Annotated in this window: 55 protein-coding genes and 1 tRNA gene (1 of these 56 cut by a window edge); 30 read left to right on the top strand and 26 right to left on the bottom strand. The window is 67.8% G+C overall.

Translation table 11 applies throughout. From position 1 onward, the window contains the following. Nucleotides 1-2,287 carry the 5' portion of a proline dehydrogenase family protein gene (locus tag ASF54_RS15960; RefSeq protein ID WP_442855791.1) on the bottom strand. Its footprint begins 1,202 nt before the window's first position, so 2,287 of the gene's 3,489 nt are visible here — the first part of the coding sequence; its start codon is at nt 2,285-2,287; its stop codon lies off the left edge, out of view. Nucleotides 2,288-2,480: 193 nt separating this feature from the next. Beyond that, nucleotides 2,481-3,110: a TetR/AcrR family transcriptional regulator gene (locus ASF54_RS15955; protein ID WP_055965344.1), complete on the bottom strand. Its 630-nt coding sequence runs from the start codon at nt 3,108-3,110 to the stop codon at nt 2,481-2,483. 106 nt (nt 3,111-3,216) lie between these two features. On the opposite strand from ASF54_RS15955, the gene ASF54_RS15950 reads away from it, so the two are divergent. Next, complete coding sequence (locus ASF54_RS15950; protein WP_055965338.1) at nt 3,217-4,455, top strand: MFS transporter; 1,239 nt, start codon at nt 3,217-3,219, stop codon at nt 4,453-4,455. Here the strand turns inward: ASF54_RS15950 and ASF54_RS15945 are convergent. The 3 genes from ASF54_RS15945 to ASF54_RS15935 form a co-directional block, all read right to left on the bottom strand. Further along, nucleotides 4,442-4,645 carry a DUF2945 domain-containing protein gene (locus ASF54_RS15945; protein WP_055965335.1) on the bottom strand — a complete coding sequence of 68 codons (204 nt, stop codon included), beginning with the start codon at nt 4,643-4,645 and terminating at the stop codon, nt 4,442-4,444. The genes ASF54_RS15950 and ASF54_RS15945 overlap by 14 nt on opposite strands. A gap of 34 nt (nt 4,646-4,679) precedes the next feature. Further along, the gene (locus ASF54_RS15940) at nt 4,680-5,459 is read right to left on the bottom strand and encodes an SDR family oxidoreductase (protein WP_055965333.1); all 780 of its coding nucleotides are present in this window, start codon (nt 5,457-5,459) and stop codon (nt 4,680-4,682) included. Nucleotides 5,460-5,572: 113 nt separating this feature from the next. Then, nucleotides 5,573-6,280, bottom strand: coding sequence for a LysR family substrate-binding domain-containing protein (locus ASF54_RS15935; protein ID WP_055965331.1), 708 nt, complete (start codon nt 6,278-6,280; stop codon nt 5,573-5,575). 131 nt (nt 6,281-6,411) lie between these two features. Between ASF54_RS15935 and ASF54_RS15930 the strand changes: the two genes are divergently transcribed. From ASF54_RS15930 to ASF54_RS15920, 3 genes are all read left to right on the top strand, one after another. Then, entirely contained in the window at nt 6,412-6,792 is a 381-nt protein-coding gene (locus tag ASF54_RS15930) for a DUF5997 family protein (protein WP_055965508.1), read from the top strand. A gap of 20 nt (nt 6,793-6,812) precedes the next feature. Next, nucleotides 6,813-7,754 carry an ROK family protein gene (locus tag ASF54_RS15925; protein ID WP_055965330.1) on the top strand — a complete coding sequence of 314 codons (942 nt, stop codon included), beginning with the start codon at nt 6,813-6,815 and terminating at the stop codon, nt 7,752-7,754. Between the two features lie 107 nt (nt 7,755-7,861). Further along, nucleotides 7,862-8,914, top strand: coding sequence for an NAD(P)-dependent alcohol dehydrogenase (locus tag ASF54_RS15920; RefSeq protein WP_055965327.1), 1,053 nt, complete (start codon nt 7,862-7,864; stop codon nt 8,912-8,914). Nucleotides 8,915-8,980: 66 nt separating this feature from the next. Here ASF54_RS15920 and ASF54_RS15915 read toward each other — a convergent pair whose 3' ends face one another. Continuing rightward, entirely contained in the window at nt 8,981-10,141 is a 1,161-nt protein-coding gene (locus ASF54_RS15915) for an AI-2E family transporter (protein WP_055965325.1), read from the bottom strand. A gap of 59 nt (nt 10,142-10,200) precedes the next feature. Here ASF54_RS15915 and ASF54_RS15910 point away from each other — a divergent pair, with 59 nt between their 5' ends. Then, nucleotides 10,201-10,707: a metallophosphoesterase family protein gene (locus tag ASF54_RS15910; RefSeq protein ID WP_055965322.1), complete on the top strand. Its 507-nt coding sequence runs from the start codon at nt 10,201-10,203 to the stop codon at nt 10,705-10,707. Nucleotides 10,708-10,710: 3 nt separating this feature from the next. Here ASF54_RS15910 and ASF54_RS15905 read toward each other — a convergent pair whose 3' ends face one another. Beyond that, nucleotides 10,711-11,736: a DsbA family protein gene (locus ASF54_RS15905; protein ID WP_157510231.1), complete on the bottom strand. Its 1,026-nt coding sequence runs from the start codon at nt 11,734-11,736 to the stop codon at nt 10,711-10,713. A 204-nt stretch (nt 11,737-11,940) separates the two neighbouring features. Here ASF54_RS15905 and ASF54_RS15900 point away from each other — a divergent pair, with 204 nt between their 5' ends. Further along, nucleotides 11,941-13,041, top strand: coding sequence for an ABC transporter ATP-binding protein (locus tag ASF54_RS15900; RefSeq protein WP_055965316.1), 1,101 nt, complete (start codon nt 11,941-11,943; stop codon nt 13,039-13,041). Between the two features lie 113 nt (nt 13,042-13,154). Next, a complete protein-coding gene (locus ASF54_RS15895) occupies nt 13,155-14,444 on the top strand; it encodes a DUF4032 domain-containing protein (RefSeq protein WP_055965313.1) in 1,290 nt (429 codons plus the stop codon). 138 nt (nt 14,445-14,582) lie between these two features. On the opposite strand, the gene rlmB is transcribed toward ASF54_RS15895, so the two are convergent. From rlmB to ASF54_RS15875, 4 genes are read right to left on the bottom strand one after another with little or no spacing between them, the layout of a single operon-like run. After that, entirely contained in the window at nt 14,583-15,629 is a 1,047-nt protein-coding gene (gene rlmB / locus ASF54_RS15890) for a 23S rRNA (guanosine(2251)-2'-O)-methyltransferase RlmB (RefSeq protein WP_055965310.1), read from the bottom strand. Then, nucleotides 15,626-17,044 carry a cysteine--tRNA ligase gene (gene cysS, locus ASF54_RS15885; RefSeq protein ID WP_055965306.1) on the bottom strand — a complete coding sequence of 473 codons (1,419 nt, stop codon included), beginning with the start codon at nt 17,042-17,044 and terminating at the stop codon, nt 15,626-15,628. The genes rlmB and cysS overlap by 4 nt, the downstream gene beginning before the upstream one ends. A gap of 9 nt (nt 17,045-17,053) precedes the next feature. Beyond that, on the bottom strand, nt 17,054-18,361 hold the full coding sequence (ispD, locus tag ASF54_RS15880) for a 2-C-methyl-D-erythritol 4-phosphate cytidylyltransferase (protein ID WP_055965303.1): 1,308 nt from the start codon (nt 18,359-18,361) through the stop codon (nt 17,054-17,056). Further along, on the bottom strand, nt 18,355-18,837 hold the full coding sequence (locus tag ASF54_RS15875) for a CarD family transcriptional regulator (protein ID WP_055965300.1): 483 nt from the start codon (nt 18,835-18,837) through the stop codon (nt 18,355-18,357). The genes ispD and ASF54_RS15875 overlap by 7 nt, the downstream gene beginning before the upstream one ends. A 125-nt stretch (nt 18,838-18,962) precedes the next feature. Here ASF54_RS15875 and ASF54_RS15870 point away from each other — a divergent pair, with 125 nt between their 5' ends. After that, complete coding sequence (locus tag ASF54_RS15870) at nt 18,963-19,517, top strand: hypothetical protein (RefSeq protein WP_055965298.1); 555 nt, start codon at nt 18,963-18,965, stop codon at nt 19,515-19,517. A 128-nt stretch (nt 19,518-19,645) separates the two neighbouring features. Here the strand turns inward: ASF54_RS15870 and ASF54_RS15865 are convergent, their stop codons facing one another. Both ASF54_RS15865 and ASF54_RS15860 read right to left on the bottom strand, forming a co-directional pair. After that, a complete protein-coding gene (locus ASF54_RS15865) occupies nt 19,646-20,326 on the bottom strand; it encodes a response regulator transcription factor (protein WP_055965295.1) in 681 nt (226 codons plus the stop codon). Beyond that, nucleotides 20,326-21,483 (bottom strand): sensor histidine kinase, encoded by a 1,158-nt coding sequence (locus ASF54_RS15860; protein WP_055965293.1) that lies wholly within the window; start codon nt 21,481-21,483, stop codon nt 20,326-20,328. The genes ASF54_RS15865 and ASF54_RS15860 overlap by 1 nt, the downstream gene beginning before the upstream one ends. A 202-nt stretch (nt 21,484-21,685) precedes the next feature. Here ASF54_RS15860 and phoU point away from each other — a divergent pair, with 202 nt between their 5' ends. The 7 genes from phoU to ASF54_RS15825 all read left to right on the top strand — a co-directional run bounded on the left by phoU (nt 21,686) and on the right by ASF54_RS15825 (nt 28,813). Further along, the gene (gene phoU / locus ASF54_RS15855; RefSeq protein ID WP_055965290.1) at nt 21,686-22,339 is read left to right on the top strand and encodes a phosphate signaling complex protein PhoU; all 654 of its coding nucleotides are present in this window, start codon (nt 21,686-21,688) and stop codon (nt 22,337-22,339) included. 119 nt (nt 22,340-22,458) lie between these two features. After that, the gene (locus tag ASF54_RS15850) at nt 22,459-23,724 is read left to right on the top strand and encodes an ROK family transcriptional regulator (protein ID WP_084816353.1); all 1,266 of its coding nucleotides are present in this window, start codon (nt 22,459-22,461) and stop codon (nt 23,722-23,724) included. A gap of 233 nt (nt 23,725-23,957) precedes the next feature. Next, nucleotides 23,958-25,502 (top strand): multiple monosaccharide ABC transporter ATP-binding protein, encoded by a 1,545-nt coding sequence (gene mmsA, locus ASF54_RS15845; RefSeq protein ID WP_228514182.1) that lies wholly within the window; start codon nt 23,958-23,960, stop codon nt 25,500-25,502. Continuing rightward, the gene (mmsB, locus tag ASF54_RS15840) at nt 25,499-26,815 is read left to right on the top strand and encodes a multiple monosaccharide ABC transporter permease (RefSeq protein ID WP_084816352.1); all 1,317 of its coding nucleotides are present in this window, start codon (nt 25,499-25,501) and stop codon (nt 26,813-26,815) included. The genes mmsA and mmsB overlap by 4 nt, the downstream gene beginning before the upstream one ends. A 108-nt stretch (nt 26,816-26,923) precedes the next feature. Next, nucleotides 26,924-28,024 (top strand): substrate-binding domain-containing protein, encoded by a 1,101-nt coding sequence (locus tag ASF54_RS15835; RefSeq protein WP_055965284.1) that lies wholly within the window; start codon nt 26,924-26,926, stop codon nt 28,022-28,024. Between the two features lie 85 nt (nt 28,025-28,109). After that, nucleotides 28,110-28,499: a DMT family transporter gene (locus tag ASF54_RS15830; protein ID WP_055965281.1), complete on the top strand. Its 390-nt coding sequence runs from the start codon at nt 28,110-28,112 to the stop codon at nt 28,497-28,499. After that, complete coding sequence (locus ASF54_RS15825; protein ID WP_055965278.1) at nt 28,496-28,813, top strand: DMT family transporter; 318 nt, start codon at nt 28,496-28,498, stop codon at nt 28,811-28,813. Before ASF54_RS15830 ends, ASF54_RS15825 begins: the two co-directional genes overlap by 4 nt. A 69-nt stretch (nt 28,814-28,882) precedes the next feature. On the opposite strand, the gene ASF54_RS15820 is transcribed toward ASF54_RS15825, so the two are convergent. After that, a complete protein-coding gene (locus tag ASF54_RS15820; protein ID WP_055965276.1) occupies nt 28,883-30,313 on the bottom strand; it encodes an MATE family efflux transporter in 1,431 nt (476 codons plus the stop codon). Nucleotides 30,314-30,440: 127 nt separating this feature from the next. Beyond that, nucleotides 30,441-30,887, bottom strand: a complete 447-nt coding sequence (locus ASF54_RS15815; protein WP_055965273.1) for a MarR family winged helix-turn-helix transcriptional regulator — start codon at nt 30,885-30,887, stop codon at nt 30,441-30,443. 201 nt (nt 30,888-31,088) lie between these two features. Here ASF54_RS15815 and ASF54_RS15810 point away from each other — a divergent pair, with 201 nt between their 5' ends. Continuing rightward, entirely contained in the window at nt 31,089-32,783 is a 1,695-nt protein-coding gene (locus ASF54_RS15810; protein WP_157510230.1) for a hypothetical protein, read from the top strand. Nucleotides 32,784-32,919: 136 nt separating this feature from the next. After that, nucleotides 32,920-33,339, top strand: coding sequence for a hypothetical protein (locus ASF54_RS15805; protein ID WP_055965268.1), 420 nt, complete (start codon nt 32,920-32,922; stop codon nt 33,337-33,339). A 91-nt stretch (nt 33,340-33,430) separates the two neighbouring features. On the opposite strand, the gene ASF54_RS15800 is transcribed toward ASF54_RS15805, so the two are convergent. The 3 genes from ASF54_RS15800 to ASF54_RS15790 all read right to left on the bottom strand — a co-directional run bounded on the left by ASF54_RS15800 (nt 33,431) and on the right by ASF54_RS15790 (nt 35,612). Then, nucleotides 33,431-33,784, bottom strand: a complete 354-nt coding sequence (locus ASF54_RS15800) for a GntR family transcriptional regulator (protein WP_055965265.1) — start codon at nt 33,782-33,784, stop codon at nt 33,431-33,433. Then, nucleotides 33,781-34,665, bottom strand: coding sequence for a hypothetical protein (locus tag ASF54_RS15795; protein ID WP_055965262.1), 885 nt, complete (start codon nt 34,663-34,665; stop codon nt 33,781-33,783). The genes ASF54_RS15800 and ASF54_RS15795 overlap by 4 nt, the downstream gene beginning before the upstream one ends. Nucleotides 34,666-34,844: 179 nt before the next feature. Further along, nucleotides 34,845-35,612 carry a phosphoglyceromutase gene (locus ASF54_RS15790; protein WP_055965259.1) on the bottom strand — a complete coding sequence of 256 codons (768 nt, stop codon included), beginning with the start codon at nt 35,610-35,612 and terminating at the stop codon, nt 34,845-34,847. A gap of 40 nt (nt 35,613-35,652) precedes the next feature. On the opposite strand from ASF54_RS15790, the gene ASF54_RS15785 reads away from it, so the two are divergent. Continuing rightward, nucleotides 35,653-36,441: a class I SAM-dependent methyltransferase gene (locus ASF54_RS15785; protein WP_055965256.1), complete on the top strand. Its 789-nt coding sequence runs from the start codon at nt 35,653-35,655 to the stop codon at nt 36,439-36,441. Between the two features lie 75 nt (nt 36,442-36,516). Here the strand turns inward: ASF54_RS15785 and ASF54_RS15780 are convergent, their stop codons facing one another. The 4 genes from ASF54_RS15780 to ASF54_RS15765 form a co-directional block, all read right to left on the bottom strand. Then, nucleotides 36,517-37,602 carry an FUSC family protein gene (locus ASF54_RS15780; RefSeq protein ID WP_157510229.1) on the bottom strand — a complete coding sequence of 362 codons (1,086 nt, stop codon included), beginning with the start codon at nt 37,600-37,602 and terminating at the stop codon, nt 36,517-36,519. Between the two features lie 2 nt (nt 37,603-37,604). After that, nucleotides 37,605-38,714: a CAF17-like 4Fe-4S cluster assembly/insertion protein YgfZ gene (ygfZ, locus tag ASF54_RS15775; protein WP_055965254.1), complete on the bottom strand. Its 1,110-nt coding sequence runs from the start codon at nt 38,712-38,714 to the stop codon at nt 37,605-37,607. Beyond that, nucleotides 38,704-39,309, bottom strand: a complete 606-nt coding sequence (locus ASF54_RS15770) for an FABP family protein (RefSeq protein ID WP_055965250.1) — start codon at nt 39,307-39,309, stop codon at nt 38,704-38,706. The genes ygfZ and ASF54_RS15770 overlap by 11 nt, the downstream gene beginning before the upstream one ends. 146 nt (nt 39,310-39,455) lie before the next feature. Continuing rightward, a complete protein-coding gene (locus tag ASF54_RS15765; protein WP_055965247.1) occupies nt 39,456-39,737 on the bottom strand; it encodes a hypothetical protein in 282 nt (93 codons plus the stop codon). Between the two features lie 105 nt (nt 39,738-39,842). On the opposite strand from ASF54_RS15765, the gene ASF54_RS15760 reads away from it, so the two are divergent. From ASF54_RS15760 to pstB, 8 genes are all read left to right on the top strand, one after another. Further along, a complete protein-coding gene (locus ASF54_RS15760; RefSeq protein ID WP_055965244.1) occupies nt 39,843-40,526 on the top strand; it encodes a winged helix-turn-helix domain-containing protein in 684 nt (227 codons plus the stop codon). Next, a complete protein-coding gene (gene mshD / locus ASF54_RS15755; protein WP_055965241.1) occupies nt 40,510-41,445 on the top strand; it encodes a mycothiol synthase in 936 nt (311 codons plus the stop codon). Before ASF54_RS15760 ends, mshD begins: the two co-directional genes overlap by 17 nt. A gap of 222 nt (nt 41,446-41,667) precedes the next feature. Beyond that, a complete protein-coding gene (locus ASF54_RS15750) occupies nt 41,668-43,842 on the top strand; it encodes an RNA degradosome polyphosphate kinase (protein ID WP_055965238.1) in 2,175 nt (724 codons plus the stop codon). Next, a complete protein-coding gene (locus ASF54_RS15745; RefSeq protein ID WP_235481108.1) occupies nt 43,839-44,816 on the top strand; it encodes an NUDIX hydrolase in 978 nt (325 codons plus the stop codon). The genes ASF54_RS15750 and ASF54_RS15745 overlap by 4 nt, the downstream gene beginning before the upstream one ends. A 414-nt stretch (nt 44,817-45,230) precedes the next feature. Then, complete coding sequence (pstS, locus tag ASF54_RS15740; RefSeq protein WP_055965235.1) at nt 45,231-46,325, top strand: phosphate ABC transporter substrate-binding protein PstS; 1,095 nt, start codon at nt 45,231-45,233, stop codon at nt 46,323-46,325. Nucleotides 46,326-46,462: 137 nt separating this feature from the next. Continuing rightward, on the top strand, nt 46,463-47,422 hold the full coding sequence (gene pstC, locus ASF54_RS15735; RefSeq protein WP_055965496.1) for a phosphate ABC transporter permease subunit PstC: 960 nt from the start codon (nt 46,463-46,465) through the stop codon (nt 47,420-47,422). Then, nucleotides 47,422-48,507, top strand: coding sequence for a phosphate ABC transporter permease PstA (gene pstA / locus ASF54_RS15730; RefSeq protein ID WP_055965232.1), 1,086 nt, complete (start codon nt 47,422-47,424; stop codon nt 48,505-48,507). The genes pstC and pstA overlap by 1 nt, the downstream gene beginning before the upstream one ends. A gap of 55 nt (nt 48,508-48,562) precedes the next feature. After that, a complete protein-coding gene (pstB, locus tag ASF54_RS15725; RefSeq protein WP_055965229.1) occupies nt 48,563-49,342 on the top strand; it encodes a phosphate ABC transporter ATP-binding protein PstB in 780 nt (259 codons plus the stop codon). An 80-nt stretch (nt 49,343-49,422) separates the two neighbouring features. On the opposite strand, the gene ASF54_RS15720 is transcribed toward pstB, so the two are convergent. Further along, nucleotides 49,423-50,256: an anti-sigma factor gene (locus ASF54_RS15720; protein ID WP_055965226.1), complete on the bottom strand. Its 834-nt coding sequence runs from the start codon at nt 50,254-50,256 to the stop codon at nt 49,423-49,425. Next, a complete protein-coding gene (locus tag ASF54_RS15715; protein WP_055965223.1) occupies nt 50,253-50,828 on the bottom strand; it encodes a sigma-70 family RNA polymerase sigma factor in 576 nt (191 codons plus the stop codon). The genes ASF54_RS15720 and ASF54_RS15715 overlap by 4 nt, the downstream gene beginning before the upstream one ends. Nucleotides 50,829-51,466: 638 nt before the next feature. On the opposite strand from ASF54_RS15715, the gene ASF54_RS15710 reads away from it, so the two are divergent. Both ASF54_RS15710 and ASF54_RS15705 read left to right on the top strand, forming a co-directional pair. Next, the gene (locus ASF54_RS15710; protein WP_055965220.1) at nt 51,467-52,099 is read left to right on the top strand and encodes a hypothetical protein; all 633 of its coding nucleotides are present in this window, start codon (nt 51,467-51,469) and stop codon (nt 52,097-52,099) included. 88 nt (nt 52,100-52,187) lie between these two features. After that, nucleotides 52,188-52,260: transfer RNA gene (locus ASF54_RS15705), tRNA-Lys, on the top strand. A 196-nt stretch (nt 52,261-52,456) separates the two neighbouring features. Here the strand turns inward: ASF54_RS15705 and ASF54_RS15700 are convergent. Both ASF54_RS15700 and ASF54_RS15695 read right to left on the bottom strand, forming a co-directional pair. Beyond that, entirely contained in the window at nt 52,457-53,404 is a 948-nt protein-coding gene (locus ASF54_RS15700) for an aldose 1-epimerase family protein (protein WP_055965217.1), read from the bottom strand. Then, entirely contained in the window at nt 53,401-54,246 is an 846-nt protein-coding gene (locus tag ASF54_RS15695) for a DeoR/GlpR family DNA-binding transcription regulator (protein WP_055965214.1), read from the bottom strand. Before ASF54_RS15695 ends, ASF54_RS15700 begins: the two co-directional genes overlap by 4 nt. 86 nt (nt 54,247-54,332) lie before the next feature. On the opposite strand from ASF54_RS15695, the gene galT reads away from it, so the two are divergent. Together galT and galK are read left to right on the top strand one after the other, a co-directional pair. Continuing rightward, nucleotides 54,333-55,439 (top strand): galactose-1-phosphate uridylyltransferase, encoded by a 1,107-nt coding sequence (gene galT / locus ASF54_RS15690; RefSeq protein ID WP_055965211.1) that lies wholly within the window; start codon nt 54,333-54,335, stop codon nt 55,437-55,439. Next, nucleotides 55,436-56,623: a galactokinase gene (galK, locus tag ASF54_RS15685; RefSeq protein WP_055965208.1), complete on the top strand. Its 1,188-nt coding sequence runs from the start codon at nt 55,436-55,438 to the stop codon at nt 56,621-56,623. Before galT ends, galK begins: the two co-directional genes overlap by 4 nt. Nucleotides 56,624-56,670: the final 47 nt, after the last annotated feature.

Below are 56,670 nucleotides of genomic sequence, written 5' to 3'. Positions count from 1 at the left end.
GCCCGGCGTGACCGAAGGCCGACTTGATGACGTCAGAGGCGGCGAGATCGAGGTCGGCACTCGGCGTGACGATGATCGCGTTCTTGCCGCTGGTCTCGGCGAGAAGGGGCAGGTCTTCGCGCCACGAGCGGAAGAGCTCGGCGGTCTCGAAGGCGCCGGTGAGGATCACGCGGTCGACGGCAGGGTGCGAGACGAGCTGGCGACCCAGCTCGCCCTCCTCGACGTCGACGAGTCGGAGCACCTCGCTCGGCACACCCGCCGCCCAGAGGGCTTCGGCGAGCACGGCGCCGCACCGCTTTGCCTGCCCGGCCGGCTTGAGGATCACGGAGGCTCCGGCGGCGAGGCCCGCGACGGTCGAACCGGTCGGGATCGCAACCGGGAAGTTCCACGGCGGAGTGACGACGACGAGGGTGGGCGCCGTGTAGACCGCGCCGTCGACGGCGTCGAGCTCCTCGGCGAGCGAGGCGTAGTAGTTCGCGAAGTCGATGGCCTCGGAGACCTCGACGTCGCCCTCGGCTATGGTCTTGCCGGTCTCGGAGGCAGCCACCTCGATGAACTGCGCCCGGCGTCGGCCCAACTCGACGGCGGCACTGCGGAGCACGGCCGCGCGCCCGGCTCCGCCGAGTGCTGCCCACGAGGGGGCGGCGGCGACCGCGGACTGCACGATGCCCTCGAGCACGGCGGAGTCGGTGACCCCGGCAGCGGTGATGGTTGCCACTCCGAGGGTGGAGTCGGGGACGGACTGCAGGATCCTGCGCCCCCAGTCTCGGTTGTCAGCCAGCGCCGGGTCGGTATCGGGTTCGTTCTCGAATCCGTCGGTGCGGGGTGCCAGCACGTCGGTCGGCCTGGACTGCACACGATGCGCCGCGGGAGTCTCGGGCGTCACCTCGGCCAGCGACGACAGGAAGCGCTGCTTCTCGCGGTCGAAAAGGACGTCGCTGGTCGCGAGCTCGAAGACGGCCGACATGAAGTTGTCGTGCGACGCGTTCTCTTCGAGACGGCGGATCAGGTAGCTGATCGCGACATCGAACTCGCGCGGGTGGACGACGGGTGTGTAGAGCAGAAGCCCGCCGACATCCTGCTTGATGAGCTCCGCCTGCCCCTCGGCCATTCCGAGCAGCATCTCGAACTCGACGCGGCCCTCGACCCCGCGCTGCTTCGACAGGAGGTGGGCGAAGGCGATGTCGAAGAGGTTGTGGCCGGCGACTCCGAGTCGGATGGCGCGAGTGCGCTCGGGCGTCATCGCCCAGGAGAGAACTCGCTTGTAGTTGGTGTCGCTGTCTTGCTTGGTGTCGTAGGTCGCGAGGGGCCAGTCGTGGACGGCCGAGTCGACGTGCTCCATCGCGAGGTTCGCACCCTTGACCACGCGGACCTTGACCGCGGCGCCACCGGCGTCAACACGACGGGTGGCCCACTCGCTCAGGCGCTGCATCGCCCCGAGCGCATCGGGCAGGTAGGTCTGCAGCACGATTCCGGCCTCGAGCCCAGTCAACTGCGGTTGATCGAGCACGCGCATGAAGACGGCGAGGGTGAGGTCGAGGTCGCGGTACTCCTCCATGTCGAGGTTGATGAATTTGGGTGTCGGTGACGTCGCCGCGATCTCGTACAGCGGAGTGAGCTTGGTGACGACGCGCTCGACGGTCTCGTCGAAGGCCCACATCGAGAGCTGACTGACGATCGAGGAGACCTTGATCGACACGTAGTCGACGTCGGGCCGCTCGAGCAGGGCGCGCGTGCCGGCCAGGCGGTGGTCCGCCTCGCCGTCGCCGAGGACGGCCTCGCCGAGGAGGTTGAGGTTGAGGCGGGTGCCGTCTTTCTTGAGAGCGGCGATCGCTCGTCCGAGCTGGACGGGCCGCGAGTCGGCGATGAGGTGGCCGACCATCGAGCGGAGGACGCGACGGGCGACCGGAACGACGATCTTCGGAAAGGTCGGAGCGAGGGCGCCGCCGACGCGCACGGCCGCACGCATGTACCAGGGCAGGAACGCCGGGACGCCCGCGGCGAGCGCCTTGAGGTTTCGCGCGGCCACCGAGAGGTCTTCGGGGCGGACGACCCGGTCGACGAAGCCGATCGTGAAGGCCAGGCCGGACTCGTCTTTGAGGACCTCGGCGAGAAGCTCGGCCGATTTGGTGCCGGGTGCGCTGCTCGACTCGTGAACCCAGCGGTGGGCGAGAGCGACGGCTTCGGCGCCGAGCTCGGGCGGGATAGCTGCGCTGACGGTGGAGGTGGGTGCGTTTGCCGGTGCGTTTGCAGGTGCAGGGCGCTCGGCCGAGTCAATGTTTGCCACGCGGCAAGAATAGGTCGCGCGATCGGGGCGTCGCAAGGGTCGAAACGTGCTGTTTACAAAGTCGCTGCTGGCGTGCTCACGGGCGGGCACGTGCAGACCGTCGGGCCGAGTCGGCGGGTGTCGTTAGGGGTGGGCGGGTGCTGCAGCACCCGCCCACTCTCAAGAACACCCGCCGACTTCTGCCGGGCGCGATCTAGCTCTCGCTGAGCTCGTCCAGTTCTGCGAGCGGCACCGTCACGATCGTGGCGATCACGAGCCGCATCGCCTCGGCCACCCGGACGGCATCGCGGTCGTAGAGCCACTGCAACTGCAGGCCGTCCTGCACGGCGAGAACCACCCGGGCGGCCGTCTCGGCGGTGAATCCGGGTGCCAGGAGACCACGGCGCTCGGCGACCGCGAGATACCGGCTCGTCGACTCGACGATCTGCTCGTAGAAGTCGGCGTAGTAGTCGTGCGCCGGATGCTCGGGGCTGGTCGACTCGGCGGAGGCCGTGTTGAAGAGCTGGATCACGCCGGGAACCTCGACGTTGTACTCCGCGAGATCGAGGAGTTCGCCGAGCCTCATACCGGACGCATCGTCGAAGTGTCTCCGCAGCCGTTCGTCGCGGCGTCGGAGCACGGCGAGGAGCAGGTCTTCCTTGGTCGCGAAATAATGCTGGAGCGACTGATGGGAGACGCCGCACTGGCGCGCGATCTCTCGAAGGGAGGCCCCGTGGAAACCGCTCTGGCCGAACACGGGAAGAGCTGCGTCGAGAATAGCCTCGCGCTTGGCGACCCCCTTGGCGTAGCTGCCACGCCGGCCGGTCGTCGTCTCGGAGGTCACGACCCCGACGATACGGGACAGCGGCGCGCCTCGGGGGCTTGCGTGAGTAGGCTCGGCCCGTGAGCCTCGGGACCGACCCGGCGAGGTGCTTCCGGCCTCTCCGACCATGAACTGGTCGTTGCTCCGCGTCCCGGCGTTCCGGGCACTCTGGCTCGGTCGGCTGCTCTCGTGGGTGGGAGCCGGGCTCGGACCGGTCGCGCTCGTCTTCGCTGCCATCGACCTCGGTGCCGGCCCCACCGGGCTCGGGCTCGTCATCGCCAGCAGATCCGTGCCGAACGTCGCCCTGGTGCTCTTCGGCGGCTCCCTCGCCGACCGCCTTCCGAAATGGTCGGTCGCGGTGGCGGCGTCGGTTCTCTCGGCGGCGTCGCTCGCCACCGTGGCCCTCCTCCTCGCCACCGGGACGGCGACGCTTCCTCTCGTCGCGGCGGCCGCGGCACTCGGCGGCGCCGGATCGGCGTTCTTCGCCCCGGCGACGAACGCGGTGCTGAGAGACACGGTGCCCGAAGACGACGTCAGGGACGCGACCGTGCTGAACCGGGTGGGCATGAACCTCGGGCTCGTCGGAGGCACCGCACTCGGAGGGGGTGTGGTCGGAGCGTTCTCTCCGGAGATCGCGCTCGCCGTCGGATCCTTGGTGTTCACCGCCGCGATAGCGGCTTTCGCGGGCCTGCCCCGCGACACGATCGGCTCGGTGCGCGGTGGCTCGTTCGCCGCCGACCTCGGAGCGGGAATCCGGTTCGTCGCCAGGTCGCCGTGGCTCCGCGCCACTCTCGCGCTGTCGTTCGTCGCCCAGTTCGCCTTCGCCGGCGGCGTGCAGGTGATCGGTCCGTTCGCGGCCGACGACTCGTTCGGCCGGACGCTGTGGGGCTTCGCCGGGGCCGTGCAGACACTGGGGCTGATCGTCGGGGCGATTGTGGCGGGGCGCCTCCGTGGGCGGCTCCGACTGGCCACGGCGACGGTCGGGATCGCCGCGATGGCGCTGCCGCTCGGGGTGCTCGCGCTGATCCTGAGCGTGCGACCGATGGTGATCGACCCGTTGCACTGGTTCTTCTGGCTGAGCGTGGCGCTCTTCGCCGCGAGTGTCGGCCTCGAGATCTTCACGATCCCGCTCGACGTAACGATTCAGCTGCAGGTGCCGCGGAGCTACCTGGCCCGGGTCTACGCCGGCCTGACCCTTGCCTCACTCGCCGGCATGCCGCTCGGCGAACTGGCGGTGGGGCCGGCCGTCGACCGGTTCGGCGCTCCCCTGACGCTGAGCGCTCTCGGTGCGCTTGTGCTGGTCGCCGCCGGACTGGTCGCCGCGAGCCGGAGGGTCCGCGACCTCGACCGACCTACTTCTTCGTGAGCGCCGATTCTTTGTGGGCGGCCTCGGAGCCCGACTTCTCGGACTTCACGATGTAGTACGGCTCGTCGGAGGAGGCCTTGAACTTCTGGCCGTCGAACTCGAACTCTTTAACGCGCTTGTCGACCACCTCGCCGTGGGTCTCGCCCTGCGGGGTGTTCCAGGTGATCTTGTCGCCCTTGCTAAATGCCATGACTGCTCCTTCGTCGGGGCTTCGACGGTACCCCTCAGACGTTGAAACCGCCGTTGCTCACGATCAGCTGGCCAGACACCCAGCCGCCCTCCGGACCCAGCAGAAATCGCACGATGTTGGCGACATCACCGGGGAGGCCGAGCCGCCCCGTCGGCTGCATGGCCGTCAGGGTCTCGCGGACCTCGTCGCTCATCCAGCCGGTGTCGACCGGGCCCGGGTTAAGGGCGTTCGACGAGATGCCGAGGTGGCCGAGCTCTCGGGCGGCCGCTATCACAATCCGGTCGAGGGCACCCTTGCTCGAGCCGTACGGCATGTTGTCGACGACGTGGTCGCTCGTCAGCGCGACGATGCGGCCACCACTCTCGGGAATCTGCTCGGCGAGACCCTTGATCAGCAACCAGGCGGCGCGGACGTTGACGTCGTAGTGCCGGTCGAACGCCTCGACCGTCGTGTCGAGAATGCCGGAGTCGACGCTTTCGGAGTGCGAGAGCACGAGGCCCGACACCGGGCCGAGTGCGTCGGCTGCCCTGGTGACGAGCTGGAGGGCGACGTCAGGATCCGACAGATCGGCTTCCAGTACGACCACGCGCCGGCCGAGGGCTTCGACGTCATCGACCAGACGCGCGAGGTCGTCCGGCCGCTCCCCCCACGTCATGCGCCGGTCGTACGGCGTCCAGGTCACGAGCGCGAGATCCCAGCCGTCCGCGGCGAGCGCCAGCGCGATGGCGGCGGCGATCCCCTCGCGACGGCCGACACCCGTGAGGAGGGCGGCCTTGGGCTGCGACGACTGGACTTGCTGCGACGACGGTGTCATGCCGTCATCTTCCCACTGGCGATCAGGTGAGGTGATCGTCCACGATCGGCTAGTCCGACGGCCTCGACATCAGCAGATGCTGGACACTCACCGCCCGGGAGTAGAGGGGAGACCTAGTTGCGCTTGCCGCGGGTGCGGCCGGGAGCGGCACGGCGGGGCTGCCGGACGATGCCTTTGGCGCCCTTGGTCCTCGCGGCCTTCGCATCTCGCGCGGCCTTCGCGGCCTCCGCCGCTTTCGCCTTCGCCTTGGCGGTCGGGCGCTGGGCCGGCGCCTGCTCCTGGTCGCGCGAACTGTTGGCCGTGCGGCCCCGGACGATGCCGATGAACGCCTCGACCTCGTCGGTCTGATCGCCGACCGGCCAGAGGAGAGCGATGGTGGTCTCGGGGAGGCCGACGACTCGACGGCCGACCACGCCCTTCCGGGAGTGGAGACGCGCGAGCGACTGGGGCATCACGGCGACACCGGCGCCCGTCGCCACGACCTCGACCGCACCGGCGAGATCGAGGGCCGGATCGAGGTCGAAGCGCGTTTGGCCCTCAAGCTCGTCGAGCGAGACGCTCGCGCCATCGGCGAGCGCGTGCTCTTTCGGAAGTACGACGTAGGGGGTCTCGTCGTAGAGCGGAATCGTATGCAGGCCGTCAGCCTCGACCGGAAGGCGAGCGAAGACCATGTCGGCGGTGTCGTCGCGAAGGTGAGCAGTCGGATCCTCGGTTTCTGACGGGATCAACGTCAGCGGATCGTCGGGAAAGCGCTCCTCCCAGATGCGGGTCCACTTGCCCAGGGTGACGCCGGGCACGAACGCGATACGGAGGGAGGTCACAGGCCCGAGAGTAGCCGACACCCGGGGATCGATGCCGGACGGCTAGCCTTACGCACATGAGCAACGAGATCAGCGATCAGCCGGACGCCCCCGACACGCGTCAGACCAAGAAGTCGCGCCCCGACCAGAACATGAAGGCCTTCACGGCCGCGAAGAAGCTCGGCATCTACCTGCCGGCGACCCCCCAGGAGTTCCAAGACAACCCGGTGACCCGGGAGCAGCTGGTCGAGCTGCAGTCGAACCCGCCCGAGTGGCTGGTCGACCTCCGGCAGAACGGCCCGCACCCCCGCCCCGAGGTGGCGCGCAAGCTCGGCATCACGATCTCGGGCCTCGCCCGTGCGGGCATCGACGACGCCCTGACCTCCGACGAGATCCAGGCCCTGCTCGTCGAGATGCCGCCGTGGCTCTCCTCCGAGCGCTACAACCTGGCCCTCGTGCGTGACGAAGAGATCCGTGTGAAACAGCAGAACGCCGACAAGGCTGCGAAGCGGGCGGCTGCCGAGGAGGCCTGACCCGCCGCTAGCATGACGCCGTGAGTGAATTTGCGCTGGCCGTCGACATCGGCGGCACCAAGGTCGAGTCCGCGCTGGTCGATTCCGAGGGCGTCCTGCTGCCCGGAAGTCGCGACAGGCGACCGACCGGCCACGGGTCGACCTCGGAAGATCTCGCGACCGCCGTCTCCGAGGTCGTCGCGCACGCCCTCGCCGAACTCCCGGCAGACGCGAAAGTGCTCGGCATCGGGATCGGCAGCGCCGGCCCGGTCGACCTGCCCCACGGCACCGTCTCGCCCATCAACCTGCCCGCCTGGCGCGAGTTTCCGATTCGCGAGCTCGTCGCGGGCCTCGTCGCCTCGTCGCTCGGCGATGACGTGCCGATCACGCTGCGGCTCGATGGCGTGAGCCTCGCCCTTGCGGAGCACTGGGTCGGCGCGACCCAGGGCGTCGACAACGCTCTCGCCATCACCGTCTCGACCGGGGTCGGCGGCGGCCTGATCGTGAACGGCCGTCTGCTGTCGGGCGGCACGGGCAACGCCGGCCACATCGGCCAGGTGCAGATCGCCACCCGGACGCCCGGCGAGACCAGCGAGTCGGTGACGCTCGAGGTGCTCGCCTCCGGGCCTCACACCGTCCGCTGGGCGCAGGAGCAGGGCTTCACCGGCGAGCGCGGCGAAGATCTCGCGGTCGGCTATGCCGCGGGCGATGCGATCGCGGTGTCGGCGGTGCGCCGATCGGCGACAGCCCTCGGTGAGGCGATCACGGCGGTCACGACCCTGCTCGACCTCGACGTCGTCGCCATCGGCGGCGGATTCTCGCGGGTCAGCCCGGACTACCTCGACCTGGTGCGCGCGGTGATCGACGAGGCGGCGTACAACTCGTACGCGACGAGGATCCGGGTGGTCAAGTCGGGCCTCTCCGACGAAAGCCCGCTCATCGGTGCGGCGGCGCTCGTGCACCAGGTGCATCTGCTCGGCTGATTCCGCTCACTGAGAACAGACGACGGGCGCGGGTCTAGGCTTAAGCAACACCAATGACGGCCGGCGGTTCTTCGTCCGGCCGTTTCGTCTGCCCGGAGGTACTTTCTTTGTCCACCACCGTTTCCGCTCTCGTCACGCCCACTGCGGGCGCCCCGTTCGAGCGTTCCACCATCCAGCTTCGCGACGTCGGCCCGAACGACGTCCAGATCGACATCGCCTTCGCCGGCATCTGCCACTCCGACATCCACCAGGCGCGCGAGGAATGGGGCAAGGCCATCTTCCCCATGGTTCCCGGCCACGAGATCGCCGGAATCGTCACCTCCGTCGGCGACGCCGTCACCAAGCACAAGGTCGGCGACCGCGTCGGCATCGGCTGCTTCGTGGACTCCTGCCGCGAGTGCGAGAACTGCCTCGCCGGTGAAGAGCAGTTCTGCGTCAAGGGCAACGTGCCCACCTACAACGGCCGCCAGTACTCGGGTGAAGACACCTACGGCGGATACAGCAAGCAGATCGTCGCCGACGAGAACTACGTTCTCTCCATTCCCGAGGGCATCTCGCTCGACGAGGCCGCTCCCCTGCTCTGCGCCGGCATCACCACCTACTCGCCGCTGAAGCACTGGGGCGCCGGCCCCGGCAAGAAGGTCGCCGTCGTCGGAATGGGCGGGCTCGGCCACATGGCCGTCAAGATCGCTCACGCCCTGGGCGCCGAGGTCACCGTCATCAGCCAGACGCTCTCGAAGCAGGAAGACGGCCTCAAGCTCGGCGCAGACCACTACTACGCCTCGAGCGACCCGTCGACCTTCACCGACCTGCGCTCGTCGTTCGACCTGATCATCAACACGATCTCGGCCGACATGGACATCGACGCCTACGCTCGCACCCTCCGCCTCAACGGCACCATGGTGTTCGTCGGCCTGCCCGAGAACCCGCAGTCGTTCGGCGCCGGATCGCTGATCATGGGCCGTCGCAGCCTCGCCGGGTCGAACATCGGCGGCATCCGCGAGACCCAGGAGATGCTCGACTTCTGCGCCGAGCACCACATCGGCGCCGAGATCGAGGTGCTCGACGCCTCCGACACGACCACGATCGACGAGGCCTACGAGCGCGTCGTCGCCTCAAAGGTGCGCTACCGCTTCGTGATCGACACCGCCACGATCTAGTTCGCAGAACCCCAACGAAAGAACCCCCGGCCGATCGGCCGGGGGTTCTTTCGTGCTCGGTGCGAGCTACATCTTCGGCTCAAGCCGCTTCTGCCGGGCGAACTCGGCGGGCCGGTCGGGGCCGTTCCAGATCGTGACGATGCCCCAGGCGACCGCAGCGATAGGCACGGCGAGGACGGCGCCGATGATGCCGCCGACGATGGTGCCGGCGGTCAGCGCGATGAGCACGACCAGCGGGTGCAGTGACAGGGAGCGCGCCATGACGACCGGCTGCAAGAAGTTCCCCTCGAGCTGGTTGACCACGATCACGATGATGACAACGCCAATGGCGGGCCCCAACCCACTCGCCACGAGAGCGACCAGGGCGGCAAGGATCCCGGCGACCGTCGCTCCGACCAGAGGCACGAAGGCCGAGAGAAACACGATCACCGAGAGCGGAAGCGCGAGAGGCACCCCGAGGGCGAAGAGCCCGATGCCGATGCCGACGGAGTCGACGAGGGCCACGGTCGCCGTGCCGCGGATGTACCCGCCGAACGTCGACACCGTCTTCTCGCCGATGCGCTGGGCGCGCTCGAACTGCTCGCCGGTGAAGGGGCGTTCGATGAAGGCCCAGATCTTGGGGCCGTCTTTCATGAAAAAGAACAGCACAACCACGAAGAGGGCTAGGCCGGTGACGAAGCTGCCCGCGGCCGAGACGCCGGCGAACGCGCCGCTCGCGAACGAGGCGCTCTGCACGAAGTCGACGGCCGAGTCGAGCCCCTTCTGGATCTGGTCGTCGGTGATGTGGAAGGGACCGTCTTTGGCGAAGTCCTGTAGCTGCCGAATACCGGCGGTCGCCTGCTTGGCGAGGTCGTCGACCTGGTTCTGAACGGCGTTGACGATGAGCCACACCACGAGGCCGAGAATGACGATGATGGCGACCAGCGCGATCCAGGTCGCGAGGATCGACGGGACGCCGTGCCGCCTCATCAGCTCAAGCAGCGGGTAGATCGCCGAGGCGACAATGAGGGCGAGTACGACCGGGATGACGACCAGGCTCAACTGGGTCATCGCGAAGACGAGGCCGGTGGCCACGATGATGACGAGGATGATCTGGAGGCACCGGGTCGCGAGCCGCCCGAAAGCGTCAGACCAGATGTTCCTCTGCGCCGACCAGGTGAGGGCCCGCACTTTGTCGGGAGCCTCCGTCATGGCTGGCGATGAGGTCTTGCGGCGGAAAAGGCCCACTGGTCTTCTGCTTTCGTCGTCGGTCACACCACCGTACCCGTCGGCCGTATTCTGGGCGCGTGCCAACGCGTCTCATTCTTGTTTCGGATACCCATGTGCCCCAGCGGGCGAAAGCGCTTCCCGACGAGGTCTGGGCCGAGATCGACCGCGCCGACGTCGTGGTGCACGCGGGCGACTGGAACCGCCTACCTCTACTGGACGAATTCGAGGATCGCGCGTCCACCCTGATCGCGGTCCGCGGCAATAACGACGGGCCCGAGTTCGACGACCGCCTGCCGCTCGTGGCGCGCACCGAGATCGAGGGAGTCCGCCTCGCCGTCGTGCACGAGACGGGGAGCAAGGCCGGACGCGAGACGCGACTCGACGCCCAGTTCGGAGACGCCGACCTCGTGATCTTCGGGCACAGCCACATTCCGTGGGATTCGACCTCGGACGGCGGGCTGCGGATCCTGAACCCGGGATCGCCGACCGACCGCCGCCGCGAGCCCCACCGCACCTATCTCACACTCGTGCTCGACGCCGGGGTGATCCGCGACGTGGAGCTGCACCGGCTTCCGACCGTCTGAGCGCTACTTCTTCTTCGTGGGTGTGGAGGTCTTCGTGGGAGTGGGCGAGGGTGTGGGCGACGGCGACGAAGTGGCCGTGTCGGTGTAGCTGTTGCCCGCCGCGGTCACCACGAAGTTGCTGAAGTCTTCGGGGGTGAAGGGCGAGATGTTCTGATATTGCTGCCCGTTGACGAGCACCGTCGGCGTCGACGTGATCTTCGGTACGGCGGTGCCGTCGAGCGGCCCGGCGAGCGCCCGCTGGGTGGCTGAGACAGCCCAAGAGGCGTACGTCTGATCGTTCACGCACTTCGAGATCTGGCTCGTATTCGTGATTCCGCTGACGCCCTTGATCAACGAGATCAGCTGGGCGTTCGAGAGCCCCGTGGTCTGCTCGTCGGGTTGCCGGTCGAACATGGCCGTATTGAAGTCGAAGTAGGCGTCGGGCGAGTAGTTGGCGACGCAGGCTGCCGCAGCGGCGGCGCGCTGGGAGTACTTCGACCCCAGCGACATGTTCGTCAGGATGGCGATCGGGTGATATTCGACCGTCGCCGCGCCCGATTCGACCAGGCCCTTGATGTAGTCGTTGTTCGCCTTCTCGAACTCGCCGCACACGGGGCAGAGATAGTCGAGATAGATCGAGATGGTGACGGTATCGGCGGCAGGAGCGGTCGACGTGGGAGTCGACGTCGAGGTTGCGGACGACGACGACTGCGGAGCAGAAGAGGCGGAAGAGGACGACTGGGGAGTCGCCTCGCCGGATACGGCCTTGAAGCCCTTGCCGATCAGGATCCCGTCGCCGACCATGTTCGCCGGGGTCTTTCCGGCCTCGGGAACCGAACCGCGGATCGCGATGGTGGCACCGACCACGAGAGCGATGATGACAACGGCCACTCCGGCGATGATCGCCCACCGCCCACGACGAGCCCGCGCCTTCTGCTTGCGACGGGCGAGCTGCGCCTTCTGGCGAGCCGCCGTCCGTCGATGATTTCGGGCGGAAGAACTCTCGCCCCGGCGGTTTTCCGGCGTCTGGCCCGGTTCGTTGTCAGTCATGATCTCGGACCAGCGTAGAAGCTTTTCCGGACCAAAGTCCACGCGGGTGGATGCCCTCGAATTGTTCTACCCCCAAGCGGGGGGTGTACTGGACGGTTCGGAATGCCATAATGAGCGAGGCCGTCAGCGAGGATCGCCTCGACTGACTGTCATCCATTCACTACGGATCGTCCGGCACGTACCTGCCGGTGAAGGAGAAACATCATGGCGTCTGTGACGTTCAGCAAGGCAACCCGTCTCTACCCCGGTTCGACCCGCCCCGCGGTCGACGGCATCGACCTCGAGGTCGCCGACGGCGAATTCCTCGTGCTGGTCGGCCCTTCCGGCTGCGGTAAGTCGACCACCCTGCGCATGCTCGCCGGCCTCGAAGAGGTCAACTCGGGCGACATCCTCATCGGCGACCGCAACGTCACCGACGTTCCGCCGAAAGACCGCGACATCGCGATGGTGTTCCAGAACTACGCGCTCTACCCGCACATGACAGTCGCCGAGAACATGGGCTTCGCGCTCAAGATCGCCGGCGTCGGCAAAGAAGAGCGCGCCACCCGCGTGCTCGAAGCCGCCAAGCTGCTCGACCTCGAGCCCTACCTCAGCCGCAAGCCGAAGGCCCTCTCGGGTGGTCAGCGTCAGCGCGTCGCCATGGGCCGTGCGATCGTCCGCCAGCCCCAGGTGTTCCTCATGGACGAGCCGCTGTCGAACCTCGACGCCAAGCTCCGCGTCCAGACCCGCACGCAGATCGCCTCGCTCCAGCGCCGTCTCGGCGTCACCACGGTCTACGTCACGCACGACCAAACCGAGGCGCTCACCATGGGCGACCGCATCGCCGTGCTGAAAGACGGCGTGCTGCAGCAGGTCGGAACCCCCCGCGACCTGTACGAGAAGCCCGACAACGTGTTCGTGGCCGGTTTCATCGGCTCGCCCGCCATGAACCTCCTCCCCGCCGACGTCGTCGACGGCGGAGTGCAGTTCGGGTCGAGCGTCGCCTCGATCGAGCGCGACATCCTCTCGCAGGCCACCTCGAAGAGCGTCACCGTCGGAGTTCGCCCCGAAGACGTCGTCGTCAGCACCTCGGGCGAGGGCCTCAAGGTCGCAGTCGACGTCGTCGAGGAGCTCGGCGCCGACGGCTACCTCTACGGTCACGCCGACGTCAACGGCCAGCGCGCCGACATCGTCGCCCGCGTCGACGGCCGTACGCACGCCTCCGCCGGAGACACCGTGTTCATCACGCCGCAGGCGCACCACCTGCACGTCTTCGACACCGAGTCGGGCCTCCGCCTCGGCGACAAGGCCGTGGTGTCTGCTTAGTCACACCCCAGAGACGGCCCGCCCGTGCCACCCCGATCACGATCGAGGGGCCGGGCGGGCTGTTCTCGTCTGACGACTGCCCGGATCCTGCGCTCCCCTCCGAACGGAAACCCGTGACCTCCCTCAACATCACCTCGGCGACGGCCGACCCCGCCCTGCTCGACCTGCCGTGGAACCTGCCCCTCGACGTGTGGCCCGAAGACTCGATCGCCACGCTGCCGAAGGGGATCTCGCGGCACCTGGTGCGGTTCGCCTACCTCAGCGGCTACGTCATCGCCATCAAAGAGACGTCGGGCGAGATGGCCCGGGGCGAATACGAGATGCTGCGAACACTGCAGCGGATGGACATCCCCTGCGTCGACCCGCTCGCCGTCATCACGAACCGCCACGACGACGACGGCAACGAGCTGAACCCGGTGCTGGTCACGCGCCACCTCAAGTTCTCACTGCCGTACCGCGCCCTCTACTCGCAGCGACTGCGACCCGACACCGCCGCGCGGCTCGTCGACGCGCTGGCTCTACTGCTCGTGCGCCTGCACATCATCGGCTTCTACTGGGGTGACGTCTCACTGTCGAACACACTGTTCCGGCGAGACGCCGGCGCCTTCGCCGCCTACCTCGTCGATGCTGAGACCGGCAAGCTCTACCCGGGCGGCCTCTCGAACGGCCAGCGGGAGAACGACCTCGAAGTGGCCCGCGTCAACATCGCCGGCGAGCTCCTCGACCTCGAGGCTGGAGACCGCCTCGACGAAGACCTCGATGCCGTCGAGGTCTCGGCCGGGATCGTCGCGAAGTACCGCAGCCTCTGGAAAGAGTTGACGGGCACCGAGACCTTCTCCGATTCGGAACGCTGGCGCATCAACGACCGCGTCGAACGCCTCAACGACCTCGGCTTCGACATCGAAGAACTCGCGATCAAGACGACCGAGGGCGGAACACAGGTCAAGATCCAGCCCAAGGTCGTCGACGCCGGCCACCACTCGCGGCGGCTCCTGCGACTCACGGGGCTCGACGCCCAAGAGAACCAGGCTCGCCGGCTGCTCAACGACCTCGACGCCTACCGGTCGAAGAACGACCGCTCGGAGCTCGACGAAGAGATGGTCGCGCACGAGTGGGCGGCCCGCGTGTTCGAGCCCGTGATTCGCTCGATCCCCCGCGACCTGCGCGGCCGGCTCGAGCCCGCCGAGGTCTTCCACCAGCTGCTGGAGCACCGCTGGTATCAATCGCAGGCGGAAAACCGCGACGTGCCCATCGCCGAGGCGCTGACGTCGTACATCAACGAGGTGCTGCGGCACCGTCGCGACGAGCAGATGGTCATCGCGCCGCCGACCGGAGCGATCACTCTGCCCGTGGCCATCCAGGCCGACGAAGACGAGGACGAGGACTGGCGCTCGAAGGTGTGAAGCACTGCTTCACCGACGACTAGACCCACACGGTCGGCTTAGACACCTCTCCTAGGGCGAGGGTCTGTGCCGATCGTGCGGGTCTGTGCCAGTCGTGCGGGCCTGTGCCGCTCGAGCGGGTGCAGGCGCGCGGCGGGGCTACTTCTGGTTCTTGCGCTCGGCGCGCAGCTTCGAGATCTCGTACAGCGTCACGCTCGCGGCGATACCGGCGTTGAGGCTCTCGGTCGAGGCCGTGATCGGCACCGACACGATCGCGTCGCAGGTCTCGGTGACAATGCGCGAGAGACCCTTGCCCTCGCTGCCGACGACGATCACGAGCGGCTGGTCGGCGAGGTCGAGCCCCGGCAGCTGCACATCGCCGCCGCCGTCGAGGCCGAGCACGAAGACGCCGCGGTCTTTGAAGGCCTTGAGCGTCTGGGTGAGGTTGGCGGCCATCGCGACCGGCACGCGCGACGCGGCACCGGCGGAGGTCTTCCACGCCGACGCGGTCACGCCGACGCTGCGACGCTGCGGGACGATGACGGCCTGGCCGCCGAACGCGGCGACGGAGCGGATGATCGCCCCGAGGTTGCGAGGGTCGGTGATGCCGTCGAGCGCGACGAACAGCGGCTTCTGACCACGGCGCTCAGCCTGGTCGAGGAGCTCCATCGGGTGCGCGTACTCATACGGCGGCACCTTGAGCGCGAGCCCCTGGTGCACCGAGTCGGGGCCGGTGAGGCGGTCGAGCTCGGGGCGCATGACCTCGAGGACGGGGATCCCGCGGCGAGTTGCGAGGGTCAAAACCTCTTTGACGCGGTCGTCCATCTCGAGACGGGCGGCGATGTAGAGCGTGGTGGCGGGGATCCGGGCGCGGAGAGCCTCGAGCACCGAGTTGCGGCCGGTCACGATCTCGTTGTCGTCGGCCTGCTTCTTGCCGCGGGGCGGTGCTGTGCGATCGGGAGCCGTGCGGGCGGTGCGGATGGGGCGCTCGGCCGAGCTTCCGGCGCGACCCTTGGCGGCGACGAGTCGATCCTGGGCAGCCTTCCGCTTGCCAGCGGGGTGGTACGGACGATCCTCGGCGCGGGGCGTGGGCTTCTTACCCTCGAGGGCCTGACGACCCTGCCCTCCCGAACCGACCTGCTTGCCCTTACCGCCCTGGCGGACCGCCCCGGGGCGACCCTTTCGTTCTCCTTGAGTGTTCTTCACTGTTCCAGGCTCCAATGCGATCCGGTCGGGCTGTCTTCGATGGTGATGCCCGCAGCGGCCAGGTCGGCTCGGATGCGGTCGGCGTTCGTGAAATCTTTGGATGCTCGCGCGCTCTGACGAGCCTCGATCAGCTTCTCGACGAGAGTGCCGAGCGCGACCTGGGCGGCGCCGTCGCCACTGCCGCTCCACTCGGAGGCGAGCGGGTCGATGCCGAGCACGGTGACCATGGCCAGAACGTGCTGCCACTCACGCGCGGCCGCGTCGAGGTCGTCGTCGTCGAGCGCTGCGTTGCCCCGGCGCACCGTGTCGTGCAGCACGGCGAGCGCCTGCGGCACGTTGAGGTCGTCGTCCATCGCCTCGGCGAAGGCCGCCGGCACGACGCGGGCGCCGACCCCGGCGAAGCGAGTGCCGGCCAGGCGACGACCGGCGCGGCCGAGGAACACCTCGATGCGGTCGAGAGCGGCTTCTGCCTCGTCGAGCGCACCCTCGTGGTAATCGATCGTCGAGCGGTAGTGCGCGGCACCGAGGAAGTACCGCACGACGATGGGGCGTGCCAGTGCAAGAAACTCGGAGGCGAAGATGGAGTTGCCGAGCGACTTCGACATCTTCTGACCCTCGACGTTGACGAGCCCGTTGTGCAGCCAATGCCGCGCGAAGCCGTCGCCGGCGGCCGTCGACTGGGCCAGCTCGTTCTCGTGGTGCGGAAAGCGGAGGTCGAGCCCGCCACCGTGGATGTCGAACTCGGGCCCGAGGTAGCGGCGCGACATCGCGGAGCACTCGATGTGCCACCCCGGCCGCCCGGCACCCCACGGCGACACCCAGCTCGCCGACTCGGGCTCGCCCGCCTTGCTGCCCTTCCAGAGGGCGAAGTCTCGGGGGTCGCGCTTGCCGCGCGGGTCGGCGTCGGTGGCCGAGGCCATGTCGTCGAGCTTCTGGTTGGTCAGGGCGCCGTACGTGGGCCAGGACGCCGTGTCGAAGTAGACGTCGCCCGACTCGTCGGGGGCCGGGTACGCGTGGCCCCGCTCGATGAGCCGGCTGACGATCGCCTGCATCTCGGTCACACTCGCGGTGGCCCGTGGCTCGTAGGTCGGCGCGAGGATGCCGAGCGCGTTGTAGCCCGCGGTGAATTCGAGCTCGTACCGGTAGGCCCGTGCCCACCACTCCTCGGTCGTGTCGGACGCGAGGGCGAGGATCTTGTCGTCGATGTCGGTGACGTTCCGCACCAGGGTCACGTCGAGGCCGCGGTAAGCGAACCAGCGACGCCAGAGGTCGTAGACCAGCGCGGAGCGAAGGTGGCCGATGTGCGGCGACGACTGCACCGTCGGGCCACAGACGTAGAGACCGACTTTGCCGTCGACGAGCGGGACGAAGTCGACGACCGACTGCGTTCGGGAGTCGTAGAGGCGAATGGTCACCGCCACAGTTTAGGCGGGCGGTACAGCCGGGGTCTCCACAGGGGTCGACCGCACTGACACGAGAGCCGTCGCGATCACGGTGACGCCCTCGCCTCGGCCGGTGAAGCCGAGCCCGTCGGTGGTCGTGGCCGAGACCGAGACGGGAGCGCCCAGGATCCTGGTCAGTTGCGTCTCCATCTCGACCCGCCGTTTCGCGAGGCGGGGGCGATTGCCGATCACCTGCACGGCGACGTTCACGACGGTGGCGCCCACGGCGTCGAGGATCTCGCGCGTTCCCTTGAGGAAGACAACACCCGACGCCCCGGCGTAGCGAGGATCGGCGGTGCCGAAGCGCGAGCCGATGTCGCCCTCCCCGGCGGCGGACAGCAGCGCGTCGACCATCGCGTGAGCGACCGCGTCGCCGTCGCTGTGGCCGGCGAGACCGGGTTCGCCCGGCCAGTCGAGCGCACCCAGGCGAAGGGGCTGGTCGGCGTCGAAGCCGTGCACGTCGATGCCGATGCCCACGCGTTGCACGTCGGCGGGGCGAGTGGGCCCGAGGGCGCTCGGCGCGACGAGGTCGGCCGCGAGCATCTCGGCCCGCTGCAGATCCCATGGCGTGGTGACCTTGAACGCCTCGGCGGCACCCGCGACGACGGTCACCTCGTGGCCGGCCGCGGCGAAGAGCGCGGCATCGTCGGTGTATTCAATAGGTATTGCTTCAACGGGCACTGCTTCGACGGACGGGGCATCGACCGGCGAGGAGCCGGCCAGTGCGCCGGCATACGCGGCGTCGAGCTCGGCCCGCGGAAACCCCTGCGGCGTCTGAATCGCGACGAGCTCCGACCGGTCGACCGTGTCGACGACCGCGCCCGCCGCGTCGACCCGCTTGATCGTGTCGCTGACGGGCAGCCCGGGAACGACTCCGTGGCCGAGCGACTCGACAGCCGAGGCCACGAGATCGAACTGGGAGGAGGGCGTGAAGCAGCGAGCCGCGTCGTGCACGAGCACGGTTCGGGCGGTGTCAGCGACCCGGGCAAGCCCCCGGGCGACGGAGGATTGGCGAGTGCTGGATCCTGATGTCACTGTCACGAGGTGGGCCACGTGCCCCGCAGTCGCCTCAGCGATCGACCGCGCCTCGTCGACGAGGTCGGCGGGTACGACGAGCACGATCTGGAACGGGGCGGACGAGCCGAGGATCCCGCGCAGCGCCCACTCGAGAATCGTTCGACCGGCGACCTCCACGAAGGCCTTCGGCCGGCCCCCGCCCAGTCGCGTGCCCGAGCCCGCGGCAACGACGATGACGGCTCGGCTCGGCCGGTCTGCACCCGCGCCTACGATGCGAGGACCTCGTCGAGCCGCGTCTGCGCCGCGGTCTCGTCGATACGTTCGGCCAGAGCCAGCTCGGAGACGAGCACCTGACGCGCTTTCGCCAGCAGGCTCTTCTCGCCCGCGGAGAGACCCTTGTCGTGGTCACGGCGCCACAGGTCGCGCACGACCTCGGCCACTTTGCCGACATCGCCCGACGCGAGTTTCTCGACGTTCGCCTTGTACCGGCGCGACCAGTTGGTGGGCTCTTCGGTGAACGGCTCTCGAAGCACGTCGAAGACCTGCTCGACGCCCTCTCTGCCGATGACGTCGCGAACCCCGACGAGGTCGACGTTCTCGGCCGGCACCTCGATGACGAGGTCGCCCTGCGTGACCCGGAGAGTCAGATACAGCTTCTCGGTGCCCTTGATCACTCGCGTCTTGACCGCTGTGATCTCGGCCGCTCCGTGATGCGGATAGACGACGGTTTCACCGACCTCGAAGTGCATGGGGGCTCCGTTTCTGGGGGCGCCAGATTACCACGGGGTCGGTCGCGGGCGAGCGGTCATGGAAACCTCGCCGACGCTCCTAGGCTAGGCTGAAAGGGCAAATCGTCACCTTTTTGGAGGAACCTGTGAGAGCACGCACCACGGCAGCCGTCGTCATTGCCGGAGCCGTGATGGTCCTCACCGCGGGCTGCAACTTCATCAGCCCGCAGACGACCACCGAGGTCTACGACGCGAGCGACGGAGTCAACACGACCGTCGGTGACATCGAGGTGCGCAACGCCATCGTCTTCACCGAGAACGGCGACGAAGCGAGCCTCAGCGTCGTGGTCATCAACAACGGTTCGTCCGCCGCCGACGTCAAGTTCCAGTACCAGGCGCTCGGGTCGACCGAGACCGCCGTCATTCCCGTGGCCGCGAACGGCGAGACCGACCGCGGCACGCAGGGCGGCCAGAAGCAGACGATCCTCAACGGCATTGGCAAGCAGCCGGGCTCGTTGCTCACCGTCTTCATCCAGTCGGGCACCGACACCGGCAAGAAGCTGAACGTGCCCGTGCTCGATGGCTCGCTCTCTCAGTACGCCACCCTGCTTCCCTCGCCGAGCCCGTCGACCGGCACGATCGCGACGTCGGAGCCCCGCAGCGCCGAGCCCACCGAGACCGAGACCACGCCGGCGGGCTAGAACAGGCCCCGCTTCGCACGAAGGCCCCGACCGGATGGTCGGGGCCTTCGTCGTTCACGTTCGGTGCAGTTGCCGGACCGGGCCGGCCTGGACGATGGAGCTACGCCTCGCCGCGCGGGGCGATGGAGCTACGCCTCGATGCGATACCCCAGGCCGCGCACGGTGACGAGCGCCACCGGCTCCGACGGCACTTCCTCGATCTTCGAGCGGATGCGCTTGATGTGCACGTCGAGGGTCTTGGTGTCGCCGAAGTAGTCGGAGCCCCAGACCCGGTCGATCAGCTGGCCGCGGGTGAGAACGCGACCCGCGTTCCTCATCAGCAGTTCGAGGAGCTCGAACTCCTTCAGCGGCATCGCGATGTCGGTGCCGCGAACGGTGACGACGTGCCGTTCGACGTCCATCGAGATCGCGCCGGCGGTGAGGAGCGAGTCGGAGAACTCCTCCAGGTCGACGCGGCGACGGAGGACGGCCCGAATGCGGGCGAGGAGCTCGCGGGTCGAGTACGGCTTCGTGACGTAGTCGTCGGCGCCGAGCTCGAGCCCGACCACGATGTCGACCTCGCTGTCTTTAGCGGTCAGCATCACGATCGGCACCTGCGAGCGGTTGCGCAGCTCACGGCAGACCTCCGTGCCGGAGAGACCGGGGAGCATGAGGTCGAGGAGCACGAGGTCGGCGCCCTCGCGGTCGAACGCGGTCAGGGCCTTCTGCCCGTCGTCGGCCACGGTGACCTGGTAGCCCTCCCGCTCGAGGATGAAGGCGAGGGGCTCGGACAGGGACTCTTCGTCTTCGACGATAAGGATGTGGGTCATTATTCGTTCTCTCCTCGGACGGGAACCGTGGCCGTCGAGGCCTCGGGTAGAAGGATCGTGAAGGTGGAGCCGGAACCGAGCTGCGACCAGAGTCGAATGTCGCCGCCGTGATTCTGAACGATGTGCTTGACGATCGCCAGGCCGAGGCCCGTGCCGCCGGTGCGCCGTGATCGAGCCGGGTCGATCCGGTAGAAGCGCTCGAAGATGCGTTCCTTCTCGCCGTCAGCGATGCCATCGCCCTGGTCCGTGACCGCGATTTCGACGATGCCCCGGTCGGTGACGTTCGCGCCGATGCCGATGCGGGAGTCGTCGGGCGAGTAGTGCACCGCGTTGGCGACGAGATTGTGCACGGCGACGGCCAGCATCTCGCTGTCGCCGACGATGCTGGCGTGCTTGCCGCCGCGCGTGATGATCTCGATTCCGCGCGCCTCCGCCTCGACCCGATTGCGCTCGACCGCGGCGTTGATGACGGAGCGCACGTCGACGAGCTCGGGTCCGCTCAGCGGGTCGGCCGACTGCAGGCGCGAGAGCTCGATGATGTCTTGCGTGAGGCGGCCAAGGCGAAGGGATTCGCGCATCAGGCTCTTGGCGAAGTGCCGCACCTGCTCGGGGTCGTCGGCGGCCGACTCCATGGCCTCGGCGAGCAGCCCGACCGCGCCGATGGGCGTCTTCAGCTCGTGGCTGATGTTCGCCACGAAGTCGCGCCGGACCTCTTCGAGGCGGTGCGTCTCGGTGTGATCCTCGGCGAGCACGACCACGTATCGCGTTCCGAGTCGCGAGGCCCGCACCAGCATCCGCAGGTCGGTCTCCTGCCGGAGGCTTCGAGCGAGAAGCAGCTGCCGGGTGACCGGGTGGTCTTCGTCGCGCGCCGTCTCGATGAGGTCGACGATCTCGGGGTGGACCACCTGATGCGCCTGCACCAGACCGTTGGCGATCGCCATCGCCGAGGCCTTCTGCACGTTGTTCGACGGGTCGACGACGAACCCGGCCGACTCGAGGGTGTCGAGCATCGCGCCGATCCCGTCGGGCAGAGACGCATCGCTCAGCGCCCGGGCTCGACGGCCCCGCTGAACGGAAGCCACCACGAGCAGGACGAGGCCCGCTCCGACGATGATGCCGAATGCCAGAGACAACGGCACCAGCCAGGGGGAGGACATGAACCTCAGGTTAGTGAACGTCTGGTGGACTGCTAGAACAGAGCCACATCCGTGCCGAGTACGTTGGAGAGTGTTCGCCTGGCCATCACCCGCCGTTAACCTCGACGGGAGAGGCTCGTCGAGACTGCGCGGGCGACGTTTCGCGTACCAGCACCATCACTGACACCGCGGCCGAGCCGCGACGAAAGGGTCGACCAAGACTATGCGCGAGGTATTCCAGCAGGAGCTCCAGGAGGTCCAGGAGCGGCTCGTCGAGATCTCGTCGCTCGTGGCGGTGTCGATCGACAACGCCACTCGCGCGTTCCACGACTCCAACGTCGGCCTCGCCGAGCAGGTCATCGCCGACGACGACCGCATCGACGCCCTCGCCATCAGCCTCGACGAGCTCGCGATCGACATCCTCGCTCGGCAGAACCCGGTCGCCCGAGACCTCCGCATCGTCGTGAGCGCACTCCGCATCTCGGCCTCTCTCGAGCGCATGGGCGACATGGCCGAGCACATCGCTCAGCTCGCCCGCTACCGGTTCCCCGAGAAGGTCGTGCCGAAGAGCCTTCGTCCGACGTTCACCGAGCTCGGTGAGCTCGACGTCGCGATCGCCCGCAAGCTCACGCAGCTGCTCACCACCGAAGACGTCAGCCTGGCCGAAGAGATCCGCAACGACGACGACCGCATCGACGAGCTGCACCTGAGCGTGTTCGACAAGGTTCTCGGCGAGACCTGGAAGGGCGCTCCCGCCGACACTGTCGACGCCACGCTCGCCAGCCGGTACCACGAACGATTCGCCGACCATGCCGTGTCGATCGCCAAGAAGGTCCAGTACCTGGCGACCGGCGACTGGGTGGGCGTCGAAGCCTGATTCCGCGCGGCCACGAGGCCTGGTGAGACGCTGACGGCGTCTCTCCAGGCCTCTTTCCGTTGCGTCACGGTTTGTGTTCAACTCTTGACGACACTCGTTTGGGAGGCAATGATTCGTCCGTGTCACATCTCCAAGGTCCAACGACGGGCCCCCGCCAAACAGCCTCGAAGGGACAGCCCCCCTCGACGGGACGGGCACCCGCGACGGGCCAGTCCGCGCCCACCGGGCAGAGCCCCGGCTCTCAAACCTCCCTCCGCAAGCGCAATCAGCAGCGCGTCGTCGAGGCGCTCGTCCGTGTCGGCGCCTCGACGCAGGCGGATCTCGCTCGCCGCACCGGCCTCTCCACGGCGACGATCTCGAACATCGTCAGCCTCATGGCCAAGAACGGCCTCGTCAGCCTGACGCCGACGACGAGTTCGGGCCGTCGCGCCGTCTCCGTGCAGCTCCTCACCCACAACGGCGCCGTCGCGGCCGGCATCGGCTTCGGCCGACGGCACCTCCGGGTCGTGCTCGTCTACCCCGACTACACGATCGCGGCGGAAGAGAACATCGTGTTGCCGCAGCAGTACGACCCCCGCGTCGGCTTCGATATGGCCCGAGACGTCTTGACCCGCCTGCTCAGCGAGAAGGGCATCCCCTGGGACGCCCTGAGCGGCGTGGGAGTCGGGATCCCCGGGTCGATCGACCGCCGCGATCTCATGCCGGTGATCGGAACGGTGTGGGCCGAGTGGGCCTTCGTCGACGTCGTCGTCGAGCTGGAAGACCGCCTCGGCGTTCCGGTCGTGATCGACAACGACGCGAACCTCGGCAGCGTCTCGGAGACGATCTGGGGTCTGTACGGCGGGGCGCGAAACCTCGTCTACCTCAAGGTGGGCTCGGGAATCGGTGCCGGATTGATCCTGAACGGTCAGCCGTTCAACGGGGCGACTGGGGTGACCGGCGAGGTCGGTCACGTGCAGGTCGTGCCCGACGGCCAGGCCTGTCGCTGCGGCAACCGGGGCTGCCTCGAAGCGGAGGCCTCCATCCAGGCCATGCTCGACCGCCTGAGCACGGTCACGCCCATCCAGACGACCGAGCAGCTCGTCGCTGCTGTCCTCGCCGGCGACATGGCGGCGCTCCGCGTGATCGAGGATGCCGCGCGGCTCATCGGCCGGGTCGTCGGCGACCTCGCCAGCATCCTGAGCCCCGAGGTGATCGTGATCGGCGGGCCCCTCGCCGCCCTCGGCGACCTGCTCCTCGAACCGGTGTCGCGGTCGTTCGCACGGCATGTGCTCCCTCTCGTCAGGGACGCGACCGAAATCGTGGCGTCGACGCTGGACGATCGCGGCGAAGCGCTCGGAGCCGCCGCGCTCGTGTTCCATCAGGCGGCCGTCCGCGTGATCTGACCCGTCGGATCCTTCGTTCGACAAAAACTGAAGGATCCGCGGAAACTCAACGATCGCGGCGTGGTGACCGCGAAAGTGAGCGCTCTCATTGAGGCCGGTTCGTAAAGCCGTTACAAATTCGTTGCGTTAACCTTTTGACGCCAGCCAGCGATCGGCCTAATGTAATCCCGGGCCAGGTGCCCAACGGGCGACGAAGCTCCCCGACAACGATGTCTAGCAAATGGCGGTGCACAATGGTTGGTGAACCCACCATCCTCGAGATGCGCTCGATCACCAAGGAGTTCCCTGGTGTGAAGGCTCTCTCCGACGTGAACCTGACCGTGAAGGCCGGCGAGATCCACGCGATCTGCGGCGAAAACGGTGCAGGCAAGTCGACTCTCATGAAAGTCCTCTCGGGCGTCTACCCGTTCGGCACGTACACGGGCGATGTCGTCTTCGAGAACCAGGTCGTCCAGTTCTCGGGCATCAAGCAGTCCGAAGCCGCCGGCGTCGTGATCATCCACCAAGAGCTGGCCCTCATCCCCGAGCTCTCGATCACCGAGAACATCTTCCTCGGCAACGAGCCCGGCAAGCGCGGCGTGATCAACTGGATCGAAGCCCAGCGCATCGCCAAAGACCTGCTCGCCCGCGTCGGTCTCGCCGAAGACCCCGACACCAAGATCAAGTCGCTCGGAGTCGGCAAGCAGCAGCTCGTCGAGATCGCCAAGGCTCTGAACAAGAGCGTGAAGCTGCTCATCCTGGACGAACCCACCGCCGCCCTGAACGAGGGTGAGTCGCAGCACCTGCTCGACCTCATCGTCGGGCTCAAGGGCAAGGGCGTCACCTCGATCATGATCAGCCACAAGCTGAACGAGATCGAGCAGGTCTCCGACACCATCACGATCCTCCGCGACGGCAAGACCATCGAGAGCCTCGACGTGAAGGCCGACGGCGTCAACGAAGACCGCATCATCCGCGGAATGGTCGGCCGCTCGCTCGAGAGCCGGTTCCCCGACCGCACGCCGAACATCGGCGAGAAGTTCTTCGAGGTGCGCAACTGGACCGTCCGTCACCCCCTCGACGCCGAACGCCTCGTCTGCAAGAACGAGAACTTCTACGTGCGCCGCGGTGAGATCGTCGGCTTCGCCGGCCTCATGGGCGCCGGTCGCACCGAGCTCGCCATGAGCGTCTTCGGCCACTCCTACGGCACCTACGTGTCGGGCGAGGTCTACAAAGAGGGTCACGAGATCCGCACCGACACGGTTAAGCGCGCCATCAAGAACGGCCTCGGCTACGTCTCGGAAGACCGCAAGGCTCTCGGACTCAACCTGCTCGACACCATCAAGCGCTCCACCGTCGCCGCCGGCCTGCCGAAGATCACGCACAACGGCGTCGTCTCGAGCGTCGAGGAGTACGAGGTCTCGGAGCGCTACCGCCGCAGCCTCCGCACCAAGGCGAACAACGTCGACCAGGGTGTGTCGAAGCTCTCCGGCGGCAACCAGCAGAAGGTCGTCCTCGCGAAGTGGATGTTCACCGACCCCGACATCCTCATCCTTGACGAGCCCACCCGCGGCATCGACGTGGGTGCGAAGTTCGAGATCTACGGGATCATCCAAGACCTGGCAGCCCAGGGCAAGGGCGTCATCCTCATCTCCTCCGAGCTCCCCGAGCTCCTCGGCCTCTCCGATCGGATCTACACGATCTTCGAGGGCTCCATCACCAACGAATTGACCGCAGCTGAGGCGAACCCCGAGTCGCTCATGGTCAGCATGACCTCGAAAAGGACCACGGTTCGATGACGAACATCAAGAAGAACATCGACAGCATCCTCGGCAACAAGGGGGGTGGAATCAGCCAGTACGGCATGATCATCGCGCTCATCGTGATCATCGTCGGGTTCCAGATCTGGACGGGCGGCACCACGCTCGATCCCGGAAACGTCATCAACGTCTTCCAGCAGTACTCCTACATCCTGATCCTCGCGATCGGCATGGTGATGGTGATCGTCGCCGGTCACATCGACCTCTCGGTCGGCTCGGTCGCCGCGTTCACCGGCATCATCGTCGCGCAGTCGATGGCCACCTGGCACTTCGCCTGGTGGGGCGCGATCCTCGTCGGCCTCGCCGTCGGCGCCCTCGTCGGCGCGTGGCAGGGCTTCTGGGTCGCCTACGTGAAGGTGCCCGCCTTCATCGTGACCCTCGCCGGTCAGCTGATCTTCCGCGGGGCGAACCAGATCATCGGCAACTCGACCGCTCTCCCCGTGCCCGAGGACTACCAGACCATCGGCGGCGGCTTCATCCCCGACTTCGGTCCGGGCACCGGCTACAGCAACGGCACTCTCCTGCTCGGTCTCGTCTCGATCATCGCGATCGTCGTCTTCGAGTTCCGCGGACGCACCAACCGCGTCAAGATGGGCGCCGAGCCGGCTCCCCTCTGGACGAGCATCGTCCGCATCGTCGTGCTCGCCGGCGTCACCGCCTTCGCCACCTACCTGTTCGCCTCCGGCCAGCCCAACACGAGCGTGCCGATCGTCGCCATCATCATGGGCGTGCTCGTGATCATCTACGGCTTCGTCACGAACACCACCACATTCGGGCGACACCTCTACGCGGTCGGCGGCAACTCGCACGCCGCTGTCCTCTCGGGCGTCAACTCGCGTCGCGTCAACTTCCTGGTCATGATGAACATGTCGGTTCTCGCCGCCGTCGCCGGAATGGTCTATGTCGGCTATGCGGGATCCTCGGGCCCCTCCGACGGAACGGGCTGGGAGCTCGACGCCATCGCCGCCGTCTTCGTTGGTGGTGCCGCGGTCGCCGGTGGTGTCGGAACCGTCATCGCCTCGATCATCGGTGCTCTCGTGCTCGCCTTCCTGGCGAACGGCCTCTCGCTCAAGGGCATCGACACGAACCTGGTCCAGATCATCCGCGGTCTCGTGCTGCTGCTCGCCGTCGCCTTCGACGTCTACAACAAGACGCAGGGCCGTCCGTCGATCATCGGCTACCTGACCCGCGGGTTCGGTCGCAAGAAGAACGACGACGCGCAGAAGCCCGGCCCCGACGCCACGGCTCAGCCGAAGTCGATCGACGACGACTCGCCGGTTCTGCTTCCGTAACCCCTCAGCCCGTTCCATTCCCAGCCACAAATCCGGGATGCGCACCACTCATCCCACAGCACCGGGTGCATCCCGCACTCACATCCCCACAATGAAAGAAGCATTTCAATGAAGAAACAGCTCATCGCCGGCTTTGCCGTCGCAGCGCTCACCGTGGTCACGCTGACCTCCTGCTCCGGCAACACCGGCCGGAGCGACGCGGGCGCCAGCGGTTCCACCGCCACCATCCCCAAGGGCTCCACGATCGGCGTCTCGCTCCCCGCGAAGACCTCGCAGAACTGGGTCCTGGCCAAGGCCGCCTTCGAGGACTCCCTCGCCAAGGCCGGCTTCAAGGCCGACGTGCAGTACGCGGCCGCCACCAACACGGTTCCCGACCAGCAGAACCAGATCTCGGGCATGATCACCAAGGGTGACAAGGCCCTGATCATCGCCGCGCAGGATGGCGCGCAGCTCGGCACGCAGGTCAAGCAGGCCAAGGCGGCCGGCATCCCGGTCATCGCCTGGGACCGCAACATCACCGGCACCAAGAACGTCGACTACTACGTCGCGTTCAACAACTACAAGGTCGGTCAGCTCCAGGGCACCGCGCTCCTCGACGGCCTTAAGGCCAAGGGCAGCGGACCGTACAACATCGAGCTCTTCGCCGGTGCTTCGACCGACGCCAACGCTCCGGTGTTCTTCAACGGTGCGATGAGCGTCCTGCAGCCGAAGATCGACGACGGCACCCTCAAGGTCGTCTCCGGTCAGACCTCGTTCAGCGCGGTGTCGACGGACGGCTGGCTCGCCCAGAACGCCCAGACCCGCATGAGCAACCTGCTGCAGAAGAACTACGGCTCGACCAAGCTCGACGGCGTCCTCTCGCCGAACGACACCCTGGCCCGCGCCATCATCCAGTCGGTGAAGTCGGCTGGTAAGCCCGGCATCATCGTCACCGGCCAGGACAGCGAGACCGCTTCGATCCCGCTGATCATGTCGGGCACGCAGTACTCGACCATCTACAAGAACACCGCCGAGGAGGCCCAGGCCGCTGTCGACCTGGTCACCACGCTGTCCGAGGGCAAGACCCCCAAGACGGTCATCGACAAGAAGAACAACTACAACGGCGTCATCACGGTTCCGGCCGTGGCGCTGACCCCCGTCCTCGTCACCAAGGACAACGCAGCCGAGGCATACAAAGACAACACGACCCTCGAGCCGCTCACCAAGTAGCAGCACTCGACACCCACGAAACCCCCGCTCGAGCCTCGGCTCGGGCGGGGGTTTCGCCGTGCGCGGCTGCCCTACGGTGGTCGCTATGAAGACTTCCAAAGCGCGCGGCTGGCTGTTCCTCATCATCGCCATCGTCTCGGAGGTGTCGGCGTCGCTTTCGTTGAAGGGCGCCCTCGACCACCCCGGGTTGTACGTCGTCGTGGCGATCGGCTACCTCGTCGCCTTCGCCGGACTCGCCCTCGTGCTCCGCACCGGCATGGCACTCGGGGTCGCCTACGGCATCTGGGGCGCGAGCGGTGTCGCGCTGACCGCCGTGCTGTCGCTCGTGATCTTCGGCGAACCGCTGACTCTCGTCATGGGCATCGGCATCGTGGTCGTCATCGCCGGGGTGCTCTGCGTCGAGCTCGGCGCTCAGGCCGTCCACCGTGAGGCGGCCGGCACCTCGACCGCCACCACCGGGGGAATCGCCCGATGATGTGGCTCTTTCTCGTCGCCGCGATCCTCTTCGAGGTCGCCGGCACCCTCTCGCTCCGCATGGCCGTCGACGACCGCCGCTGGTACATCCCCGTCGGCATCGGCTACGTCGTGGCATTCACCTCGCTCTCGCTCGGTCTCGGCCAGGGCCTTCCGCTCGGCGTCGCCTACGGCATCTGGGCCGCCTCCGGGGTGGCCCTGACCGCCGTCGCCAGCAAGTTCCTCTTCAAGGAGCCGCTGACCTGGCTGATGGGCCTCGGGATCGTCTTGATCGTCGGCGGGGTGCTCTTGATCGAGGTCGGGTCGAGTCACTGAGCCGGGGTGAAGGATCCTGCACTCCCCGCTCCGGTCAGCGCCTGCCCGCAACCTGAAGCCAATGGATGACTACGCCTCTTCGAGCACGGCCTCGGCGCGCTCCGGGCTCCCCTCGGCGAGCCCGGCGTCGATCGCCCGACGCGACGCGAACAGCATGACGGCTCCGACGAGGAGCACGAGCACCTCGGTGACCGTCAGCGCCCAGATCACGCCGCCGAGCCCGAACCACAGGTTTCCGAGCAGCACGATCGGGATGAACAGGATTCCCTGCGCCATCGACATCGTGATTGCCGCCGTGGCGCGTCCGGTCGCTTGGAACAGCGACGTGATGAGGCCGGTGAACCCGTTGGCGATCATGGCGACGAGCTGCGCCGTCAGGATCACCGCGCCGACGGCGAGCACCGAACGGTCGGCGACGAATGCGCCGAAGATCGCATCGCGGAAGAGGAACACCCCAACGGCCGCCACCACGGTGATCGAGCCGACCGTGAAGGCCGAGGCCCGCAGAGCGGCGGCGAGACGGGCCCGGTCACCCTTGCCGAACGAGTAGGCCAGCAGCGGCAGAACGCCGAGCGTGACGCCCATCACGAGAAACTCGGGCACCTGCGCGATGCGGACGGCGACACCCATCGCGGCAAGGGGCCCGTCGCCATAGGCCGAGGCGAGGTTGTTCAGTACGAGCGAGGTGACGATGAGGAACGCCGACTGGAGCAGCTCCCCCACGCCGATGCCGAAGACCGGCTTCAGCACGGTCGGCGAGAGCGTGAACCAGCGCGGTGCCAAGCTGATGTGCTCGCTGTGCCGAGTCAGCCAGGTGACGAAGTAGACGATCGTGACGACGTTCGACAGGCCGATCGCGAGGGCGGCACCCGCCACACCCCAGTGCAGCACCAGGATGAAGAGCACGTCGAAGACGAGGTTGGCGACGGTCGAGGCGATGAGGCCGATCATGACCTGACGGGCCGCCCCCTCCGACCGGACCAGCTGCTCGAGGCAGAACGACACGGCGAGCACGGGCACGAAGGCGAGCATCACACCGACGAAGGCGCTGGTCGGGGCAACGGCGGCACCGTGGGCGCCGAGCACGGTCACGAGGTTCGGCAGCAGGAGCAGACCTGCAGCCGCGAGCACGGCACCGACGATCGCGGCGCCCCAGACGGCGAACGACGCCACGTGCTTGATCTGAGCGGCTTCGGTCGGATCCTTCTCGCTCGCCCCGAGAAGCCTCGAGATGAGGGCACTGCCGCCGACGCCGAAGACGCCACCGACCGCCATGACGAGGCCGAGGATCGGCGCGCCCAGGGTGACGGCTGCGAGCAGCGCACTGTCGTGGAGCGAGCCGATGAAGCCGGCGTTGACCACGTTGTAGACGGCGCTGACGATCATCGCCGCGGCCATCGGCACGCAGAGATGGAGGAGGGCGCGGACCATCGGCGCCGAGGCAAGGTACCAACGGTTGGTGCCGACCGTGTCGGCGGTGGTGGGAAGTGAGGTGCTCATAGCTGCTCCTTATTCCGGGCAGGCGAGCCTGTTCCGGGTGCTTTGGCGCGCGCCGAAGGACGCCGGCACGGCGAGGGGAGAATTCAGGATCCGCTCCCGCGGTCTGCGGGAACGGGGTCGGTCGCGGCTAGTCGCGCGTGGGCCTCGGCAGCACTGCAGTGACCTTCGTCAGCAGCGAGTGGAGCGTGGCGCGCTCGGCCGTGGAGAGGGGTCCGAGGATCGTCTCTTCGGTGGACGCCATCGCGACGTCGAAGCCGGAGATCAGCTCGGCACCCTCGGCGGTGGCGTAGACGCGTTTGATGCGCGCGCTCTCGCCGTCGGCACGGCGCTCGATGAGACCGCGCTTCTCGAGCCCCTGCAGGAGGCTCGAGACGCTGGCCGCGCTGGTGCGAGTCATCGCAGCGATGTCGCGCTGGATGGAGCCCGGAAACTGCACCAGGAACCCGAGCGCAAAACTCTGCTCGTGAGTGAGCCCGCGTTCGCGCACCCATTCGAGGCCGGCCTGCTGCTGTGCCCAGCCGATCCACCGGAGCAGCTCGAGGCTGGTGGTGAGGTCGGGGCCGTTTTCGTTCATGATCAGAACACTAACCGTTAGATTTCGAACTGTCAATGATCGAACTGTGCCGAGAGAGGATGGCACCGGAAAAAGGAGAGGTACCGGGCCCTCGGAACTGCTACCGTCAGCCAACGGACCGTGATCACCGGGACGGAACTGCGCCCAAGGGTGGGTCGGGAGCGCAGGCGACACCTGCGACCCACGCCGGAAGAGCGCCGCATGAAGAAGCCCCTGCCCACCGCGAACCCTCGCGCATCACGGGCCGCAGTGCCCCTGGCCCTCGCAGCCGTGACCGCCCTCGCACTCGGCTTGGTGGGTGCTCTGCCTGCTTCCGCAGCGCCGCCCCCGACACACCTCTCGGCTGAGACCCTCACCGCCCCACGGCCCGCCATGACGCGGATGAGCCCGCTCGTCGGACACGCGCCGAGCACGGTCGAGAAGGCTGCGCAAAACGCGGTCGAACAAGCAGCATCCAGCGATCAGACAAGCAGCTCGGCCGTAAGCCGAGCGCGCGTTGCCGCCCCCTCGGCGACAACCCCGAAGGCCCCCTCAGGAACACCATCCACCGACCTGGTCATCACCTCTCCGGCAGACGAAGATATGGTGCAGTTCGTCTCGGGGCCGCGCACGATCACCGTGGTCGGCACCGCGCCCGCAGGCTCGGTCATTACGGTCCACAACGACCAAGAAGAGATTCTCACCACGGTGACCGCGGACAAATCGGGGGCCTTCACGTTCACGGTGTCGTTCAGCGACGCCGTGAGCTGGGACCAGCTTCTCGTGATCGACGGGAAATCGGGGGCTCGCGGGCTCACAGAGCACCTGATCGAGGTGCAGTTCGACGCTCCCGATACCGAGGTTCCCGTCGTCGACCCGTTGATCGTCGGTCAGACACTGATCGGAACCCCTCTGCCCTTCGGCGGAGGGCTGTTCTCAATCCCGGTCAGCGGGACTGCCAAGCCCGGCGATCAGGTCTTCGTCCTGGCGGACCCCACGGACACCACCGACCCCTCTTTCGGAGACGGGGCATTCGCCACTGCCGATGCCAACGGACAATGGACAGCCCGATTGGCGCTCGGTCCCGGTTCGTACTTCTTCACGCCCGTCGCTCAGACGATCGACGAGGTGCTCGGCCCACTGTCGGGCTACACGGAGGGGGCGCGAATCGGAACCGCCGAGGTGGCGATCCCGGCCGACTACCTCGTCCCGCCCGTCGTGAACGAGACCGTTCAGACGAACTTCGACGGATCCGAGCCGACGTCGTCGGGCACTGCCGCCAGCGATCCCCTCGACCCCGATGACGGTGTCGCCGACGCAGCCGAAGATGCGACGGACGAGCCCACGACCGAGCCGACGACAGACCCGGGTGTCGAGCCCACGGACGGCGCGACGGATGGCGGTGCGCAGTACCTCGCCGTTGTCTCCGGCACGGGAACGCCGGGCACCGGCGTGCAGCTCTGGGTCTCCGACCTCGACTCCGCCGACGCGTACCTCTCGGCGCTCTACCCGGGTTGGTTCGACGACTCCACGGCTCCGCCCTCCGCCACGGTGCCCACCTACGACGGCACCATCACGGTCGGGGCGGACGGGCGTTGGTCGAAAGACCTGGGCCTGCCGAGTGGCACCTTCGTAGCTGGGGCCTTCACCGTCGACACCTCCGACCCGACGAGTCTCCGCTACTCGGTCATCGGCAACACCGTGATCTTCGACGTGGCCGCGACGGACGATGGCGTGATCGCCGCCTCAGCCAGCGGCGCGATCTCCCCCGGCGCCGACACTCCGGCCACGGAGCTGGCCTTCACCGGCTCGGAAGGGCGCTCGATGTTCCTCGTCGCGGTGGGGCTGCTCGGTCTCGGCGTCGCGCTAATGCTCACGATGCGGACTCGCAACCGCCGCGCTCCTCGGCCCGAGTAGCGTCCGACCGCAGAAACGTCACCCGACCGCGATTAAACCCGGTCGGGTGACGTTTTCTCGGTCGGAGGGGCCGCCACTCGATCGGACGGGAAGGCGGTCGGTCGGGCGAGACTCCACCGTGCGAGAGAATCGGTGCATGGCCCAGGTAGCGATCATCGTCAACGGAATCCCTGACCCCCGCAAGTCGGAGATCTCGTCAGCGCTCGGGATCCTGCTCGGCTGCCCCGTGCTGAAGCCGACCGCCGTTCAGGAGACCCTGACGCAGGCGACGGGGCCGGTCGCACCGCGCGAGGGCATCCGCCGGCTGGCCATCGAGACGGTGTGGCGCACGGCCGGGCTCATCGACGCCGGCGTGGTCGTCGACGCCTTCTTCGAGCGGGCCGACTCCGACGCGGTCACCGGCGGCATCGACCTGGCCGGCTCACCCCGCGTCGTCGAGGTCTGGTGCGGCGCCTCCGGCGGCGAGCTCGGCCTCACCCCGTTCGTGCGGGTCGACGCCGTCGAGACCGTCGACATGGACGCCCTCGTGCAAGAGATCAGCGCCCTCTTCGTCTAGTCGCGAGGCGAGACGACGCTCGCCACAGCGGGCGACCGAGGCTTGTCCGAGGTCCGCTGCGGTGAGCGGCGTCTCACCCAGCCAGTACAGTTCAGGATCCGAGCGCAGCGCGAACGAACCGGAGCGCCTCGGCCGGGTCGACGCCGAGATCCTTCACCCGCTCGGCGTAGACGCGCGCCGCCTGTTGGGCGGCCACCTCGGGGTCGGCGCCCTGCGCGCGCACCACCGTGCCGTTCCGCCCCCGCGTCTCGATCAGACCCTCGGCCTCCAGTTCGCGATACGCGCGGGCGACGGTGTTCGGAGCGATGCCGAGGTCTTCGGCGAGACGTCGCACTGTCGGCAAACGGTGGCCGGCGGCGAGGACTCCCCCGCGCACCTGGCCCGCGAGCTGACCGCGGAGCTGCTCGAAGGGTGGTGTCGGAGAGCGGGGGTCGAGGGTGATCACGAGGGGCTGGATCCTGCGATTCTGAGGGCTTCTTCGGCCGGGGTGCGACGCCGCGAACCCGGCCACAGCTGCTCGAGATACCAGGTGCGGGTGTTGCGGAACACGACGCTGAAAAGGATGCACCCGACGAGCAGCGCAATCATGATGACCACGTCAGCGGGACTGAAGTCGACGGGCCCGCCACCCACTCCAATCACCGCCCAGTAGCCGCCCAGGGTGAGCGCCTGGACGGGCGCTGCCAGGAGGTCCATCAGCGCGGAGGCGGTGAGCGCGTCGTTCCAGACCAGCTCATCGGTCGAGGCCACCGGATGACCTCTCGCGACGATTCGGCGAGAGAAAATCTCGAATAGAACGAGGCAGACAGCGCCGAGCGCCACGAGGAGGACTCCGGCGAGACCCGCCCCCGAGCGCGCCGAGAGGGCGATGGCCACAGCCGCCAGCACCAGGATGGCCCAAGCGAAAATGCGAGCGAGGACGATCACGTAGTCGCCGACTCCGACGGCCTCGGCGCGCGCGATCCGTGGACGGTCGGTCGCCGCAGTCTCGTCTCGGAACGACGCCCAGACCGTGCCGAGCGACGAGCCGGTCACCGCCGTGATGAGCGCCAGAAAGGCGACGACGACAGGGGGCCGGGTCGCGAAAGACTCGTAGAGCACGACGCCGACGCCGAGGCCGACGAAGCCGCCGACGCTGCTGCCGAGAACACGTGCTGCAACGCGCCGTCGAATGAGACCGTCGAGGTCGGCGGGGATGCCCAGCCCGACCCGCTTCGCCAGCCGCTGCATCTGCCAGGTCTGGAATTCACCGACCCGCGACAGAAGTGCAGTGCCGACGAGCACCACGGCGTATACCGCGAAGAGAACTTGAAAGTACAGATCCATACCCACCCCTTTGTACCTACGACTGTAGCAATGTGTCGCTACAAAGCAAGGGATAGAACAGCAAACCCGCCCGGTCGGCGTAAACAGCAGCCCTAGGGCAGGTGCCTACGCCGATCGGGCGGGTCTGAGCCGATCGGGCGGGTCGTGCCGATCAGGCGGGTCTGAGCCGGGCCGGAGGCCTACGCCTTGGTCGCGTCGAGCCCGTCGCTCTTGCCCTGGTTGGCAACGGCGGCGGCACCGGCGGCAGCGGCCTCCGGGTCGAGATACGCCCCGGGCTTGGTCGGTGTGAAATCGTCGTCGAGCTCGTAGACCAGGGGGATGCCGGTGGGGATATTCAGCTCGGCGATCTCGTCGTCGGAGATGCCGTCGAGGTGCTTGACCAGAGCGCGCAGCGAGTTGCCGTGCGCGGTGACGAGCACGGTCTTGCCGGCGGCGAGATCGACGGTGATGTCGCTCTCCCAGTAAGGAAGCATGCGCTCGATGACGAGCTTGAGCGACTCGGTGCGCGGGGCGTCGACGCCGAGGTCGACGTACCGCTCGTCGTGGGCCTGCGACCACTTGCTGTCGTCGTCGAGCGGCGGCGGCGGCACGTCGAACGATCGACGCCAGGTCTGGAACTGCTCGGGGCCGTACTCTTCGAGCGTCTCGGCCTTGTCTTTGCCCTGGAGCGCACCGTAGTGACGCTCGTTGAGACGCCACGAGCGCTTCACGTCGATCCACAGCCGGTCGGCCTCTTCGAGAGCGAGGTCGGCCGTCTGGATCGCGCGGGTGAGACGCGAGGTGTAGAGGATGTCGGGCTTGAGGCCGGAGTCGCGCAGCAGCTGCCCGGCGCGCTTCGCCTCGGCGGTGCCCTGCTCACTCAGGCGGACGTCGACCCACCCGGTGAAGAGGTTCTTCTGGTTCCACTCGCTGTTGCCGTGCCGGAGAAGGATGAGCGTCGAAGTCATGCTGACGATCCTATCGTCGCGTCGTTCCTAGGATGGTGGCATGCCCACAGGTCACGTCACGCGCGGAACCACGGGCACCAACCGACTGCGCCGGGTCGATCGCTGGATCGCGAGTCTGCCCGCGTTCCGCACCGCCGCGGATCCTCTGGTCGTCGATCTGGGCTACGGCGCCAGCGCGACGACGCCGCTCGAACTGCACCACCGACTGGCTCGGGTTCGGCCGGAGGTCGAGGTCGTGGGCATCGAGATCGAGCCCGAACGGGTGGCGCTGGCATCCCTGTCGGCCAAGCCGGGGGTGTCGTTCCGGCTCGGCGGGTTCGAAGTGCCGCTGCCCGATGCAATGGAGCGGGCCGATCGGCGGCCGGCGGTGATCCGGGCGCTGAACGTGCTGCGGCAGTATCCCGAGGAGGCGGTGGCCGGATCCTGGGATCTCATGGTCTCGCGCCTCGCCCCCGGCGGCGTCCTCGTCGAGGGCACGTGCAACGAAGTGGGCCGCGTCGCGAGCTGGGTCGACGTGACCTCGGACGGCCCGCAGACATTCACCGCGTCGCTGCGTCTCGCCTCGCTCGAGAGCCCACTGATCGTCGCCGAGCGGTTGCCGAAGGCGCTGATCCACCGCAATGTCGAGGGCGAGAGGATCCACGCGTTCCTCGAGGAGCTCGACCGCCACTGGCGCTACAACGCCGCCCTCGCCGTGTACTCGCCGGTGCAGCGTTGGGTCGCGACCGTCGAGGGGATGCGGTCGGCGGGCTGGCCGGTGCTGCACGGGCGCACGCGCTGGAGGCTCGGCGAGATCTCGGTGCCGTGGTCGGCGGTCGCCCCGGCGTGACGCCGCCTTGCGGGCCCGACACCGCATTTCGGGCCCGACACCGTCGAAAGGCGGCGTCAACACCGAAAACCGGTGTCAGAGCGTGGCGAGGCGCGAGCGCGCGTCGTCATGCGGCAAGCCCGTCGCCATGAGCAGGTCGATGACGAGCGGCCGCAGCATCAGCACGAGCACCGTCTCGGCCACGGGCGCACCGGGCAGGACGACCGCAGGATCCAGCCTCCGCCCCACCGCGACCAGCGCCTCCTGGGCAGCCGGCACCCGCTCCACCGCCTCCAGCGACTCCCCCAACACACTCGTCGCCAGCGCGATACTCGCCACGAGGTCAGCCACCTCGGGCCGACGTCGGCCGTCGCCGATCGTGGTGTCGATGCGCCGGGTGACCACCCGGAGGTTGCGTACCGCGAGGTCGAGATAGCGCAGGATTCGCGCTTCCGCGGCTATCACGGGCACCTTGCGTCGCAGAAACGGCGAGATCCGCGAGATCGACGACGCCGTGTCGAGGGTCGCCGCCCAGTCGTCGAGGAGCGGCTGCGTCGTGCGGAGTCGGTCGAGGGCCGCATCGGCCTGCCGGACGTCGTCGTGTCGGAGTGCCCGCACGAGTGAGGCGAACGCGGGGTCGAGCTCGGCGAAGAGGCGACGGGCATCGGCCCGGGCGAGGCCGATCGGGTCACGGGGAACGAGCGCTGTGATGAGGAGCGCGACGGCCCCGCCGACCAGCCCGTCGAGCGACCGGGTGAACGGCCCGCCCGCGGGATCAGGCAGGAGCATGACGAACATCGACTGCGTCGCCGCCGCGATGGCGAAGGCACTGGTCGGCGACAGGAACCGGGCCACGGCGAGCGCGACGAAGAGCACGATGCCGTACTGCCAGAAGCCCTTGCCGAAGACCAGCAGCAGGAGCTCGCTGAGCGCGATGCCGATTACCACGCCGACGGCATTCTCGAGCACGCGGCGCGGCCTCGCGTCACGGGCGAAACCGAGAGACGAAATGGTGACGGTCACGGCCAGGATCGGCATCGGGTGACCGATGCCGAAGCGGGCTATCGAGTAGGCGATCCCGGCCGCGAGCACGATCTGCAGCATCGCCGGCAGCGAGGAGCGCACCCGCAACGCCGAGGCACGAACGTCGAAGCCCCCGGCCCGAGGGAGGGAGAACCGCACGGTCAGCGCCGGACGGCACCGAGCCGCGGCAGCCGAGGAACACCGGCAGCGGCGCCGGCGTCGGGGGGAACGATGGTCTGCTGCGAGGCGGCCACGACGGTGTCGTCGTCGCCGGCCAGAACGGTCAGCGGCGCGGTGACGTCGAGGCTGCGCTTGACGAGGGCGAGCGCGATCGGGCCCAGCTCGTAATGGGTGCCCGACGAGGTGATCGAACCGACCTCGCGGTCGCCCTCGCGCACGACGTCGCCGTGACCGGGCAACACATTGTCGGAGCCGTCGAGGTGCAGCATGACGAGACGCCTCGGCGGGTGGCCGAGATTGTGCACCTTCGCGACGGTCTCTTGCCCGCGGTAGCAGCCCTTCGCCAGGTGCACGGCCGAGCGGAGCCAATCGAGCTCGTGCGGGATGCTCCGCTCGTCGACCTCCGTCGCGAGGCGCGGACGCCAGGCGGCGACCCGGAGAGCCTCGAGCGCGAGAGCACCGGCGACGGGCACGTCGGACGCGGCGACGTCGGCGAGAGACTCGGCCGTGACGAGCGTCTCGCGGTAGCTCCAGTCGGCGGCCGGGTGGCCGGCCTCGGCGGCGTAGCCGACACCGCCGACGGCGACCTCGTGCCACGGGTCGATCCAGACGAGGGGGATGCCAGCGGGGCTGGCTGCGGGAAGGGCGAGGTCGGCGAACGATCCGAGCACCGCGAAGTCGGCGCTTCGGTCAGCGACCTCGACGCGCAACATGAAGCGCATCCGATCGAGCCACGCGGCAAAGCTCTCGGCCTCGGCCGCGTCGACGAGGAGCCACGTGGTCTCGCCGTCGTCGAGCACACCGGCCGCGTGCTCCACCCGGCCCGAAGGATCGAGCAGCAGCGTCTCCGTCGAGCTGCCGGGAGCGAGGCCCTTGAGGCTCTGGCTGGTGAGCGAATCGAGCCACGACAGCCGGTCGGGCCCCGAGACCGTGACGAGACCTCTCGACGGCACCTGGACCACCGCGGATCCTGAAAGAAGTGCCCGCTGTTCGACGAGCGGGTTGCCGTAGTGCGCGGCGACGCCGGTGGAGTCGTCGGCTACGAAGCCCGGTCGTGCGGCGAACGGCGTCGCCGGAGCGCTACTCGACACGAGCGAGCTGACCCGACGCGTGCGTGCGCAGCTCGTTTCCGAGAGCCGCGACATCCCACGCCCAGAGGAGGTGGTTGTCGACGAGCCCGTACATGCGAGTGGCGGCCGAATACTCTTTGGCATTGCTTGAGCGGACCACGGCGTCGGTCGAGAGATCGATTCGCGGACCCTTCACCCGGCCGAGGTAAAGCTCGTTCACACCGGTCGGGTGCACCAGGGCCACCTCGATGTTGAACCCGTCGTCGGGCGTGCGGAGCACTTCGACTGCCCGAGGCGTGGTGAACGGCTGGATTCCCACGCCCGGCAGCATGCCAGGGCCCCGGTCGCCCTCTTCGGACGGGCGGTCGAGCCGCCAGTAGCCGGTCTCGCTGACGAGCGGTGTGTTCTCTTCGTCGAGCAGCCAGGAGTACGAGCTGTAGTTGAGGAACGGCAGGCCGTCGTGACTGAAGCTGACGCGCTGGCCGAACTCATGGGTGCGGCGCGACTCGGGGTCGTCGCCGGTCTTGTAGTCGACGACGCCGGTGCCCTCCCACACCCCGATGAGCCAGGAGAGGGGAACGAGCTCGGCGGGCAGGTCGACGGGAATTTCGATCAAGGGTCAGCGCTGACCTTTGAACAGCTTCACGAGCACCGTCACCGCGACGAACGCAATGCAGAGAGACGCGACGACGAGCAGACCGATGTAGAACATCTCGAGGGCAAGCAGAGAATCCATGCAGTCAGCCTACCCGCGAGGCCTGGTCAGAGGGAGAGGAGAGCAAGGATCCCGGTGGCGATACCCAGCACGACGAGACTTCCCGACAGGCTCAGCATCGTCCGGTCGACGAGCCCGTCTTTCTCGCGGGTGGCGAGCTGCAGGCAGAACGTCAGCACGATGGTGAAACCCAGCACGAGCGGAAGCCAGACGAGATAGCCGTCACCGTCGACGGTCAGGCCGACGACTACGGCGCCCACGAGAGCGGCGAACCACACGGGAATGGTCGTCGCGAGACGGAGGCGCACTCGGCGGTTGCTGGTTTCCACCCCTCCATCCTGGCCCACTGGCGCTGATGGGGGCACCCACTAGGGTGGTCCGGGGTCAACTTCTCTGTGAATTAGAATCACGAGAGAACATCAACTGGAGGTCGTGTGGCGCAGCTCTTGGTCCTGACTTCCTCCGGTACGCCCGAGGTTCTGCCCGCACTGGCCCTGCTCAGTCACCGTACCCGGCAGATCCCGGCAGAGCCCGCGCACCTCGTCAACGCCCCCTCGAGCGACCTCATCTTCGTCGATGCCCGCACCGATCTCGCCAGCGCGAAGTCGCTTTGCAAGATCCTGCGCACCACCGGCGTCACGGTGCCCATCGTGCTCGTCCTCACCGAGGGCGGCCTGACCGCGGTCAACTCCGAGTGGGGCGTCGACGACGTCATCCTCGAGTCGGCCGGCCCCGCCGAGGTCGACGCGCGAATCAGGCTGGTCACCGGCCGCCTCGCCCAAAGCCAGACCGGGTCGAAGATCCAGGCCTCCGGCGTCGTCATCGACGAGGCGAGCTACTCGGCGAAGGTGCACGGCAAGCCCCTCGACCTCACCTTCAAAGAATTCGAACTGCTCCGCTTCTTCGCGACGCATCCATCACGCGTGTTCACGCGCGAGCAGCTGCTGAGCGAGGTCTGGGGTTACGACTACTTCGGCGGCACGCGCACGGTCGACGTGCACGTGCGGCGCCTCCGCGCAAAGCTCGGCGACCTCGAGTCGCTCATCGGTACCGTGCGCAACGTCGGCTACCGCTTCAACGTCTACGACGACGAGCAGCGAGATGCCCTCAGAAGCTGACGCCACCCCGGTCGGCCAGCCCGACCGCAGCGGGGCCGCCGCCGCCGCGATGCTCGCCCCGCTCACCGCCGAGGCCACCGCCGCCGACGGCTCGCCGCCGTTCTCCGACCAGGCTCTCGTCGAGGCCCGCTCGGGCGACGCGACCGTGCTCGGCGACGGCGACGCCGCGGCCATCCTGCGCCCGGGCGAGGCCGAACTCGTCGTTCGCCCGGCCGTTCGCGGGGCCGGCCTCGGCACCGTCCTTCTGCGCGCGGTGATCGACGTCACCGAGGGGCCGCTCGCCGTGTGGGCCCACGGAGACCACCCGGCCGCCCGCCGACTGGCCGAGGGCTTCGGATTCGTGCCGACGCGGCGCCTGCTGCAGCAGCGGGCCAGGGTCGATGCGGGGGCGTCGGATCCTGCGCTTCCTGCAGGCTTAGCTGTCCGGGCGTTCCGCCCCGGCATCGACGACGCCGCCTGGCTCGACCTCAACGCGCGCGCCTTCGCGTCGCATCCGGAGCAGGGGTCGCTCACGCAACTCGATCTCGACGCCCGCAAGGCCGACGACTGGTTCGATCCGGGCGACTTCTTGCTGCTGTGGAAAGACGACGAGCTGCTCGCCTTCGCCTGGTTAAAGGTGGAGATGGGTACGGGCTCTGATTCGGGGTCGGCTTCGGGGTCGGATTCGGGCTCGGGCTCGGGCGTTGATTCAGGCTCGGGCTCGTTCGGCGAGTTCTACGCCGTGGGCGTCTCCCCCGACCACCAGGGCGAGCACCTCGGCGGCGCGATCGTCGACGCCGGCCTGGCACGGCTCGCTCAGCGCGGCGTCACGACGGCCACCCTCTACGTCGAGGGCGACAACGACGCGGCGCTCGGCCTCTACGCGACGCGGGGCTTCACCGATCACGCGATCGACGTGCAGTACACCCTTTCGCGCTGACCTGGCCCGCCTGCCCGCTCTGCCTGCCCACCCTGCGCGACGCCAATTTGAGAGCGATCCGTCGGCGCAGACGCCAAACGGCAGTAACTGGTGTGACTGCCGCGTCGGATCGCTCTCAAATTGACGAGGCACCGCTACACCGCCGCGTGTGAACAGGGCGGAGTTACCAACAGTTCACACGCCACGGCCCTCGCGAAGAGCCACGGGTGGCAGGATTGAGAGATGGATAGCGAACCCTACGTCGACGGCGCAGCCGTCTCGAACGACTTGATCGACGACTTCGACGAGATGGTCACCTTCGACGTCGACGCCACCCTGCCGACCGACCGGTTCCTCGACCGCGAGATCAGCTGGCTGTCGTTCAACCAGAGGGTTCTCGAGCTCGCCGAAGATCCCGACACCCCGCTGCTCGAGCGCGCCAACTTCCTCGCGATCTTCGCGAGCAACCTCGACGAGTTCTTCATGGTGCGGGTGGCCGGCCTTAAGCGCCGCATCGCGACCGGGCTCGCCGTGCCGACCAACATCGGCACCTCACCCAAAGACGTCCTCGCGACGATCAACGCGCGCGCCTACGAGCTGCAGGCCCGCCACGCGCGCGCCTTCAGCGACTCGGTCAAGCCCGATCTCGACGCCGCGGGCATCCACGTCGAGATGTGGTCCGACCTCGACGCGACCGACCGCGAGCGCATGCACGAGGTGTTCTCCAACCAGATCTTCCCGGTGCTGATGCCGCTGGCCGTCGACCCGGCCCACCCGTTCCCCTATATCTCCGGCCTGTCGCTCAACCTCGCTGTGCGAGTGCGCAACCCCAAGACCGAGAAGCAGGAGTTCGCGCGCCTCAAGGTGCCGCAGGTGCTCCCCCGTTTCGTACAGCTGCCCGACGACGGCAGCGGTCGCCTCCGCTTCATCCCGCTCGAAGACCTCATCGCGAACCACCTGCAAGACCTGTTCCCGGGCATGGAGGTCAACGAGCACCACGTCTTCCGCGTCACCCGCAACGAAGACGTCGAGATCGACGAAGACGAGTCGGAGAACCTCATCCAGGCGCTCGAGAAAGAGCTGCTGCGCCGCCGCTTCGGCCCCCCGATCCGTCTCGAGATCACCGAAGACATGGATCCCGTCACGCTCGAGCTGCTCGTCCGCGAGCTCGACATCACCGACCAAGAGGTCTATCGCCTTCCGGCGCCGCTCGACCTCGCCGGCCTGTTCGAGATCGCCAAGATCACCAACCCCGAGCTGCACTACGCCAAGCACCTCCCGACCACGGCCGTGCAGCTTCTGCCGACCGAGCCGAACATGAAGCCCGACATCTTCGCGAGCATCTCGCGTCGTGACGTGCTCGTGCACCACCCCTACGAGTCGTTCGCAACGAGCGTGCAGGCGTTCCTCGAGCAGGCCGCCGCCGACCCGAACGTGCTGGCGATCAAGCAGACCCTGTACCGCACGTCGGGTGACAGCCCCATCATCGAGGCCCTCATCGACGCGGCCGAGGCCGGCAAGCAGGTGCTCGCACTGGTCGAGATCAAGGCCCGCTTCGACGAGCAGAACAACATCACCTGGGCTCGCAAGCTCGAGAAGGCCGGCGTGCACGTCGTCTACGGCCTCGTCGGGCTGAAGACGCACTGCAAGCTCGCGCTGGTCATCCGCCAGGAGAAGGGCGGTCGGCTCCGCCACTACACGCACATCGGCACGGGCAACTACAACCCCAAGACCAGCCGCATCTACGAAGACATGGGTCTCTTCACCGCCGACGACCAGGTCGGAAAAGACGTCACCCGCCTCTTCAACGAGCTCTCGGGCTACGCCATCGAGAAGAAGTTCAAACGCCTGCTCGTCGCACCGCTCCACCTGCGCAAGGGCCTCATCAAGCGCATCGCCGTCGAGGCGGAGAACGCTGCCGCCGGCAAGCCCTCGGGCATCCGCATCAAGATCAACTCGATGGTCGACGAAGAGATCATCGACGCGCTCTACCACGCGAGTAACGCGGGGGTGCCGATCGACATCTGGGTGCGCGGCATCTGCTCGCTCAAGGCGGGCATCCCCGGCCTCAGCGAGAACATCCGCGTGCGCTCCATTCTGGGCCGCTACCTCGAGCACTCCCGCCTGTTCTCGTTCCACAACGACGGCGACCCGCAGGTGTTCATTGGCAGCGCCGACATGATGCACCGCAACCTCGACCGCCGTGTCGAAGTGCTGGTCCGGCTCGTCCAAGACGATCACCTCGCCGAGATCGAGGCGCTCTTCAACCTGGCCATGTCGCCCGAGACATCGTCGTGGTACCTCACGCCCGAGGGCTCGTGGGAGCGCCACTCGCGCAGCGATTCGGGCGAACGTCTCGCCGACATGCAAGATGGCCTGATGAAGCAGATCAGCAAGAGAAGGCGTTCCACACGGTGACACCCAGGCGAGACACGCCCCTGCAGACGGCCGCGAAGCCGGCCGCCACCACGATCGTCGCCGCGGGCGCCGTGTGCTGGAGGCTCGTCGACGGAAAAGTCCGGGTGCTTCTGATCCACCGCGACTACCACCACGACGTGTCGCTGCCGAAGGGCAAGGTCGATTCCGGTGAGTCGACCCCCCAGACGGCTGTGCGCGAGATCCGCGAAGAGACCGGCTACTCTGTCGCCCTCGGCGCACCGCTCGGCACGGCCGAATACCTTCTGCCGGGCGGGCGCGACAAGGTGGTGCACTACTGGGCCGCTGAGATCGGTGATGCCGAGTTCGCTGCGGCCGGATCCTTCGTCCCGAACGACGAGGTGCAGAAGATCGAGTGGGTTCCCCTCGCCAAGGCTCGTGCGCAGCTCACCTACGAGCGTGACGCCGAGATCCTCGACCGCTTCGCCGATCGAGTCGCCGCCGACCAGGCGCGCACGTTCGCGATAGTGGCTCTGCGGCACGCCAAGACCGTCGCACCCGGCGAGTGGTCTGGTACCGATGCGACGAGGCCTCTGCTGCCGGTCGGCCGCAAACAGGCCAAGGCGATCGCGCCGGGAATCGCCTCCTGGCGACCCGCACGCATCATCAGCAGCACCGCCGCCCGCTGCCTGGCCACGGTCGAGCCGCTGTCGGCGGCCTCGCACGTGGGTGTCCGCCAGACCGACGCCCTCAGCCAAGACGCGTTCGAGGCCGGCACCGCCGACGTCGCAGGCGTCGTCAAGAAGCGCTTGAAGAAGCGGGTCGACGCCGTCCTCTGTAGCCACGGGCCCGTCCTGCCCGAGATCATCCGCCAGATCGCGTCCCAGGCGAACGGCGGCTACGCGCTCGACCTCCGCCGTTTCGGCTCGCTGAGCACCGGCGACTACACCGTGCTGCATCTGTCTCGCGCCGACGCGACGCTCGTCGCCATCGAGACGCACGGGTCAGGCCTGTAAGCGGGCAGGGGCTCAGGATCCGCCGCGAGGGCACCTGCACTCGGGGTCCATGTATTCAGGGCTCATGTATTCAGGACAACGGGCGCACAACTCAGGCGTGAGTGGCGCCCCGGATCCTGAACCGAGGGGTTATGGCGCTGCCAGCCCCCTAACGCAGGACTCGCCGAGCACTCCACCTGAACTCAGGAGGCGCAGCCTGGCGAACCGCCCTACTCCTCACCCTGCCAACCCCTCGGATCCCCGGCGCTTGTTCTCCGGCCGTTCACCTTCCGTTCACCGATACAGACGAACGTCGTTAACGCAGAAACGTAGCCTCGCTCGCGGGTCAGCACCGGCCCGTGACTCATTCGAGTCTCGCTCCCTCACGGGGGCACACCCCTGCATCACGACTTAGTCCTCCCCGAAGGGAAATCTGTGAACATCAAGCGAGTTGGCAGCATCGCCGCCATCGCCATCGTCGGAGCAATTGCACTGTCTTCCTGTGCATCGAACGAGGGCGGCGCGGGCACTGGCTCGTCTGCCGGCTCGAGCGACCTCTCCGGCACCATCAACGGCATCGGCTCGTCTGCTCAGCAGGCCGCAGAGACCGCCTGGGCTTCCGCCTTCCAGCAGGCCAACGCCGACGCCAACGTCAATTACGACCCGCAGGGCTCCGGCGCCGGTCGCACCAGCTTCATCTCGGGTGCCGCCGACTTCGCCGGCTCCGACGCCGCTCTCTCGGACGAAGAGCTGAAGTCGACGTTCGCCGGGTGCGCCGCCGACTCCAAGGCCATCGACCTTCCCGTCTACATCTCGCCGATCGCCATCGCGTACAACGTCGACGGCCTCACCGACCTCACCCTCGACGCCGACACCATCGCCGGTATCTTCAAGGGCACGATCACCAAGTGGAACGACGCGGCGATCACCAAGCTGAACCCCGACGCGAAGCTCCCCAGCGCCGCGATCACGGTCGTGCACCGCTCGGACGACTCCGGCACCACCTTCAACTTCTCGCAGTACCTTGCGAGCCAGGCCAAGTCGGTCTGGACCGAAGAGGCCTCGCAGACCTTCCCCTACTCCGTAGGTGACGCTGCCAAGGGTGGTTCCGGTGTGGCCGACGCCGCCAAGAACTCGAAGAACTCGATCACGTACCTCGACGACTCGGCTGTTGGTGACCTTTCCGTCGCGAAGCTGATGGTCGGCGGAACCGCCACCGAGCTCAGCGCCGACGGCGCCGCCGCGGTCGTCTCGAAGTCCCCGCTGGTCGAAGGCCGCGCTGACAACGACCTCGCGATCAACATCGACCGGACGCTGACCGACAAGGGCGACTGGCCTCTCGTGCTCGTGAGCTACATCATCGCCTGCGACACCTACAAGGACAGCGCCAAGGGCAACCTGGTCAAGGCCTACGCCACCTACGCAGCCAGCGCCGACGGTCAGAAGGCCGCCGCCGAGCAGGCCAAGTCGGCTGAGCTGACCAGCGACCTCGCCTCCAAGGTCGCAACGGCTGCCGCCACCATCAAGTAACACCAGCACGACCAGGATCCGGGTCGCGGACACTTCCGCGGCCCGGATTCCTCTGCTTCACTAGCACCACCCAGTGCCCAGCTCCTCTATCCCGAACAGTCGTGCGGCCCACCGAGCCAGAGCAGGATCTCCTCTTCATGACCGCTACCGCGGAACGCCCCTCCAAGGCAGACACCCGACCCAAGTCCGTCGTTCGTCTCGGCGATCGCGTCTTCTCCACCGCCACGGTGCTTTCGGGGTCGTTGATCCTCGTAGTGCTCGTGGCAGTCGCCCTGTTCCTCATCGTGCAGAGCATCCCGGCCCTGACCGCCAAGCCCGGCGAGATCCCTCAGGGTGCAAAGAGCTTCTGGGACTACGTCGGCCCCCTCGTCTTCGGCACCATCTGGGCTGCCCTGCTGGCCCTCATCATCGCTACCCCGCTCGCGCTCGGCATCGCGCTCTTCATCTCGCACTACGCACCGCGCCGCATCAGCCAGCTGCTCGGCTACATCATTGACCTGCTGGCAGCCGTGCCCAGCGTCGTGTTCGGCCTCTGGGGCGTGCTCGTGCTCGCCCCCTTCATCCAGCCCTTCTACTCGACCCTCGTCGACAAGCTCGGCTGGATCCCCCTGTTCGCAGGGCCCGTCTCCGGCACCGGCAAGACGATCCTCACGGCGTCCATCGTGCTCGCCGTGATGATCCTGCCGATCATGACCGCGGTCATGCGCGAGATCTTCCTGCAGGCTCCTCGTCTGCACGAGGAGGCCGCTCTGGCCCTCGGCGCGACGCGCTTCGAGATGATCCAGATGGCGGTGCTCCCGTTCGCCCGTTCCGGCATGGTCTCCGCGATCATGCTCGGCCTCGGTCGCGCCCTCGGTGAGACCCTCGCCATTGCGATCGTGCTGTCGCCGGCCGCGGTCGTGAACCTCCACCTTCTGACGAGTCAGAACCCGAACACGATCGCCGCCAACATCGCGCTCCAGTTCAACGAGGCGCAGGGAGTCGGTTTGAACACCCTCATCGCGTCGGGCCTGATCCTGTTCGTCATCACACTGCTGGTCAACATGGCGGCCCGGTTCGTCGTCAACCGCCGCAAAGACTTCTCGGGAGCCAACTGATGTCGGTCGCCGTCCGCAACACGTCCACTCGCACCAACACGCTGACCGCGGGCAAGCTGCCGAAGGGCGCCCCGTGGGGCCTGCTCATCGTCAGCTGGGCGATCTTCGTGGTCATCTTTCTGCTGCTCGAGGCATCGGGCACCACCAGCGACTTCAACATCGTCGGCGCCCTCTTCTTCGGCACCATCCTCTTCGACATCCTCATCGTCGTGATCTCGATGGTCGTCGAGGGGGGCCGCAAGGCAAAGGACCGCCTCGTCACCTCGCTGGTCGCCACGGCCTTCATCGTGACCCTGCTCCCCCTGATCTCGCTCATCTACACGGTGTTGTCGCGCGGGCTCGCCCGCTTCGACTCTGCTTACTTCAGCCAGTCGATGCGCAACGTGATCGGCGACGGCGGCGGCGCGCTGCACGCGATCGTCGGAACCCTCGAGATCACGGCCATCGCGACACTGATCAGCGTCCCGATCGGCCTGCTCACCTCGATCTACCTCGTCGAGTACGGCCGGGGTCGTCTGGCTCGATCGATCACGTTCTTCGTCGACGTGATGACGGGTATCCCCTCCATCGTCGCCGGCCTGTTCGCCTTCGCGCTCTTCTCCCTCCTCCTCGGTCCGGCGTACCGTGCCGGTATCGTCGGCTCGATCGCGCTCAGCGTGCTCATGATCCCGGTGGTCGTCCGTTCGAGCGAAGAAATCCTGAAGATCGTGCCGAACGAGCTGCGCGAGGCGAGCTTCGCCCTCGGTGTGCCGAAGTGGCTGACGATCGTCAAGGTCATCCTGCCGACGTCGATCGCCGGTCTCACGACGGGTGTGATGCTGGCGATCTCGCGCGTCATCGGCGAGACCGCCCCGCTGCTCATCACGACCGGCTTCACGACGAGCATGAACTACGACCTGCTCATGGACCGCATGATGACCCTGCCGGTGTTCGTCTACACGCAGTACGCCAACCAGGGGCCGAATGCCACACCGTTCGTGGAGCGCGCCTGGACCGGCGCCCTCGTGCTGATCCTCATCGTCATGGCCCTGAACCTGCTGGCCCGCCTCATCGGCCGCTTCTTCGCCCCCAAGCTCAGCCGCTAGCTGCGGCATCGCCTCAGCCCGGCTCTCCCCCGCTCCGTCCCGAAAAGGAACCTCAGTGTCTAAGCGCATCGAAGTCAAAGACCTCAACGTCTACTACAGCAAGTTCCGTGCTGTCGAAGACGTCAACATCACGATCGAACCGCGCACCGTGACCGCGTTCATCGGCCCCTCCGGCTGTGGCAAGTCGACGTTCCTCCGCACGCTCAACCGCATGCACGAGGTCATCCCCGGCGCCTACGTGGAGGGCGAGGTGCTCATCGACGGCAACGACCTCTACGGCCCCGGCGTCGACCCGGTGCTCGTGCGCCGCCAGGTCGGCATGGTGTTCCAGCGCCCCAACCCGTTCCCCACGATGTCGATTCGCGACAACGTGCTCGCCGGCGTGAAGCTCAACAACCGCCGCATGTCGAAGACCGACTCCGACGAGCTCGTCGAGAAGTCGCTCCAGGGCGCGAACCTCTGGAACGAGGTCAAAGACCGACTCGACAAGCCAGGATCCGGGTTGTCCGGCGGACAGCAGCAGCGTCTCTGCATCGCACGCGCCGTCGCGGTGTCTCCCGATGTGATCCTCATGGACGAGCCCTGCTCGGCCCTCGACCCCATCTCTACGCTCGCGATCGAAGACCTCATCGAGGAGCTCAAGCAGGAGTACACGATCGTGATCGTGACCCACAACATGCAGCAGGCGTCGCGTGTCAGCGACAAGACGGCGTTCTTCAACATCGCGGGCACCGGCAAGCCCGGCAAGCTCATCGAGTTCAACGACACCGCGACGATGTTCTCGAACCCGTCGGTCCAGGCGACCGAAGACTACGTGTCGGGCCGCTTCGGTTGATCCACCAGCGCTAACCCGCAGAAATGGCTCAGGCCCCGGTCGAAAGACCGGGGCCTGAGCCATTTGTGATTCGCGGGGCGCTAAGCGCTCTGCAGTGCGGCGACCGGAGTCGTGGTCGGCTGCTTCGAGCCGCCCGCCGGCTCCACCGTGATGCCGACGGTGTCGCCCGCCTGCATGTCGCCCTGCAGCACCTGGGTGACCGAGTTCGAGGTGACCGAGACGGTGCCAGCCGACTTGACGTCGGAGCCCTTGATGTACCAGAGCTGGTAGGTCTTGTCGCTCGGCAGGGAGGTCAGGCCGGTGAGCATGACGGCCGAGCGCTGGAGGCCGTTCGACCAGTACAGCGTCGCCTTGCCGCCCGACGAGATGTCGGTCGCAGCGTGCTGCACGTCGTTGGCGGTGAGGATCTGCTGGAGGTCGGCTCCACCGGCGATGGGCGCGGTCTGCGACGTCGTCGGCCCGAGCTGGTTGGACAGCCCGACCCCGCCGAAGACAAGACCCACCGCGGCGGCAGCTCCGATGAGCAGGACGCCGGGGCGCATGAACCAGCGCTGCCGAGCGAGCGGGATGGGCTCGAGGAGCTTGCCACCACTCTCGGCCTCGGTCGAGGTCGTGGCGGGAGCCGGATCCTGCGCTGCGGGGGTCTCGAGGCGCGGAAGCTGGGGCGTCGACTCGATGAGGTCGAGGATGCTGGCACGCAGACCGGCAGAGGGGGTGACGGGCGTCGCCGCACGACCGAGCAGCAGAGCGGTGTCGTTCAACTCGGCTACCTCCTGTCTGAGTTCGGGTGACTCGCTGAGGCGAGCTTCAAAGGTGTTGCGCTCTTCGTCGGTGATCGCGTTCAGCGCGTAGGCACCGGAGAGAGCGTCGATGTCAGGGTTCGAGGGGCCGGAGCCGTTGCGGTTGTCGCTCATGACGCCACTCCTAATTCGTCGCGAAGGCGGATCATGCCGTCTCGTAAGCGGGTTTTGACTGTGCCGATGGGCACGTGAAGCATTTGAGAGACCTCGTTGTGCGTGTAGCCGCCGTAGTAGGCGAGCTGCACGGCCTGTCTCTGCAGTTCGGTGAGGCGACCGAGCGCGCGCTCGACCCGCTCGTGCTCGATGCGGATCTCGACCTGCTCGGTGACCGAGTCGTACGAGGTCTCGTAGTCGCGGATACCGATCTTGGTGTCGCGGTCACGACTCGACTGGCTGGCACGCACCCGGTCGACCGCTCGGCGGTGAGCCATGGTCAGCATCCAGCTGGAGGCGCTGCCCTTGGCCGGATCGAAGCGGGTGGCCGTCTGCCAGATCTCGAGGAAGACCTCTTGCGTGACCTCCTCCGACTGCGAGTGGTCTTTGAGGAGCCGCTTGATCAGGCCGAGCACGCGGGCTCCGCTCTGGTCGTACAGCTCGGCAAAAGCCGCGCGATCGCCGTCGGCAACACGCCCGAGGAGTTCGTCGGGGGTGGCTTCGGCGCCGATGTCGCGCCCGGGTGTTTCCATGTCGCGGCTCACAAGCTCCAGCATGTCAGGTCGCACCTCCGTCCGCACTGGTAGGGAAGTCGGCGCTGTTACCGGGGTGGCCCTCTCGCACGGACCGTCTGGGATGGCAAAAGCCCGGCAGTGCGAGAGAGCCGCCGCGGTGGGCCGGCCAGTCGTGACCGACCCGGCGATCGAGGGTGATCGGCGGGTTTTCTCTCTTGCACTGTGTTCGGCGCGGCCGTCCGAGCGGATTGGAGGATTCTTCAGGCAGCAGATCGACGAGCTCAGGATCCGGCCCGACGCCGCTCGACACGGCGTGACCGGGGCCCTTCTCCAGCGCTGGTGCCCTTCATGAGCACTGGTGCCCTTAACGAAGAAGCGCCGGGCCGCAGAAACGCCTCTCGGCGCGAGGCCGCTCGGAGCGGCTAAATTTGGAGCCCGGGGTTTACTGCGGCCCGGCGTCGTCCACTGTACAGGCGGCACGGTCGGTCTCGCTCGGCGTCCGCAGAGAGCGAACGGCTGCGGTTACTGTGACACCGCCTTTCGATGCAGGCAGCGTTTTTGGCCGGTGTCGCCGCCGCAAAGCGGTGTTATTCTGGCCGCCGCGGTCTCGGGGACGGTCACCCTGCGTGTCGGTGGCGGGGCGTACTCTGGGCCCAATGTCAGAGCGTCACTTTCACCGCCCCGCCCAGTTCGCCGGCCACGAGTTCGAGGCCTTCCAGGGCGGCGACGATCCCGCAGTCATGCATCGCGTCGCCCACGAGTCGGCCGGCGCGCTACTCGCCCGTGTCCGAAACGACCCGAGCCCCGAGATCCTCGACCGACTTGTGGCGTTCACCGACTCCAACGGCATCGATGCCCTCGCCGAGCTGTGGGCGGGTGCGACCGCGCACAGCCTGCCCGGTGCGCTCTGGCGCATCTATCTGCTCCGGGCGGTCATTCGGCAGAGCCCCGACGACATCACGTACCTGTTCGAGCGGGGCGCCGCGATCTCGTCGACCATCGACCCCGTGGTTGCGGGCGCCCCCACTCCCGCGACGCCGGAGGAAATCCTCGAGCTAGCCGACCGGATCCTTCGAGGTGTCTTCGATGGCGACTTCGCCCTCGCACTCGACCGCGGTGCGGCGTTCGCCCGGCTGGCGTCAGCCGGTGCCACCGCCGTAGCCGACGACCTCGACGTGCTCGAGCCGGAACGATCGAGCGAATTCACGCGGCGCGGCCTGCGGCTGACCGAGCTCGCGACCGACCTGGCGGCGTGCGCCGGGCGGTGGCGCGACGGCAGCCTCGACTGAGCCGCGCTGCGGGTGCGGGTTCGGCTGCGGCTTCTGGTGGGCGTGGGCCGGAACGACCTCGCGCTGTTGCTACAATCGGTAGCTGCACGGGCCTCTAGCTCAGTCGGTAGAGCATCGGACTTTTAATCCGTTGGTCGTGGGTTCGAGCCCCACGGGGCCCACAACGATAAATGGCGCCCCCCGGGGCGCCATTTGTCGTTGCGGGCCCCGTGTCGGCGAGAGCGCACTCGTGGTGGGCCCCGTTGTCCGCGAGACTCCTCAAAGTGCCGATGTGGGGTGACTCAGATGGGCACTTTGTGGAGTCTCGCTGAAGCAGCGCCGGCCATAGCTCAGGCAGCCCAGCGCAGACACCACAGCTCAGGCAGCCACCGCAGCCGAGTAGCGCACACCCCATGAGCCGGTCCAGGTCTCGCCCTCGTCGAGCCAAATGAGGCTCTCGCCGGAGGCCAGCGCGTTCGCCGGCGCCGTCATCGGCTCGGCGGCGATAGCGAGGCCCTTGACGCCGTCGCGCGGGAAGTTCCGCGGGGTGAAGACCTGCACGTAGGGGAACGACGCGTCTTGCCACATCGCAGTCGTAGAGCCGTCGGGCGCGGTGAGGGTCGTGACCCGGTGACCCGAGGGATCCTGCGCGATGTCGCGATAGCAGGTGTCGATGTCGAGGTCGCCGACCAGGGGCGAACCGGCGAGGTCGAACGGGGTGCCGGCGACGGGCGACGTGCCGACGGGAATGCTGCGCACGTTCGTCTCGAAGCGCGTCGCGGCATCGAGGGTCACCCGGAGCGTGGCGGGGTCGTGCGAGCCGACCCGGAAGAACGGGTGGGATCCGACGGCGAACGGTGCACGACCGGGGCCCCGGTTTGTGACCGTGTGCGTCACGATCAGCCCGTCGACCACGAGCTCGTGCCGGACCGTGGTGTCGAGACGGAACGGGTAGCCGTGCTGGGGGAACACCGAAGCAGCCTGCGTCACCGCGTGCGGCTCGACCGACACGGGGCGATACGCGGTGTATCGCAGGAGGCCGTGGCTCGCGTTGCCCTTGGCGACCTCGGTGATGTCGAGTTTCTGCTCGGCGCCGTCGAGGTGCCAGATGCCGCCATCGACCCGGTTCGGCCAGGGGACGAGCGTGATGCCGCACGCCGAAGGCGGGCTCTCGTGCTCGGCGAAGGTCTCGGCGACCGCGTTGCCGTCGACCTCAAGGCCCCGGAGGCCCGCGGCGAGCTCGGTGACGATCGCTGTGACGACGTGGCCGTCGCTCTCGAGACGGAGGGCATATTGATCGCCGGTGGGCGAGAAGGTGTCGGTCACGGGGAGTCTCTCTCAGAGGAAGTGCGGTCGGTCTCGTCGGCCTCGAGCACCGTGAGCCCCGCCTCGCGGAGCCCCCGGACGTCGTCAGCCGCGGCACCCGCCGTTATCAAGCCCTCGAACGACTCGAGAGGCCCGATCACGCCGAGATGCGCCTCCCCTATCTTGCCCCCGTCGGCGACGATGAACGACCGCCGGGCTGTTCGGGCCATCAGCCGCTTGAGGTCGGTCTCGGGCAGATTGACGTTGGTGACGCCGTGCCGAACGTCGACGCCCGTGCAGCCGATGAAGGCCAGGTCGGCCGTGAGGCTCTCGAACACGGTGGTCGCCAGAGGATTGACGAGCGAGTGCTGCAGGGGCCGGAGCGTGCCCCCGGTCACGATCACGGTGAACCGTGGAACAGCCCGCTCGAGAGCGAGGGCGATCGTGAGGCCGTTGGTGACGATGGTGACCCCGGTCAGGTCGGTGCGCTCGAGCAGCGCCTCGGCGATCTGCGTGGTCGTGGTGCCGACATCGAGCACGATGCACTGGCCACTGCCAACGAGCGAGGCCGCCTGCACGCCGATGGCCCGCTTCGCTGCCGCACCGACGGCCGCGACCTCTTCGAACGGCCGCTCGACGGGTGACTGCTCGACGCTCATCGCCCCACCGTGCACACGGACCAGACGACCAGCCAGCGCAAGAGCATCGAAGTCGCTGCGGATCGTCACCTCGGAGGTGCCGAACTCGCGAGCCAGATCGGTCGTGCGGGCGAAACCGTGCGCCTCGACGACCGACACGATGCCCTCCCGGCGGCGCGGCGAGAAAACGCCGGACGATTGCGAGGGACGAGGGGTGGAATCCACACCTCAAGCTTCGTATACTTTCGTTTGCCTTCGCAAGAGAAAGCATCGAGCAATCTCGGGGGCGCCGAGCAATCCCAAGGAGGGGCATGCCCATCGTCAAACGCCCGACCGTCCTGGCCGACGGTCGCGAGCTCATCTACTTCGACGACGCCGACACCACGCTGCCGGCCGAGCGGAAACCCGACCGGCGACCCCTCGACCCACGCCCCGAGACGGCGACCATGCGGCAAGACGTTCTGACGGGTGAGTGGGTGTCGATCGCGGCCTCGCGCCAGAACCGCGCGTTCCTGCCCCCGGCCGAGCTCGACCCGCTCGCACCCGCGACCGAGACGAACCCCTCCGAGATCCCCGACATCTACGACGTCGCGGTCTTCGAGAACAGGTCGCCCTCCTTTGGGCCGCTCCTCCCCGACGACGCCGACAACGCACCGCTGAGCCTCGACGACCTCTCCGAGATCGGCATCGGGCGCACCCGCACCTCGATCGGCCGCTGCGAGGTCGTCTGCTTCAGCCCCGAGACCTACGGCTCGTTCGCGAGTCTCAGCGAGTCGCGTGCCCGCACCGTCGTCGAGGCCTGGGCCGACCGCACCGAGGCGCTGAGCGCCCTGCCCGGCATCCAGCAGGTCTTCCCGTTCGAGAACCGCGGCGAGGCGATCGGCGTCACGCTGCATCACCCGCACGGCCAGATCTACGCCTACCCCTACGTCACGCCCCGCACGACCCGGTTACTGCAGAGCATCGAGTCGTACGGCCCGAACCTGTTCGAAGACATCCTCGACACCGAGCGGAGCGGCCCCCGAGTCGTGCTCGCCGGTGAGCACTTCACCGCGTTCGTGCCCTTCGCGGCCCGGTGGCCCGTCGAGATCCACCTGCTGCCCCACCGCCACGTGCCCGACTTCGCGGGTCTGACGAGCGACGAACGCGACGAACTCGCCCTGATGTACCGTCGGATCCTTCGCGGAGTCGACGCTCTCTACGACGACCCGACGCCCTACATCGCCGCCTGGCACCAGGCGCCGGTGAACGTAGGGCGCGACACCGTGCGGCTGATGCTGCAGGTCACCTCGCCGCGGCGGGCTGAGAGCAAGCTCAAATTCCTGGCAGGATCCGAGGCGGCGATGGGAGCCTGGATCGGCGACCTCGTTCCCGAGAAGAGCGCCGAACTGATCCGAGAGGCCATCGACCGAGCATGAGCACCACCGATTCACCGACATTCGACGGCATCTTCGACACCGAGGTCGTGGGCCGCTGGCAGGCTCCCGGCCGCGTCAACCTGATCGGCGAGCACACCGACTACAACGACGGCTTCGTGCTGCCGCTCGCGATCGACCGGGCGACGACCATCACCGTCGGGCGCCGCGACGACCGCCTTCTGCGCGCCTCGTCGTCGTTCGAGCCCGGCGTCGTGCACGAGGCCTCGCTCGACGCGCTCGATCCCGCCACCCTCGACGGCTGGTCGGCCTATGTGTTCGGGATCGCCTGGGCGCTATCCAAGAAGCTGCCCGAGGTGACGACCTCCGACGACGTCGCCATCGACCTCTCCGAGGCGTTCGGTCTCGACATCTTCGTCGACTCCGATGTGCCCGTCGGCGCCGGCCTCTCGTCGTCCGCCGCGATCGAGTGCTCAGTCGCCGTCGCGATGGCCGACCTCTGGAACCTCGACGTGACACGACCGTTCCTGGCCTCGGTTGGGCAGTACTCCGAGAACCACGCCGTGGGCGCACCCACCGGGATCATGGATCAGTCCGCCTCGCTTCTCGGTCGCGCCGACTCGGCCGTGTTCCTCGATTGCCGCAGTCTCGACGCCGAGGTCATCGACCTCGGCTTCGCTCCGGCCTCGCTCGAGCTGCTCGTGATCGACACCCGCGTCGAGCACGCGCATGCGACCGGCGGCTACGTCGAGCGCCGCGCCTCGTGCGAGAAGGGGGCGGCAGCGCTCGGCGTCACCTCCCTCCGCGACCTCGACGTCTCCGACCTCGAACGCGCCGAGTCGCTTCTCGACGACGAGACGTACCGCCGCGTGCGCCACGTGATCACCGAGAACCAGCGCGTGCTCGACACCGTCCGCACCCTGCGCGAATCGGGCCCGGGCGCGATCGGCGCCCTGCTCGACGCTTCGCACGTGTCGATGCGCGATGACTTCGAGATCTCGGTGCCCGAGCTCGACCTCGCTGTCTCGACCGCGCAGTCGACCGGCGCTGTCGGCGCGCGGATGACGGGCGGCGGTTTCGGCGGCGCAGCGATCGCGCTGGTGCCGTCGGATTCGCGAGAGACGGTGACCGCGGCCGTGCTCGAGGCATTCGCCGCCGCCGGGTACCGCGAGCCGACGATCTTCGCCGTGCATGCGGCCGACGGAGCGCATCGCCTCGAGGGGTGACCCGCTCTCGTGGCCCGGCGGCCCGGCCGCCCGGCGCCGAGAGTAGC

Source organism: Frondihabitans sp. Leaf304, assembly GCF_001423105.1.
Lineage (GTDB): Bacteria > Actinomycetota > Actinomycetes > Actinomycetales > Microbacteriaceae > Frondihabitans.
This window is presented reverse-complemented; position numbering and strand designations above follow the sequence as displayed.

What these genes read in the sequence shown, in the direction of transcription:
- pstA (WP_055965232.1), top strand. Translation starts at nt 47,422, where the DNA reads ATGTCGGTCGCCGTCCGCAACACGTCCACTCGCACCAACACGCTGACC.
- ASF54_RS15945 (WP_055965335.1), bottom strand. Translation starts at nt 4,645, where the DNA reads ATGGCATTTAGCAAGGGCGACAAGATCACCTGGAACACCCCGCAGGGC.
- ASF54_RS15830 (WP_055965281.1), top strand. Translation starts at nt 28,110, where the DNA reads ATGAAGACTTCCAAAGCGCGCGGCTGGCTGTTCCTCATCATCGCCATC.
- ASF54_RS15860 (WP_055965293.1), bottom strand. Translation starts at nt 21,483, where the DNA reads ATGTCCTCCCCCTGGCTGGTGCCGTTGTCTCTGGCATTCGGCATCATC.
- ASF54_RS15710 (WP_055965220.1), top strand. Translation starts at nt 51,467, where the DNA reads ATGTCAGAGCGTCACTTTCACCGCCCCGCCCAGTTCGCCGGCCACGAG.
- ASF54_RS15905 (WP_157510231.1), bottom strand. Translation starts at nt 11,736, where the DNA reads ATGACTGACAACGAACCGGGCCAGACGCCGGAAAACCGCCGGGGCGAG.
- ASF54_RS15865 (WP_055965295.1), bottom strand. Translation starts at nt 20,326, where the DNA reads ATGACCCACATCCTTATCGTCGAAGACGAAGAGTCCCTGTCCGAGCCC.
- ASF54_RS15835 (WP_055965284.1), top strand. Translation starts at nt 26,924, where the DNA reads ATGAAGAAACAGCTCATCGCCGGCTTTGCCGTCGCAGCGCTCACCGTG.
- ASF54_RS15930 (WP_055965508.1), top strand. Translation starts at nt 6,412, where the DNA reads ATGAAGGCCTTCACGGCCGCGAAGAAGCTCGGCATCTACCTGCCGGCG.
- ASF54_RS15815 (WP_055965273.1), bottom strand. Translation starts at nt 30,887, where the DNA reads ATGAACGAAAACGGCCCCGACCTCACCACCAGCCTCGAGCTGCTCCGG.
- ASF54_RS15900 (WP_055965316.1), top strand. Translation starts at nt 11,941, where the DNA reads ATGGCGTCTGTGACGTTCAGCAAGGCAACCCGTCTCTACCCCGGTTCG.
- ASF54_RS15810 (WP_157510230.1), top strand. Translation starts at nt 31,089, where the DNA reads ATGAAGAAGCCCCTGCCCACCGCGAACCCTCGCGCATCACGGGCCGCA.
- ASF54_RS15785 (WP_055965256.1), top strand. Translation starts at nt 35,653, where the DNA reads ATGCCCACAGGTCACGTCACGCGCGGAACCACGGGCACCAACCGACTG.
- ASF54_RS15715 (WP_055965223.1), bottom strand. Translation starts at nt 50,828, where the DNA reads ATGGAAACACCCGGGCGCGACATCGGCGCCGAAGCCACCCCCGACGAA.
- galK (WP_055965208.1), top strand. Translation starts at nt 55,436, where the DNA reads ATGAGCACCACCGATTCACCGACATTCGACGGCATCTTCGACACCGAG.
- ASF54_RS15820 (WP_055965276.1), bottom strand. Translation starts at nt 30,313, where the DNA reads ATGAGCACCTCACTTCCCACCACCGCCGACACGGTCGGCACCAACCGT.
- phoU (WP_055965290.1), top strand. Translation starts at nt 21,686, where the DNA reads ATGCGCGAGGTATTCCAGCAGGAGCTCCAGGAGGTCCAGGAGCGGCTC.
- ASF54_RS15720 (WP_055965226.1), bottom strand. Translation starts at nt 50,256, where the DNA reads ATGAGCGACAACCGCAACGGCTCCGGCCCCTCGAACCCTGACATCGAC.
- galT (WP_055965211.1), top strand. Translation starts at nt 54,333, where the DNA reads ATGCCCATCGTCAAACGCCCGACCGTCCTGGCCGACGGTCGCGAGCTC.
- mmsA (WP_228514182.1), top strand. Translation starts at nt 23,958, where the DNA reads ATGGTTGGTGAACCCACCATCCTCGAGATGCGCTCGATCACCAAGGAG.
- mshD (WP_055965241.1), top strand. Translation starts at nt 40,510, where the DNA reads ATGCCCTCAGAAGCTGACGCCACCCCGGTCGGCCAGCCCGACCGCAGC.
- ASF54_RS15950 (WP_055965338.1), top strand. Translation starts at nt 3,217, where the DNA reads ATGAACTGGTCGTTGCTCCGCGTCCCGGCGTTCCGGGCACTCTGGCTC.
- ASF54_RS15940 (WP_055965333.1), bottom strand. Translation starts at nt 5,459, where the DNA reads ATGACACCGTCGTCGCAGCAAGTCCAGTCGTCGCAGCCCAAGGCCGCC.
- pstC (WP_055965496.1), top strand. Translation starts at nt 46,463, where the DNA reads ATGACCGCTACCGCGGAACGCCCCTCCAAGGCAGACACCCGACCCAAG.
- ASF54_RS15875 (WP_055965300.1), bottom strand. Translation starts at nt 18,837, where the DNA reads ATGCACTTCGAGGTCGGTGAAACCGTCGTCTATCCGCATCACGGAGCG.
- ASF54_RS15750 (WP_055965238.1), top strand. Translation starts at nt 41,668, where the DNA reads ATGGATAGCGAACCCTACGTCGACGGCGCAGCCGTCTCGAACGACTTG.
- mmsB (WP_084816352.1), top strand. Translation starts at nt 25,499, where the DNA reads ATGACGAACATCAAGAAGAACATCGACAGCATCCTCGGCAACAAGGGG.
- ASF54_RS15790 (WP_055965259.1), bottom strand. Translation starts at nt 35,612, where the DNA reads ATGACTTCGACGCTCATCCTTCTCCGGCACGGCAACAGCGAGTGGAAC.
- ASF54_RS15825 (WP_055965278.1), top strand. Translation starts at nt 28,496, where the DNA reads ATGATGTGGCTCTTTCTCGTCGCCGCGATCCTCTTCGAGGTCGCCGGC.
- ASF54_RS15795 (WP_055965262.1), bottom strand. Translation starts at nt 34,665, where the DNA reads ATGGATCTGTACTTTCAAGTTCTCTTCGCGGTATACGCCGTGGTGCTC.
- ASF54_RS15805 (WP_055965268.1), top strand. Translation starts at nt 32,920, where the DNA reads ATGGCCCAGGTAGCGATCATCGTCAACGGAATCCCTGACCCCCGCAAG.